Here is a 56,420-nt window from a genome sequence, read left to right on the forward strand (position 1 = left end):
TCATCTGCCCCCGGCGTACGTGCGGCTTGATGTTTGTCAACTCACGCAGCGTACAGACGAACGGCGATTCGGCCCCTGTGCAAACTTGATGCGGATCAATGATTCCTGGCAAATCCGGCGCACGCTGACCCTGGATCAAGAACAATCACGCAATGCCTCGGGAGACGTGCCATCGCGCTCATGAATGCAGCAGTTTTCGTTGAGAAGAACCGTATCGTGGGCGAGGATAAACTCATCTCCGCCCTCGGCCCGCTGTCGGCAGGGACGCCTTCGTTTTGCACTGTCACGCAGTTGTCTTGCTGATGCAGGCTTTGGAGGCTCCGATGAACGTCTACGTCGAGAAAAACACCGAACACAACCGCTGGTGGGTACACCTGGATGACTGCCGGGTAAGCTTCACCTCGTCCGCTGAGGCGGAACAGTTTGTAGAGCGATTGCTTGCCCGCCTCAACGCCCCCCACTCCTTCGACAAGCTGGCCAATTGTCCCCCCCGTAGCGGGCCGGCCGAACGTCGATACGCGAAGGAGTGCTGATGATGTCCGGCCAACTCAAGGTCATGCTGCTCGACCACTCCGAGGCATCGCAGGCGGCAACCCCGATTCACCTGAAACCGCTGTCGACCCTGTGCAGGGATTGCCGCGTCAGCGGCCTGTGCCTGCCCACCGGCTTGCCCCTTCACGACAACAGCTGCCTGGGCGCCCTGATAGGTCCACGCATGCGTATTCGCAGGGGCGCCGCGCTGTTCAATGCCAATGACCCACTCACCATGCTCTATGCGGTGCGCTGCGGCAGCTTCAAGTCCAGCCTCAACACCGTCGAAGGCCAGGGCGTGGTGATCAATTTCTGGATGCCGGGCGACGTGCTCGGCCTCGATGCCATTGCCACCGAGCACCATGTCTGCGACGCCATTGCCCTGGAAGACAGCGAAGTCTGCCCGGTGCCCTACCGCCGCCTGCAAACCCTGGCGCGCGACTTTCCGGTCCTGCAGCAAAGCCTGAACCGCTTGATGAGCCGGGAGATCGTACGTGAACACGAGCGCGTGCTGATGCTGTGCAACCTCACCGCCGAGCAGCGCCTGGCCAGCTTCCTGGTGGGGCTGTCCAGGCGCTTCGTCAGCCGCGGTTACTCTGCCCATGGCTTCATGTTGCGCATGTCCCGCGAGGACATGGCCTCGTACCTGGGCCTGCGCCTGGAAACCGTTTGCCGTTCCGTCGCTCGCCTACGTGCACTGCACATCGTCAGCATGCACGGCAGGCTGGTGGAGATACTCGACATGCCTGCACTGATGGCGCTCCAACAAGGCGGCGGTGACGGCGTAAGCAAGGACAACCCGAAGGCACCATGCTCGACACCGTCAATGTAGGCCATGGCGCGGTGGCCCTGGGTATCGGCATGCTTGTCGGGCTTGAGCGTGAACGCAAGAAAGGCCGAAACGAAGACCACGCAGCCGCCGGGCTCAGAACCTTTGCCATCACCGCCCTGCTGGGCTATGTCAGCATAATGCTGGGGGGCGCGATGCTGGTCGGGGTGGCGAGCCTGGGCCTGGTGCTGATGCTTTGCATGCATTACCGCAAACATGCCGACAAGGACCCGGAAGTCACAAGCGAAATCGCCCTGCTGCTGGTGCTGACTCTGGGCGCGCTGAGCCTCGATCAACCCGAACTCGCCACAGCGGCAGGCGTTGTACTGACCTTGCTGTTAGCGCTGCGCCGTCAGCTGCATCATTTCGTGCTGCAGCAACTGAGCGAGCAGGAACTGCGCGACGGCCTGATGTTACTGACGGTGGCGTTAGTGGTGCTGCCGTTGACGCCGGATCGCTTCGTAGGGCCCTACCAGGTCCTCAACCCACGCACGATCTGCACGCTGGTGGTCTTGCTGATGACCGTCGGCGCCTTGGGCCATATCGCCCTACGGTTGCTGGGCCCCAGGTATGGCCTGCCCTTGAGCGCCATAGCATCGGGCTTTGCCTCCGGCTCGGCGACCATTGCGTTGCTGGCTCACCAGGCCAGGCAACGAGGGACGGCAATCAGGCCTTATGCCGCTGCGGCCGTACTGTCCAACCTCGCAAGCATCAGCCAGTTCGCTCTCGTACTGGGTGTCGTCGACAGGCGCCTGCTGAGCCCGTTCATGGTATCGATCGGGCTTGGCGTCCTGGTTACCATGACGTATGGGCTATTGCTGCTGGCCCCTTGGCGCACAGCCTCGGGCAATGCGACAGCGTATCAAAGCGAGGGAGCCTTCAGCCTCTGGACGGCCCTGATCATCACCCTTGCCCTGACCGGCATCGCACTGCTCTCGGCCTTTCTCCTTCAGCATCTGGGCCAAAACGGTGTGAACATCGCAGCCTTCGTCGCCGGGCTGGGCGATGCCCACGCAGCGACTGCTTCGATGGCCGCGCTGGTCGTCGCTGGCCGGATTGGACTGGCTGATCTTGTCATTCCGGGCATGATGGCGTTGACGGCAAACACGCTAACCAAATGCGTGCTGGCGTTCACCAATGGCGGCTACGGTTTTGCGCGATACGTGATTCCGGCGCAGTTCGTGATACTCAGTGCTATGTGGTTAGGATTGCTCGCATAAGCTGTGCAGGGTGACCAAGGCTTCTAATGGTAGATTAAAAGCTCGCAATGGAATTGATTATCGAACTGCACAGCGCAATGAGTCCCCGCAGGCGCTTACTGCCACCCCAGTTGCCTCAGTCGCTCGCGTGGCACGAGCGCTGGGCAAATGATTTTCAGCAGTATTTCTAAACACCCCACCAGAAAACAGATGGCGACCATGGTCACCCTCCACTTCTTCGCAGCAATGTACGTGGTGCCACCCCAAATGCCTTCCGAAACGCATGACTAAAATGCGAAAAATCCGAAAACCCGAACTCCAGCGCCGCCTGCGAAACACTCCTTACATGCCCACACTCGATCGCCACGCGGCTAGCAGTCAGCCGCTCCTTCCAAATTTCTGCGACTGGCGACTTCTGATGCCGCGCAAACGCCCGGGTCACCGTGCGCGTTGACACATGGTGCGCCAACGCAATCGTTTCGATCGACAGCTCTGGCTCGGTTAAATGCTGCTGAATGTAGTTCATGATCCGCTCATACAAATCCAGCTCTTGATGGGTGGTCTTCAGGTCCTGCAACTCCAGGCTGAGCACCAGTAAATCAATGATGGTGTGGGAGAAGCGCCGGGAGATCCCTTCATCCTGCAGCAGCGCCTCCGAACTGGCCGCCTGAACGATCATTTGCCGCAGCGGGATCACGCCGGGGCGGGCTTCGTCCAGCACCAGTGCGGTGGAATCACCGATCCGGGGCAGGCGTTGAGCGAGCAGTGGGCGGGGAATGCGGATCAGGTGGTTTTCGGTACCACCGAGGCTGAAGCGGAACGGTTGGGTTGCGTCATAAAGAAACAAACTGCCGGCGCTGAGGCTAGCTTTGCGGGTGTGTTGTTCAATTTCGCCGTGGCCGTCGAGGGTGAACCCGAGCCAGATATCGTCGGCGGGGTCGCTGCGCAAATGCTGCTCTGCGCGCACCCAATGGTGCAGCGGCGACGACAGGGTGGTGATGTCCAGGGGGCCAATTCCGTTGACCTGAAGCGCACCCTCGAAATCGCTCTGCGACGAGGGTTTGCTGTCTGCCGACAGGCAATGGCGGCAGACCACTTCTCGCCAGTAGTCAAAGCGGCGAGCGGGTGAAACGGCAAGGGTGGAATACTGGTAGGTCTCAGCCATGATGGCGCTCACCTTGATGCAACAACGGGAGAAAACGGGGCACTGTTACCGTGGGTGGGACAGGCAATAAACACGCCAGCGGCTTGCGTTGGCGCGAGAGTGTCTACTGCTTGATTTCATCTGCGCGGCCCTGTCAACAGCCTCAACGCCCCTCCCCGTTTCGGGGCAAAAGCCCTGATTTGCGTGGTGCGCCGCACCCTCTTGGGTCGTGCTCGAGCGGGTGTTTTGGCGCTGTCTTTTCCAAACAAACGGTTGTCCTTGCGAACAAAGCGGGGCTGGTCAGTCCTGCCTAACTTTGACCTTACGGCAAATCAGCAACCCATGCCGATGAGGTGAGCCCATGCAATTCAAACAACAACAGCAGGTGACCGACGAGTTCAGGTGGCTGCACATGCGTGACCTGGCGCCCGAAGAGTTTTTGTCGTGGCTGCTCGAGTGGGGGGCCTGCACAGTGCGGGCCCGGCTGGCGAGTGCCTCCCGTGAAACTGAGCGTGTGTCTGAACCTAAAACAACAAGGAGCCTGTGATGGAGTCCGCAATCGACAAACACCTCAAGTGCCCGCGCACGTTGTCGCGCCGGGTGCCTGACGATTACCAGCCGCCCTTCCCGATGTGGGTGGGCCGCGCTGATGAGAAGCTGACTCAGGTGGTGATGGCTTACCTGGGCGTGCAATACAGAGGTGGCGGCCAGCGCGAGCAGGCCTTGCAGGCGATGCGTGACATCGTTGCCAGCTTCAGCCTGGCCGACGGCCCGCTGAACCACGACCTGACTCACCACACCGACAGCAGCGGCTACGACAACCTGATGATCGTCGGCTACTGGAAGGACACGGCCGCGTATTGTCGCTGGGTGCGCTCGGCCGAGGTGGAGGGCTGGTGGAGTTCGCCGCAGCGCCTGGATGACGGCCTGGGTTATTACCGCGAGATCTCTGCGCCGCGGGCTGAGCAGTTCGAGACGTTGTATGCGTTTCAAAGCGATTTGCCCGGGGTTGGGGCGGTCATGGACAACATCAGTGGCGAGATCGAAGAGCACGGTTACTGGGGCTCGATGCGTGATCGTTTCCCGGTGTCGCAAACCAGCTGGATGAGCCCCAATGGCGGGCTGCGGGTGGTATCTGGCGACCCGGCCAAGGGCGGTCGGGTGGTGGTGCTCGGCCATGACAATATCGCCTTGATTCGCTCGGGCCAGGACTGGGCAGCGGCTGAGGCGGCGGAGCGTTCTTTGTACCTGGATGAGATCTTGCCGACCCTGCAGGACGGCATGGACTTCTTGCGCGATAACGGCCAGTCGTTGGGCTGTTACAGCAATCGCTTCGTGCGCAATATCGATACCGAAGGCAACTTCCTCGACATGAGTTACAACATCGGGCACTGGCGCTCGGTGGAAAAACTCGAGCGCTGGGCTGAATCACACCCGACTCATTTGCGCATCTTCGTCACCTTCTTCCGAGTGGCGGCGGGGCTTCAGAAGTTGCGGCTGTATCACGAGGTGTCGGTGTCGGATGCAAGCAGCCAGGTGTTCGAATATATCAACTGCCACCCGCACACGGGCATGTTGCGTGACGCGCAAGTAAGCACCAACTAATAACAAACTCCACGTTTAGCCCTGCACCTGCCGTTATTACGGCAGCGGGGCTCTTTTTGCCCGCGTTTGGGCCCACGATAAGGACTTGGTCCATGAAACAGCTCCGTTACCTGATGCTCGCGGCGGCCGCGCCGTGCCTGTCTGCGCAGGCAGTTGAAGTTTCGCCGGGGGATTACGAAATACTGCCGGCGGATAAAACCATTGGCGTGGTCTATTACCAGCATTCCACCACCGACAGTGCCTACGCCCAGGGCCACAAGGCCAGCTCGGACTTCGACCTGACCTCTGACGTCGGCATCCTGCGCTTGCTGCACGTTTACAAATTGACCGATCGACTGACCATCGAGCCGCAGTTTCTGCTGCCGTTCGGCCATGTTTCCAGCGGCGGTGACGCCTCGGCGCTGGGCAGCACCAGCGGTATCGGTGACCTCATCCTGACCGCGCCGCTGAAGTATCGCTTGAACGAGGCCAACGACACGGTCGGCGCCACGGTTTACCTGATCGCCCCGACCGGAAACTACGACCGCAAAGACGCGCTCAACCTGGGCGAGAACCGCTGGAAGGTGGACTTGCAGGCGGCGTATATCAAGCACTTCGGCGAGAAGTGGGCGGTCGATGTGGTCGGTGATGCGATCTGGTACGGCGACAACGACGACTTCACCGCCAACTCGGTACGCCGTGAGCAGGATATGTCCTACGCAGCACAGTTGATGGGGCGCTACATCATCGACCCGGGCACGTCCCTGGCCCTCGGTTTTGGCCATACCTGGGGTGGCGAAACCAAGGTCGACGGCACTTCTCAGGATGACCGAGGCAAGACCACCAACTTCCGCGTCACCGCAACCAGGTTCTTTACCGCTCAGGACCAGCTGCAGATGCAACTGGGTCGAGACCTCGCGGTAGAAAACGGCCCGAAAGAAAACTTCCGCCTGAACCTCAGGTACGTCCGGGTCTTTTAACCGTCTGCACAGCCTCAACTGAAATGGAGCATTTCACCCATGACTGACCAAAACGCCTCTACCGGGCAACAACCTTCGCTTTACACCCGCCTGGGCGGCTACGACGTTATCTACCAGTTCGCTGGCGCGGTATTGCGCAAGACCATGGGGCACCCGGCCATTGGTCATATCTGGGCGCATATGTCCGAGTCGACCTTCCAGAAAGAGCACATCAATTTTGTCGACTTCCTCTCTCAGCACTGGGGCGGCAGCGCCAAGTACCGCGGCCGCGACATGGTCACCGCACACCGTGGCATGGGCCTGAACGAGGTGCATTGGCAAGCCACGCTGGACTGCCTGGAGGAGTGCTACAACGACTACAACCTGGCGCCGGAGCTGCGCGAAGAGGTCAACGCCTTCCTGATCAAGTTCAAGCCGGCGGTGATCGGCAGCCCGTCCTACCGCGACGTGGTGCTGGCCAACCCTGAGATGGACCCGGCCAAGGGCATGAAGAGCGTTGGCGTGGTCTGGCCCGCTCGCGACGAAGCGGCGGCACAGGCCGCGGTGCCCAAGCTCGAGTCGTAACACCGCTCGGCCACCTGGATGAGGCTCAGCACCTGGCGCAGGCAGTCCTTCTCAACCAAGCGAATGTCCTGCTCAACCAAGTGCCGCCCGCGTGCTGGCGCTAGCTTAGTAGCAGGCCCAGCCGCGGCGGGCCTCTCGAACAGCCATCTGCCAGGCCCTGCCCTGGCATCGGAAACAGGACACACCATGGCCATCACCCGCCCGACGCTCGAACAACTGCAGGCCCTCGCCGCGCGCTTGCATCTGCAGCTGACACCCGAGCAAGCCAGCGAATACCTGGCGCTTATGCAGCCCAGTCTGGACGCCTACGACCTGGTCGACGAGCTGCCTGACTTCACCCCGCTAGTGCGCTACGAGCGCACTGCCGGTTATCGCCCGTCCAACCGCGAAAACCCGCTTAACGCCTGGTACTATCGCACCGAGGTGATGGGCGCCAGCTCGGGCAAGCTGCTCGGCAAAACCGTTGCCCTGAAAGACAACATCTCACTGGCCGGCGTGCCGATGATGAACGGCGCGGCGCCGCTGGCCGGCCATGTGCCGGCGTTCGATGCCACCGTGGTTACCCGTTTGCTCGACGCCGGGGTGACCATCCTCGGCAAGGCCACCTGCGAGCACTACTGTCTGTCCGGCGCCAGCCACACTTCGGACCCGGCTCCGGTGCACAACCCACTGCGTCCTGGCTTCAGTACCGGTGGCTCCTCGTCGGGTAGCGCGGCGCTGGTGGCGGCGGGCGAAGTCGACCTGGCGGTGGGCGGCGACCAAGGCGGCTCGGCGCGCATTCCTGCGGCATGGTGCGGCATCTATGGCCTGAAACCGACCTTCGGCCTGGTGCCGTATACCGGCGTGATGGCGGTCGAGGCAACCTTCGACCATGTCGGCCCGATGACCAACAATGTGCGCGACAACGCGCTGATGCTGGAAGTGATGGCCGGCGCCGACGGGCTCGACCCACGCCAGGGCGCGCCTGAAGTCGACGCTTACAGCCACTACCTTGATCGTGGCGTGCGTGGCCTGCGCATCGGCATCCTCAAACAAGGCTTCGAGCTGGCTAACCTCGACCCGCGGGTTGCCGCATCGGTGCGCAGCGCCATCACCCAGTTCGAAGCATTGGGCGCGGTCGCCGAGGAAGTCTCGGTGCCCGAGCACACCCTGGCCGGCACGCTGTGGGGCCCGATCGGCTGCGAAGGCCTGACCATGCAGATGATGCACGGCAACGGCGCAGGCTTTAACTGGAAGGGCCTGTACGACGTCGGCCTGCTCGACAAACAGGTCGGCTGGCGCACCCAGGCCAACGCCCTCTCGCCATCGCTCACGCTGTGCATGCTGGTCGGCCAGTTTGGCCTCGACCACTACCACGGCCGTTACTACGCCAAGGCGCAGAACATCGCCCGCTTCGCCCGCGCCGGTTACGACAAGGCGCTGGAGCGCTTCGACCTGCTGGTGATGCCGACCGTGCCGATCATCGCCCAGCCGCTGCCAGCGGCGGGCTGCTCGATCACCGAGAACGTCTCGCGGGCATTGGAAATGCTCGGCAACACCGCCGCCCAGGACATCACCGGCCACCCGGCCATGTCCATTCCCTGCGGTTTGGTCGACGGCTTGCCCGTTGGGCTGATGCTGGTCGGCAAGCATTACGCCGAGGGCACTATTTACCAGGCAGCGGCGGCATTCGAAGGCGCGGTGGACTGGCGCACGTTGTGAAACAAGCGACAGCCGCTGCGCCCCGGCACCCCAACAACCAGAAAAGCAACATCCTTAAACAACCGTGTTGAACGAGAGGAGTAATCCCATGACGGCACCTTCAACCCCGGGTGAGCGGGCGCGGGCACTGTACGCAGTGCTCAAGAGCAAAGACCTCATCCCAGAGGGCTACATCGAGCAGCTCACCCAGCTGATGGAACACGGCTGGAGCCCGGACAACGGCGCGCGCATCGTCGCCAAGGCCTGGGTTGATCCGGCCTTCCGCGCGCTGCTGCTCAAGGACGGCACCGCCGCCTGCGCCCAATTCGGCTTCACCGGGCCGCAGGGCGAATACATCGTGGCCCTGGAAGACACCCCAACGCTGAAAAACGTGATCGTCTGCAGCCTGTGTTCCTGCACTAACTGGCCGGTGCTGGGCCTGCCGCCCGAGTGGTACAAGGGCTTCGAGTTCCGCGCGCGGCTGGTGCGGGAGGGGCGCACGGTGTTGCGCGAGATGGGCACGGAATTGTCAGAAGACGTGGTGATCAAGGTCTGGGACACCAGCGCTGAAAGCCGTTACCTGGTGCTGCCACAGCGGCCAGCGGGCTCCGAGCACATGAGCGAAGAGCAGCTACGCCAACTGGTCACCAAAGACGTGCTGATCGGCGTCGCCCTGCCGCGCGTCGGCTGAGCTAAGCGCCCCCCTACCCTTGCGGAGTGTTCAAAATGGATGGCTTTCACGATCTCGGCGGTTTCCAGGGCTTTGGCAAAGTGCCCCACCGCATCAACAGCCTCAGCTACAAGCAGGTCTTCAAGCAGGACTGGGAGCACCTGGCCTACAGCCTGATGTTCATTGGCGCCGACCACATGGGCAAGTTCAGCGTCGACGAAATCCGTCACGCCGTGGAGCGCATCGATGTGCGCCAGCATGTAGGCACCGAGTACTATGAGCGCTATGTCATTGCCACCGCCACCCTGCTGGTGGAGACCGGCGTCATCACCCAGGCCGAACTGGATGAGGCCCTTGGCTCGCACTTCAAGCTGGCCAACCCGGCCCATGCCCAGGGTCGTGAAGCGATCACCGGGCGCCCGCCGTTTGAAGTAGGCGACCGGGTCGTCGTGCGTGATGAATACGTCGCCGGGCATGTGCGCATGCCAGCCTACGTGCGCGGCAAGCAGGGCGTGGTACTGCACCGCACCACTGAGCAGTGGCCGTTCCCGGATGCGATTGGCCACGGGGACCGCAGCGCGGCGCATCAACCGACCTACCATGTCGAGTTCCGCGTAAAGGACCTGTGGGGCGATGCCGCCGACGATGGGCTGGTGGTAGTCGACCTGTTCGAAAGCTACCTGGACAAAGTCGACAGCCCGCGAGCGGTGCGCACATGACTGCCGGCGCCCAGGCAGGCCGACTGCCGGTGACGGTCCTTTCCGGCTTCCTCGGCGCAGGCAAGACCACCCTGCTCAACCATATCCTGCGCAACCGCCAAGGCTTGAAAGTGGCGGTGATCGTCAACGACATGAGCGAGGTCAACATTGATGCCGCTGAGGTGCAACGTGATGTAACGCTGCATCGTGGCCAGGACGAGTTGATCGAGATGAGCAACGGCTGCATCTGCTGCACCCTGCGCGCCGACCTGCTCGAGCAAATCAGCGCGCTGGCGCGCCAGCAGCGGTTTGATTATCTGCTGATCGAATCCACCGGCATCTCCGAACCGATGCCGGTCGCCGAGACTTTTGCCTTTCTCGACACCGAGGGTTTCAGCCTCAGCGAACTGGCGAGGCTGGATACCTTGGTCACGGTGGTCGATGCCAGCCAGTTTCAGGCCCTGCTCGACTCATCGGAAACCGTCGAGCGTGCCGACGCTGCTGCGCCCCGCCGCCCGTTGGCTGACCTGCTGATCGAGCAGGTCGAGTACGCCAACGTGATTCTGGTGAACAAGTGCGACCTGATCGACGACGCGCAATACCAGGCAGTGCGGGCGGTGCTGGTCGGGCTCAATCCTGGCGCGCAAATCCTGCCGATGGTCGCCGGCAATGTTGAACCGTCGAGCATCCTCGGCACCCAGTTGTTCGACCTGCCCAGCCTGGCCGCCGCGCCCGGTTGGATGAAGCAGATGGAGGCCCATGACACCCCGGCCGCCGAGTCGGAAACCTACGGCGTGGTCTCATGGGTCTACCGCGAACGCGCCCCGTTTCACCCGCAACGCTTGCTCGAATTTCTCTCCCGCCCCTGGAGCAATGGCCGCCTGCTGCGCAGCAAAGGTTACTTCTGGCTCGCCAGCCGTCACCGCGAAATCGGCCTGCTGGCGCACAGCGGCAAGCAGTTCCAGTGGGACTACGTTGGCCACTGGTGGAACTTCATCGACCCGTCGCAGTGGCCGCAGGACAAGTACCGCCTGCAGGGGATCATGGCCAAGTGGGACAGCATCGTCGGCGATTGCCGGCAAGAACTGGTGTTCATTGGCCAGGACCTCGACACCGCAACGTTACAACGCGAGCTCGACCACTGCCTGTTGAGCGCAGACGAAATCGCTACCGGCCCGTCCGGCTGGCCAGCACTGCCCTGGGCGAACGCCTTTGACAGCCTCGCCTTGTCAGCCAGCCAGGCGCAGCCATTACCGGCTGCTGCCGCTATCCAGTTGGAGATGTAGCATGTTGTTTTTCAATCGCACCAGCCGCCGGGTACTGGCCCCACTCGCCGACCGCCTCGATCAGCCCGACCAGCCGGGCGCACCGTTATCGTCGCGCAACCCGCTGCTGCGGCGCATCCTCACCGGCGTCGAGCAGCTGCTGCAGGAGCGGCGCACGTTCAAGGAGCAGGCTTACGAACTCGCCTCGCAGGTGAGCCAACTGGAACAGCGCCTGGCTGAACGCGACGAACATACGCAGCAGTTGCAAGCACGCTGGACGCTGATCACCGAAGGTGCCGATGAGCTGTTCTGGCTACTGCATTTGAACGCCACAGGCACGCCTGCACCGGGGTGCGCGATGGAGTGGACGGGCTCGGGCCCGATCCAGGCACCGCATCTGTCTGAGCTGGGCCAGTGGCACGAACAGCTGCATCCGGCTGATCGCCATGCCCACCAGCAAGCCCTGGCCCGGCACCTCGCCGACCGCAGTGGGCGCACGCCGTTTGTGCTGGACCTGCGCATGAAATTCACCGCCGGTGGCGATTACCGCTGGTGCCGGGTCAGCGGCAGTTCGCTGCGTGACGCCAACGGCGTTTCCATCGCCACGGCGGGCACCCTGCGGGACATCCACGAGCAACAGCTGCATATCCAGCAGCTGGAGCTGGTTGCCGAACGTTTCGACATCTCCCGCGAGATGCTCCACGATGGCCTGTGGGACATCGAGGTAGTGGCCGGTGATCCGGCCAACCCGAGCAATACGATCTGGTGGTCGTCGCAGATGCGCAGGCTGCTCGGTTGCAGCACCGTCGAAGAATTCCCCAACACCCTGGAAAGCTGGACCTCACGCCTGCACCCAGACGACAGCGCTCGCGCCATCGCAGCGTTTGTCGCCCATGTTGACGATCGCAGTGGCAACACCCCGTTCGATGTCGAGTATCGGCTTCGCCACCAAAGTGGCGTCTACCGCTGGTTCCGCGGCCGCGGGCAAACCCGCCGTGGTCAGGATGGCACGCCGTTGCGGGTAGTAGGGGCTATAACTGATATCCATGCCCGTCATGAAGAATGCACCATCCGCGAGGCGCAGACGCAACAACACCAGCTGATGCAGGAGACCCTCGGAAAACTCACCCACATCGTCGCCACCATCCAGGGCATCGCCAGCCAAACCAACCTGCTGGCCTTGAACGCCGCCATCGAAGCGGCGCGTGCGGGCGAAGCCGGGCGCGGTTTTGCAGTAGTGGCGGACGAGGTGCGCAAGCTCGCGACCCGTACAAGTCAGGCAACCCAGCAAGCGGCGCAGATGATCGACAGCTAACCCTTGCCAGCGTGGGGTTAACGACGAAAATACCCTACGGTACGCAGGCAACAATCCGATCCATATGCCGGATTCGAGAAAATGCTGGGCTGCGGTAACCCTCTTGATGACTGGGATGCGCTGATTGCTGCGGCGAGTAGCGAATGGGGCAACCCCGAAGCAGCCTTTCAAAACACGCTACACCAATCCTCGCTGTGCGCTATTTCCGGGCCGGTTGCACCGCTTGCAGGTGATTGGAAAAGCCAGCCACGGTTTCACAACGCCAGGTTGCCCAGAGCTTGCATCCTGCCTCGCCCCCCATGTCCAGCTCCAATGCCAACCAGTTCCGAGCCGGCATCACGTACCGATTGAACCCTGGAAACAACATCATCTCGACACAGTGCTGCACATCGATGGATTGGACGTTGCTTGCGGTTTGGTTCAGCAACTGCAGAAACAGCCGCTCGGCCACGCCAACCAACGACGGATGCACCACGCCTGACGAAGTGAATTGCTGAATCTGCGCCCAGTTCGATGTCGGCGGAATATCCCGACGATAGCAACTGCCCCACGCCGCTACATGCACGTCTCCGGAGGCAATGGATACCCGCAGCATTCTCTGCTCGGCAATATGGGTCAGCGACTCCAGGAGTCGCTTGCGCTCGCCCTCGTGGTCCCCGTGCGACCAATGATCCTTGAGGTCATCCGCATTGCTGTCGAGCACATGATCCTGACCAAACGTATCGAGCAATCCTTCAGCCAGTGACAATTTGGGGTGCGCGACCGGTACCGAGGACATGAAAATCAAGTGCTGACATTTGCTTCCGGGATGGGCGGGTTTGCCGTCACGCAGCGTGCGCAGCCAAGCCTGCATGGCGGTCCAGGTATTGGGGCCCATCACCTGGGTGCGTGAACGCTCAGTGCGCAAATCGGCAACAAACAGCGATACCGGCCCCATGTGATAGCCGAAACTGAAGCCCGGTTGGCCATCCAGAAGCGGCAAGGCCAGTCGGTCTCCTTTCAATCGTGCGCTCCATTGCACCGGCTCATACTGTGGATCCTGCTGGGAGACGTTCGCGCGCTGGAGCAGTTCCTGCTGCGGCAAATCATCAAGCGCATGCTGCAACTGGAACACCCAGAACGCCTTGCGGGCATGGCGCATCAACACCTGGAACAACTCACAATGCTGCATGGCTGGGCTGTATGACCCCCAACCGTCGAAGATATCGTGGTCATCCCACATCATCACCGTTGGAATTCTCGCCATCGCATCCGCTGCATCCAGATTCGGCCTGGCATGGCCCCAGTCACGCCGTGTATCAGGTAGCCAACGCTGGGCATACAGGCCGAAATAGTAAGCTTCGATCTCCTTTTCCAAGGCCACGCTCACCTTGAACGCCAGCTGCTCCTTGCGCGACAGCCCAACCCATCTCTTGAGCGCCTTTATATCTTCCCAGATCGAGTCAAAGTAAATCTGGTCGCCTCCCATCAGCAGTAACTGGAAGCGCTTCAACCCATTGTCGTGGATTCGTCCTTCGTGCCATAGCTGCTCCTTGTCCAGCACGTAACCGGCAGCCCGCAACTCACTGTCATGGTTGCTGATCAGGTCGGCCCAGACGGCGTTTTCAGGGCGTACCAACTTGCGCATTCCACTGGGGTCGGAAAAGCCATTGCAAGAGACGTAGGCCATTCTCGGGGCGTAGTCTCGACCGGGAACGGAGAACTGCCATTGCGGCCCGCCACCTCCCATACCAAACTGAACCGTTCGCTCCTGCTCCTGCAGATCACAGCTCAGGTCATATCGGAGGATGGTTTCCTTCGGGCGGTCCAGTAAAACTTTCGGTGCTGGACAAGCCCGCCCTTCAACGGAAAACGCAGGGAATGCAGAACCACTGGCAACCCCGACCAATGCGGTCACTTGCCATTGCCCGGTTTTGCTGACGCCTCGAAAGGACAGCACGGGCCCCACAGTAAAGAGTGCTTTGGACATCCCTGTTATTTCCCTTCAGATTAAGCAGCAATAACGTTGACAAGTTGGCACACCTGAAATACCCAGCGCAAACCATGCCCGCAAGTGCGGTTTCGCGTTCAAAATGCAGCTGCTGCCAGGTAAGTGATCACGAGGCAACTCGACATATCCCTTGTGAAGGCTCTTTTCATGACCTTTTCGCCCCGTCTGCATAAGGCTTTTGGAGTGTAGGCATACGCAACAGCAAGCGCCAGCACCCACGCTGGCCAGCTGTAGCGAGCCGATATGCCAAGGGTTGCCACGTCATGACCAGATAGTTCTCGATCGCGGATCGAGTCAGGACCGCCACCGAGGAGTGATCGATAAAGCTGTGCGAGGGTATGACTTGGTTCCGGAAGGGCGAAGGCTCCAGCAAGGATCGTGCAGAGCACATATGACGGAACAGCTTCTTGGAGTATGGGCGGCGCATCAGTTGTTAGAACAGCCATTCCCCATAATACGGTACTCCATGATATGACGCTGGCCATTGGAGTCGTCGTAAGTCAGATGCATCGGCACAACTTCGCAAACATTGGGCACCGGCGTCACAGCCACGACGTGCGCGATATCCAGGTCCTGAGAGTATCGGTAGGGCTCAACCGTTATTTGTGCAGTTTGAGTACCTTGGTCATCGGCCATAGCAACAGAACCAAGGCAGCCCAGGAACAAAACGAGTAAAAGTTTCATGGTAATCACCTGTACCTAGGGCGTAAGAAGTCCTGAGCATCCAATCGGCGCTCAGTCGTCATAAATGTTGGGGATGGCCCGGCGCAGCACGGCGCCGGGCTGAGCTACATCAGAAGGGTTTGGTAGGCAGGTACTTGCCGTCCAGGGTGATCACAGCACGGTGGCCACCGTCCGGATCTTCGACCTTCTTGATGTCCAGCTTGAAGTTGATGGCACTGATGATGCCGTCGCCGAACTTCTCGTGGACCAGCGCTTTGAGGGTGGTTCCATACACCGACATCATTTCGTAGAAGCGGTAGATGGTGGGGTCGCTCGGCACGCCGTCGAAGAAGCTGCCGCGGATCGGCATCGATTGCAGCAGCGCGACTTGATCAGCATCGAGGTCGAGCTTCTCGCCGACGACCTTCGCGGCGCTTTCAGGCAGCGGATGTTGGCCAAGCAAGGCAGCGGTGACGAAGGCCTCGGACAGGCCGGTACCATCAACGATTTGCGCAAAGGACAGGTCCTTGCGAGCCTTGGCCAGAATGATCACTTCAGTCAGTTCTTGGCGAGCGGTGCGGGTGGCTTGAGTCTGGATCAAGGTGAATCTCCTGGGCAAGTAAAGGTGCAGATACAGGTTTCAGGCAGCGTGCCTGGTTTGCTGGGAAACGGCGTGGACTTCTGGGTTTGCCGCGAGAGATACGAAGGTGCCGGTACTGCCATCAAACGCGTCGATACCTCCGGTCTCGATGTCATAGATCCAGCCATGCAGGGTCACACGGCCTTCTTCGAGAGCCAGGCGAACGGATGGGTGGGTCTGGATGTTGGCCAGTTGCGCAATCACGTTCTCGCGCACCATGGAAGCGACTTTGCCGGGCTTATCCACGTGATGACGGGCCTCATTAACTACCTTGGCCGAGTCGGCGTACCGCAACCAGCCGGCCACGGCGGGCATGTGGTCCAGGCATTTGCAGGTGGCGATGGCAGTCATCGCGCCGCAGTCGGAGTGGCCGCAGATCACGATGTCCGCAACGTTAAGTCCGGCGACCGCGTATTCGACCGAAGCCGAAACGCCACCCGGCTCTGGCCCGTACGACGGCACGATATTGCCGGCGTTGCGGATTACAAACAGATCGCCTGGCTCCCGTTGGGTGACCAGCTCAGGCACCAGTCGGCTATCAGAGCAGGAGATGAAGAGAGCCTTTGGCGCCTGTTGGTTAGCAAGGTCCTTGAACAGTTTGACCCGCTCAGGAAAGGCGTTTTTTTGAAACTTCAGAAATCCGTCGATGATCGCTTTCATGGTTGCTGTCTCAATGTCGCTGGGTGTGAGACAAAGATTAAGCAGTGCATGGCATAAGGTAAAAGTCTCATTTATGATGATCTGGATCAGATTATCTTATGGATTTCGACATGCTCGCTCGACACATCCAGTACTTCCTGGCCGTTGCGGAACATCTCAGTTTCACGAAGGCTGCAGCGGCGCTGCATGTCTCTCAGCCGGCCCTTTCTCAGCAAGTAAGGCAGTTGGAAGAGAGCCTGGGAGCCCAGTTGTTTGACCGATCAGGCCGCACGACGCGGCTGACTGACGCGGGGGATATCTATCTTCTCTATGCGCGCCGCGCGCATCAGGAATTGCAGGAAGCCAAAAGGGCTATACATGATGTCAGCGACCTCAGCCGTGGCTCATTGCGTGTTGCCGTAACGCCGACGTTCACGACCTATCTAGTGGGGCCGCTGATCGAGGCATTTCACTTCAGGTACCCCAAGATCACCGTCAATCTGAAAGAGATCTCCCAGGAGCGTATCGAGGAGCTGCTGTTGGCGGGAGAGTTGGACGTAGGGATCGCATTCGATGAAATACATGCACCTGACATCGAAGCCATCCCCTTGCTGAACGAAACGCTCGCTTTGGTTATGAACCGCAGACACCGCCTGGCCGAGGAACGCTCCATTACCTCGCACGGCCTGAGTGCTGAGTCTTTAGTCTTGCTCAGCACAGAGTTTGCCACTCGCGAGCAAATCGACCGTTACTGCCGCAAATATGAGATTCGTCCTAAGGTGCAGATGGAGGCCAATGCCCTAGGCGCAGTGATCGAGATCGTTCGCCGAACGAATCTCTCGACCTTATTGCCTGCCAGAATTGCATTGGCCCATGACGACCTGGTGGCCATCACGTTGGAGCCGGAGCGCCTGGAGCGACGGGCCGTTCTAATGCGGCGCCAAGACGCCTTTCTGAGCGCGGCGGTGCGCGTCTTCATCGAGCTGGCTAAAGAAGTATCCCGCGATCTTGATCAGTGAGGTTTTTCGGGACCGCAGAATGCGCGTGTGCAACAGGGCCCAAGGGAGAGGAAACGTGCAACGATGATGGATTGCCCGACCGACGAAGCGGAGACTGGAAGGAGAGGAAAGCCCCTTATTGGCTTTCTAGCCGCCGACGGCGCACTGATGTTTATCACAAACCGCAGTAGGGATGACGAATCGCTTCTGAACGAAAAAAACCTGATCCTTTAAGTCAAAAGGATCAGGTTGGCGGTGACTTACAAGCCGAGCTCGGTCAGACCTGGGTGGTCATCCGGACGGCGACCCAGTGGCCAGTGGAACTTACGCTCGCTTTCCTTGATAGGCATGTCGTTTACGCAGGCGAAGCGGCGGTGCATGAGACCATCAGCTTCAAATTCCCAGTTCTCGTTGCCGTAAGAGCGGAACCAGTTACCGGAATCATCATGCCACTCGTATGCGTAACGGACGGCGATACGGTTATCGGTAAAGGCCCAGAGCTCTTTGACCAGGCGATAATCCAGCTCTTTTTTCCACTTGCGGGTAAGGAACCCTTTAGCTTCTTCGCGGTTGGTAGCAAACTCAGCGCGGTTACGCCATTTGGTATCCAGCGTGTAGGCGAGCGAAACTTTCTCCGCGTCGCGGCTGTTCCAACCATCTTCTGCCAGTCGGACTTTTTCAATCGCCGTTTCGCGAGTGAAAGGAGGAAGTGGTGGGCGAGCTTGGGTATTGGACATGGTGGTGCCTCCAGATTAATTGGATAATCAAGTAAGCCAGTGCCAGTGAATCGCAGGCCTATAGCCAGGCCGCTTAGATCATCAATTTATGAAAATTGAATCGCGCTGTTAACGACAGCATTAACATTAAATTCTATTGCCGCACCCTGATGGAAGCGGCCGCAATTAATAGAGATGTTACAGGTGCAGGCGCACGTATCCTCGGAATTTTGTTTCCGTGGAATATCATAACTCTTAGTAGAACCATGCTTATGCTAGAAGCGTTCGTACTCTACCTGCAGTGGCGGCAATCGCATTTAAATTTCATTCTGCCTAGCCGAGCGCTCTGAGTTCGAAAGAATTTACAGTGGTGCCGGAGTTACAGCCCCAACTCAGTCAGCCCCGGATGATCATCTGGACGGCGGCCCAGCGGCCAGTGGAATTTACGCTCGCTTTCCTTGATAGGCATGTCGTTTACGCAGGCGAAGCGACGGTGCATCAGACCATCAGCTTCAAATTCCCAGTTCTCGTTGCCATAGGAGCGGAACCAGTTACCGGAATCATCATGCCACTCGTACGCGTAACGGACGGCGATCCGGTTATCGGTAAAGGCCCAGAGCTCTTTGACCAGACGGTAATCCAGCTCTTTTTTCCACTTGCGAGTGAGGAAGCCTTTGGCCTCTTCACGGTTGGTAGCAAACTCAGCGCGGTTACGCCATTTGGTATCCACCGTGTAGGCGAGCGAGACTTTCTCCGCGTCGCGGCTGTTCCAGCCATCTTCAGCAAGTCGGACTTTTTCAATCGCCGTTTCGCGAGTAAAAGGAGGAAGTGGTGGGCGAGTTTGGGCATCGGACATGGTAGTGACTCCAGTCTGGTTGGATAGATAAGTGTGAGTAGTGCCTCTGAAACTCAAGCTCTAAGGTGCGAGCTCTTTCAACAACATCCGTGCAACTTCCCTTGCGTTATCAGCAGCGTGATAATCACCCATAACACGAGCCATGGTGATTGCGCCTTCCATCAAAATAAATAACTGCCTGGCTAAGACCAACGGCTGCTCGGTTTTCAATTGCTCAGTCAGTTCAAGCGTATAGTCCAAGAGTTTTTGCTTGTGCAGCTTGGCGATCTGGCGGATGGGGTCATTGGGGTCCCCTACCTCACCTGCCGTGTTAATGAACGCACAGCCGCGGAAACCATCCGTTTCAAACCAGTTTTTCAAAACAGTAAACATACTCAGTACGCGATCATACGGCGTAGCTGCTTTGTCGCATTCAGTTCTGAACCATTGCATCCAGCGTACGTCGCGGGCGCTCAAGGCCGCAGCCGCGACATCATCTTTGGTAGCGAAGTGGTTGTAGATACCCTTCCTTGACACGCCAGAGGTCTTCACCAGTAGATCCATGCCCGTGGCATGTATCCCGTTTTCGTAGATGAGTTTCTCGGCGGTGGCCAGGATCTGGGCTCTGTGATCTATCGTTGGTCTGCTCATGGATTCAATGTAGAACGATCGTTCTCTCCGGTCAAGCACCATCAAGTTATTTTTTTGATTAACGGAGCGAACCCCAGTGATAGACAGCTTCGGGCCGTCAGCCACGACCGCGCTTAGATGGGTAGGACAGCTCCGAGGCAGACCTGACAGTTCTCCGGGGAGACAGGGTTTGATGACGCAGACGTGCGCCAGCAGGCACTCGTCCCGGGCCATCCCTCATGGGAGGGGCTGGTGGGAGAGCGGTTGCTGCTTAAACATTGCTGGACGGCATTTGTCAGTCCCAGCTAGATCGCAGGGCACTGCTTAACGTGAATCACGAGGCAAGTAGGTCGTGCTTCTCTTGCGCCTAGCCAGCCTCTCTCGTTGGCCGGCGACGTACCCCAACCAAGCTTCAGACTTGGAGCATCTGCGAGCCAGTGCCTGACGCGCGAGTGCTCTACGAGTAAGGCAGTGCCACGCTGCAGATTAAGTGGATGCTTGAGTTCATGGGACATGACCGCGAAGAACTCGATGAACAGGCTGTAGGGCTGCTGCAATCCAACCTGCTGGGCCCAGTGCGTGTTAGCGCAGCGTTTGTAGAACATCTCAAGCGCCAACCCGATGCCTACATCATCAACAACAGTTCGGTACTGGCCTATCTGCCACTGGCCGCGACAGCCCTCTATTCGGCGACCAAAGCTGCGCTTCACTCCTATTCGCTGTCGCCACGTTTTGCCCTGCGCGACACCAGCCTCAAGGTTCTGGAAATCGCACCGCCATGGGTCGACACCGATCTGATCCACAAAAGTGGTGATGAACGCGCCATGCCGTTAGAAACGCATCATAGCCTCAACCTTCAGCGAAACGGCGAAAGTCTTCCTCGGGTTAGCAAGTTTTTGAGGCTCACGAAGGGAGTTAGCCTGACATCACCCTCTGACCTGTAAAGGACAACCTCACATGAAAGCTGTAGTTTTCCAAGAAGCTGGTTTGCCAATCCAAAACGCTCGTTCCCTGTTCGAAACGGACCTGCCGAAGCCCACGCCAGGCGCTCGAGATCTGCTTGTCGAAGTGAAGGCGATTGCGGTGAACCCGGTAGATACGAAGGTGCGAGCCCGCAGTACCAGCCAAGAGGTGCAAGTGCTGGGTTGGGATACCGTTGGTATCGTCCGTGAAGTGGGCAGCGACGTTTCATTGTTCAAAGTTGGCGACGAAGTATTTTACGCCGGCGCGATCGATCGCCCTGGTAGCTACAGCGAATTTCACTTGGTGGATGAGCGCATCGTCGGCCAAAAGCCACGTAGCCTGGACAATGCCAGTGCCGCAGCCTTGCCGCTGACCTCCATTACTGCCTGGGAGCTGTTGTTCGATCGACTGGGCGTTCAAGAGAACGGTGGTAAAGGACAAAGCCTGCTGGTCATCGGCGCTGGTGGTGGGGTTGGCTCGATCCTGGTACAGCTGGCCCGCAAACTCACCCGACTCACCGTTATCGGTACAGCGTCGCGGCCAGAGACTCAGTCTTGGGTACAAGAACTGGGCGCCCACCACGTGATTGATCACTCCGCCTCGATCCCGCTGCAGCTTGAGAACCTGAAGCTCAACCCGGTCGACTATGTTATCAGCCTGACCCATACCGAAACCTACCTGCCCCAGATCGTTGAAGTGCTTCGCCCACAAGGCAAACTGGCGCTGATTGATGACCCGGCACAACTGGACGTCATGCCACTCAAGCGCAAATCGCTTTCGCTGCATTGGGAGCTGATGTTCACGCGTTCTCTGTATCAAACCGCAGACATGATCAAACAGCATGAGTTGCTGAACAGAATTTCCGAGCTGGTCGATAACGGCGTCATACAGACCACCATTGGGGAACACTTCGGCAAAATCGGCTCAGATAACCTGAAGCGCGCCCATGCTCTGATCGAGAGCGGTAAAGCCAAAGGCAAGATCGTTCTCGAAGGCTTCTAACCCGCTGATACGCTCAAGGACAAGCATATGAAAGCTTTCTTCCAAGCCGCTGGCCTGGCTGTCGCGGTCTCGCTCAGTGCAATAGCCATGGCCGATACCGCCTCGGGCACAGGCACCAACCCCGAACGTGTTTTCGCTTTCAATGGGGCCATGCCTACAGGCGTGACCGTCACCGAAACAGGTCGGATCTTCATCAACTTCCCTCGTTGGGGAGATGACGTACCCTACACCGTGGCGGAGATCAAACAGGGCCATTTGGTTCCTTACCCGGACCGCAGCTTCCATGCCGCTAGCGCAGCGCTTGTGCCCCGCCATTGAGCCACGACTAGCTTTCGAAACGTTTTGCCAGAAAGGCTCTAAGCGACTGGATGGCCGGCGTAAGCGATGTGCGATGGGCACATACCAGCTGAAGCGGTGCCGGCTGCCCATAGCTTTCCGGGAATAGCTCAACCAGGCGACCGCTACGAAGGTCCTCAGCAACATCGAGCCTGGACTTGTAAACGATCCCCAATCCGGCGACAGCCCAGCGTCGAACAATATCGGCATCATCGCTGATTCGATCACCTGTCACCTGAACCGTCCGCACTCCCTGCGGGAACTTGAAGCTCCAACGCTCGTAGGTTTGCTCGCCCATTACATATCTCAGGCAATTATGCCCGCTCAACGCCTCAGGAGATTCCGGCACACCATGACGCGCGAGATACGCCGGCGAGGCGCAGACTGTTCTGCGGTTCATCGGTGCGAGTGCCAAGGACACCAGGCCCGAGTCACTCAGCTGTCCATACCTGATACTAGCGTCCAGATGTTCCCCCACCAGATCGGCCACCTGATCGCTAACCCGCAATTGCAGACGTACCATGGGGTGCGTTTGCTGAAACTCATCAAGCCATGGGAGCAACACGTTCCTGCCGATATCAGATGGCATCGACAAGCGAATAGTGCCAGCGATCTCGTCACGGCCCTGGGTCAACGCTACCTTGCCGTTATCAAGTGCTTCCAAGGCTTGCCGCGCGTGCGGCAAGTAGCGCTCGCCATCATCGGATAGTCTCAACCGACGCGTCGAGCGAACAAACAATCTCGCGCCCAAGGTGCTTTCCAGACGCTGAATGGCACCGCTCGCCAAGGCGGGCGAGATGTCGAGCAAGCGCGCCGCGGCGGAGAAACTACCCGCAGCAGCCGTCGATACGAAGACCTGCAGATCATCGATTCGTATGATTTTCTTCACTTTGACGAAATTCTTTACATGATGGCGAGGTTTTTTCAGCGTAATGGGAAAAATGATCATTGCCCAGCCCTTCGAACAGGAACTTGCAATGACCTTCCCTAACCCCAAAATGGACTGGCTCAGCGGGAGCTGGACCATGGACTGACCAGCATCACCATAGAGCATGTTCCTGATCAGATAGCGATTAGCCTCTTCGGCACAACATCAGACTTACGCCGATTCCACAGGGCGCCAGGGCCAAAACCCAGAGCAATGTTCCCATTGCCAGACCCAGGCCGGCATACCCCACCAGCCAAGCCACGCTCGATACCAGCAGTGGGCACCATCGCAGAGCGCGTACCCCGGGAAACGCTCGCGGCTGCATCACCCGCTGCCAATGGCCAGCCTGGCTCAGGGCGAGCAACGCCAGGCCCAGCGTCTGCAGCCCCAGCACAAGCCCGCTGGTCAGCCATTCAGGCATCCTTGACCTCCGCCAACCGATGCCCAGCCGCAGCGCTTCGTCGCAGGCGCCAGCTCAGGCTGCCGGCCAGCAGCGCGCTGGCTAGCAGTGCCAGATCCACACCGGCCACCGCCCACAACCCCTGGCTGAGCGCCTGCCATGGATGATCGCCTGTGCTCCAGGCGTTCGACAGCACAGCCAGCAACGCCAGCATGCTGATCGCCAGGCACTGTGCGGCCCAGGGCGCGCGAGCCTGAGCACAACGGCCCATCACCCACAGCGCGTGCAGCCCGGCGAGCAGCCAGGCGGCGAAGAAAACCCGCACTTCCCAGTCGGCACGCCCGCTCAAGGTCGACGGCAGGCAGCGGTTCGCCACCAGCATGGCCAAGGTGGCAAGCGGCATGCCGGTGATCAGCACGCTGCACACCAGCGTCATCGCCATCCCGCCCCTGTCCCGGGCCGCCTGCTGCAGGCGGCGTTTGGCCAGCCAGTACAGCAGGCCGCTGGCGAGCATCACGCAACCGCTGATGCCTGCGAAAAAGTACAGGGCGCGCAAGCCGGGCTGATGGAAGTGCGCCACGTGCAGCCCGGCCAACACATCCAGGGTCGCAGCAGCGGGCGGCAGCCGCGACACATGCAGCAGCCGCCCGCTAGCGCCCTCGAAGTACAGGGTCTGGCCGTCCAGGCTCAGGCGGTCGGCCAGGCTGCGACTGACCTCTACATAGGCATTGGCATCACCCGGGTGCCAGACCCTGACGAACGCTGGCGTACCGCCGCCCCAGTGCTGGCGGGCCTCGACCAGCATACTGTCGATGGAAGCCAATGGCCCCGGCGTGCCCGCCGCCGGCCGACTGAAGGCGGCGTTGGCCTGCACCGCGAACTGCTCGGCCTGGCCTGGATACAGCGCATCGATGGCCGCCGGCAAGTACAGCGGGAACAGGATCAGCAGGCCGCTCAGCAGCATCAGCGCGTGGAACGGCAAGGCGAACACACCGGTCAGGTTGTGCAGGTCGAGCAAGCGTCGCGGCGCCTTGTCGGCACGCAGGGTGAACAGATCCTTAAACAATCGCGTATGGATGCACACCCCGGCGACCAGGGCGATCAGCCCGACCATCGCGGCCAGGCCCAGCAGCCGGGTACCGAGGTTCCAGGCATTGATGTTCAGGGTGTAATGAAGACGGTAGAAAAAGTCACCGCCACGGCTACCGGCAGTCAATATCTCACCGTCGTTGCCAGGTAGCAGGAACCGGCTGAAGCCTTGGCGCTCGACGCTCCAGGCCTGAAAACGCAGCAGTGGGCGGCGTGCATCGGGTAGTTCCACATACCACTGCAGCAGCGCCTTGCCCTCGCTCAAGCCAGCCACCCGTGGCAATACCTGCCGGTCCAGCGACAGCGGTGCGGTCGCCGGCGCCACACGCAGCGCCGGCAACATCCAGCTGTCCAGTTCGCGGTCGTATAACGCAAGGCTGCCCATGAAAAACGCGACCAGCAACAATGCGGAAAAACCCAGGCCCAGCACCCGGTGCGCCCACAGCATGGCCTGGCGGACACCGTCGAACATCACCCGGCACCCGCCAGCACATGCAGCAGGGCCAGCAGCGCCAGCGACACGCAGGCCAGCCAAAGGGCGTTGCGCACCGCCCGACGGGCACACAACAACCAGAGCACCAGTGCCGGGTAGAGCACGAAGGAGCCAATCGAACTGCTCAGTACCGCCTCACTTGGCGCTTGCCCAAGCCATGCCAGGGCCAGCGCGGCGATGGCGCTGAATGGCCAGATGAACAGGTAGCCCAGCAGCAGGGCCAGCAGCAGCCACACCGCGCGCTGTCGGTGCCGAGCGCTTTTCTTGTCCGACGCCGGTCGTTCCACCCTGTTCTCCTCACTCCTTCACGGCGCTTCTTCAGAACTTGGCGCGCAGGGTCAATGAGACCGCACGGGGGTCACCGAAGATGTTTCCGTCCTGGAAGGTGTTGATGCGCTGGTAGTACTTCTTGTTGGTCAGGTTGGTGGCAAGCAGGTCCGCTGACAGATGCTCGTCGATCTGGTAGCCGACACCCGCGTCGTACAGCGCGTAGCCACTCTGCTGTAGTTTGGTGCCGTCCATGTCCAGGCCGGGCACGTACAGTTTGTTGTAGGTTTCGCTGACGACGCTCACGCCGCCCTGCACGCTCCACTTTTCAAGCTCACCGGGCAGCTTGTAAAGGGTCCAGACCCGCAACATGTTCTTCGGCAAATAGGTCTGCAACTGTTCGTTGGGGCTGTCGTAGCGCTTGTAGGTGTGAGCGAAGTTGGCAGTGAGGAACCAGTCAGGCGTCACCTGCCCGCTCACTTCCATCTCGTAGCCACGGGTGCGCGCCTTGCCACCAGCCACCACGGCCCGCGAGTTCGGGTCGTTCATGTCGGGGATGGCGCGGTTCTCTTCCTCGATCTGGAAGGCTGCCAGCGAGGCGTTCAGCGCACCGTCGAGGAATTCGCCCTTGATGCCGAGCTCATGCTGCTTGCCCTCGATCGGGTCGATGATGCTGTTGTTGATATCCAGGTTGCTGACCGGCTGCGGGTTGAACACCTCGGCGTAGTTGGCATACAGCGAGTAGGTGTCGTTCAGCTCGTAGATCAACCCATAGAACGGGGTGAACTTCTGCGACTCGCTCTGGCTGGCCTTTTCCGACGGCGAGCCGGCTTCCGGCTGGTGCTGGCTGCGGTGCATGTCCAGCCAGGTGACACGGCCGCCAAGTACCAGGGTCAACGGGTCGCTCAGGCTCAGGCGCATGTTGCCGTAGACTGCCTTGGAGCGGGTGTTGGCAACGTTGGTGGGCAGGCGATCGGAATCGGGGAATTCCGGGAACGGGAAGTTCGCTTGCGGGTCGTACAGGTCCACATCACCCAGGAAGCTGGAATAGTAGCCGCCGTTGGAAGAGAACTCCGAACGGGAGTAATTGGTGCCCACCAGCAGCTTGTGCTCACGGCCGAACAGGCTGAACGGGCCGTCGGCGTACAGGTCCACTTCGTCCTGCTTCTCGCGGTAGTCGAACATGATCGAGTTCATCGACACCAGGTTGTCGGCCGGGTCGATACCACCGCCATTGCGGGCGTAGGCCTGGGTCAGATCGTAATTGTTGTCGGCATGGCGCACCGCCAGCTTGGTCTTCCAGCCGCCACCAAGCTGATGCTCAAGCTCGGTGAACACCGCAGTGCTCCAGAAGTAGTCGCGGTTCCAGTTGGCGCCGTAGAAGTTCTTGCGCGAGACGTCTGGCAGCGACATGGCTGCTTCGCCTGCGGCGTTGGTGTAGCGGAACGCCGGCAGCGAGCGCTGGGCGCCGCGAATGTCGGTGTTCTGGTTGCTGGCACCGATGGTCCAGACGGTATCCGGGGTCAGGTCGATATCGACGATACCGTAGGCCTGGTTCGACTCACGCTTGCCGCTGCCATCGTAGGGGAAGGCCTGGTTGTGCTGGCTGAGCACCAGGCGGCCACGGACGTTGCCGGCCTCGGTCAGCGGGCCGGTGACGTCGACCATGCCACGGTAGTTGTCCCAGGAGCCGGCGCTGACTTCGGCCGATACCGCCGCGTCGGCCAGCGGGCGCTTGCGTATCAGGTTGATGCTGCCGCCCGCCCCCCCGGCGCCGGTCAGGCTGCCGGACGGCCCCTTGAGTACCTCGACGCGGTCGTACATGGTCAGGTCCGGCGACAGAAAGATCCGGTTGTCCATGGTGGTCGGTGTGCCGTCCAGCTGCAGCGAGGTTATCTCGAAGCCACGCGAGAAGAAGCTCAAGCGGCTGGCATCGATCCGTTGCACGGTCACGCCGCCAACCTCACCCAACGCATCCTCGAGGGTATAGAGGTTCTGCTTCTGGATCCGCTCCTGGCCGATCACGTTGATGGTCTGCGGCACCTCCCGCAGGCGCAGTGGAACCTTGGTACCCACTGAAAAAGTCGGCGCGCTGGTCTGCATGCCGACGATCGACATCGCTGGCAGCTCCAGCTGCGCGCCGTCCGGCGCCACGGGCAACAGGTTCCAGCTACCGCTCGAGGTGACCTCCAGGCGCAGCCCACTCCCCTGCAGCGCCTGCTCCATCGCCTGCTGCGTGGTCATCTGTCCGCGTACCGGCTGGGCAGTCTTGCCCTCGATAAGCGCGGGCGATATCGAGAGCACGTTGCCGGTCTCCCGGGCAATGCGGGTCAGGGTGCTGCCCAAGGGTGCGGCGGGCAGGTCGAAGCTATGGCTGACCTGCTCGTTCTGGGCGACGGCTTGCCAGGACAGGCCTGCAAGGGCAATGGCGGCAGCCAGGGCATGGGGGCGCAGCGAAGGATGGGGCATGGATTGTCGGCTCGTCTGGGGGATCTTTCATAGCCAGGACACCCGAGATACGGAACCCCCTCATCGCCCCCGCAAAAAAGTCGTTACTTCACGTCGATCCGGGTCAGCCAGAAGCCCAGGGTTTCGACCCTGATCGGTAGCGTCTCGCTCAACGACGTCAGGGTGCGCTCGATATCGTCCACAAGGAAGGTACCGAACACCCGGACCTGCGCAGCTTGCGGGCTGATGCGCAGCAGGCCGCCGTAATACGGGCGCAGCGCCTCCACCAGCTCGCCCAAGGGTTCGTCCTGGGCTTCGACCCGCCCCTGTACCCAGTCATCGCGAGTACGCATCGACGGTGCCACAGCCACGCTGCCACGCCGGTCGAAGCCGAACGCCTGGCCCGCCTCCACCCGCCGGGTGCTGCCGTCGGCGGTGCTTAGCAGCACGCTGTGCCGCTGGACCGATACCATGCAGCGCTCAGCTTCCTGACGCACCATGAAGCGGGCTGCCGTCGCGCGCACCTCGCCATGGGCGGTGGCGACAATCAGTGGCCGTGCACGGTCAGGCTCCACCTGCATCTGCAGTTCACCCGCGCGCAACACTACCCGCCGCTGCCGTGCGTCGAAACGGATATCGGCCGCACTGCGGGCGTTGAGGCTCAGACGGCTGCCATCGGCGAGCAGTAAGGTCTTGCGCTCGCCGGTGGCGGTGTGGGCGTCGGCCAGCAGGTCGGCCACCGGGGCCAGGCGGTTGAGTACACCGACCCCACCGGCCCCCAGCAGCAACAGTGCCAGGCCCTTGCCCAGCAGGTTTCGCCGCGAAGGGTTGGGCAACGCACGCAAGGCGCGGCTGCCTAGCTGTACCTGGCCTGGCAGGTCCTGCAGATCAGCCAGAGCGGACCCGAGCACACTGTTCACCCGCTGCCACGCAACCCGATGCTCGGCACAATGCTGGTGCCATTGCTCGAACGCCTGATGCGCGGGGTCGCTGGCGGGCAAGTGTTCAAGGCGCAGCATCCAGTCGATGGCTTCGTGCAGCACCTGCTCAGAGGATTGGCAGGTCATGCGCCAGTGACGCTCAGGCAATGCAGGAAGGCGCGGCGCAGGTCGCGCTCCACGGTGGCGAGGGAAATACCCAGTTGCCGGGCGATCTGCGGCTGCGGCAGGCCATCCAGGCGACTGAGAATGAAGACATGGCGCACCCGCAACGGCAGGTCGTGCAGCATCTGGTCGATCTGAACCAGCGCCTCGTGCACCAAGGCAAGTTCTTCTTCGGAGGGCGCACAGGCCTCCATGAAGTTGGCCAGCTCTTCCAGGTACGCCCTTTCCAGCGCTCGACGACGAAACAGGTTACTTAGCAGGCGCCGGGCGACGGTGGCGAGAAATGCACGCGGCTCCTCGATAGCGACCGGCTGCGACGCTCTCATGACCCGCAGGAAGGTGTCCTGGGCCAGGTCTGCGGCATCGTGCGGGCATTGCAGACGACGATAGAGCCAGGTCGTCAGCCAACGGTGGTTGGTGCCGTAGAGCTCGGAAAATGCATCTTTGACGGGTTGGTAATCTGCCACGACGACACCGTACTAATGATATTTCTTCTCATTATTATCTTCAGTACAAGGTTTAACAACGGGGTCGCAGAATTTTCGTCCCTTCAGTAAAAGCCTCACTGATGTGAACCAGGCTCAGGGCCTGAGTCTCCAGCGCCCGTTCGCGCAGCTGAATGCCCGAGCTATCTTCAAAGCCGCGGGGCTTAGCTACCAGGACATGGGCAAAGTCGAATACCTGCCCTATGCGGAGTCCGTCGAACTGATCAAGAACCGTCAACTCGACGCCACGCTCCAATCCTCGGGACTCGGTCAAGCGGCTATCCGTGACCTGGCCGCGACGTTACCGGTAGTGTGGTGGCCAACGTAGTCACCACCGGGCAGTTCACCATTCCGCTGATGAAGCGCTTCGGCTACAAATCCGGGAATGGTCGGCCTGGCCCTGACCGCCATCGTCATCCTTGGCTCAGCCATCATCCTGCGCGCTCCCCAGACTCAGTATTGCTGCTGTAGACTTCTGGTCCTGTGAAAATCCACTCCTGGACAGCAGGCGGACCGCCCTGCCCTGACTCCGTCTGGGCAAGCCCGAGTAAACTTCAGCTCACCACGTGCAGGTAATGCAGGTGGCGCTCGTACTGGTCCAGAATGTCGCCAATCACATCGTCGCGGCTCCACCCCATGATGTCGTAGTCCTGGCCACCCTCTCTCAGGTGCACTTCCGCCCGAAAATACTTGCGGGCATCGGCACCGTCTTCAGTGTCACGCATGACGAAGCTCGGAGTATTGAAGGCCCGTGGCCGCACCTCGTAGAGGAAACGTCCTTCGCCGACATGGGAGAGCTCGAGTGCTACCCGCCCATCATCGCGCTCATTCACGGCCACGTCGTAGCCTTGCTTGCGCAACTCCGAGGCTACTTCTTCACAGGCTGGCTTGACCACCTCGACAATGAAGCGGGTCACATGGGCCCGACGTGGCATCAAAGCGATATTGCGCAGTCGACGCTGCCAGCCGCCGTGAGGGTGACGGGTATGTCGGGGGCCAGGCAACGCTTGATTACGCAACCCGCGGCGAGTCGCATCCAGACTGAGAGCCTTGAACAAGCCCCAAATCGCAGTCAGCAAGATGGCGGCGAACGGCAAAGCGCTGGCAATGGTCGCGGTCTGCAACGCCTTGAGACCGTTGGCGAGCAACAACGCGATCGCCACCGCGCCAATGCTGACTGACCAGAAGATACGTTGCCACAACGGGGAATGGCCTTGCCCGGAAGACGCCAGCATATCCACAACCAACGCACCAGAGTCCGCCGAGGTCACAAAGAACACTACCACCATGAGCACCGCGACCAGCGAAATGACGCTGGAGAACGGAAAATGCTCCAGGAACGCAAACAAGGCGAGGGAACTGTCTTCACTGACCAACGCTGCCAGATCCTTTACGCCATCGTTAAGGACCATATGGATCGCCGAGTCGCCAAATACCGTCATCCAGAGCAGCGTGAAACCCGTAGGTACGAACAGTACGCCGCAGACAAAATCACGGATGGTCCGTCCCCGGGAAATACGCGCGATGAAGAGTCCCACGAAAGGCGACCATGACAACCACCAGCCCCAGTACAGCAAAGTCCAGCCACCAATCCAGTCAGTGGGCTCGTAAGCGTAGAGATTGAAGGTTTTGTTGACGATGTCCGAAAGGTAGGCGCCGGTATTCTGTACGTACGTCTGCAGCAAGAATACCGTGGGCCCAAGCAGCAGCACGAACAGCATCAGGATTACCGCCAGACTCAGGTTAAGCTCGGACAGGATGCGGATCCCTTTATCCAGACCGCTGGCTACCGAGAGTGTCGCCAAAGCGCAGGTGGCGGTGATGAGGATGACCTGCACGGTGGTATTTACCGGCAAACCGAATACATGGTGAAAACCGCTGTTGATCTGCAACACTCCGTAACCCAACGAGGTCGCCACACCAAACACCGTGCCGAGAATGGCGAAAACATCCACGGCATGCCCGACAGGACCATAGATCCGCTCGCCAATCAGCGGGTAGAGCGCCGAACGCAAGGTTAACGGCAAGCCGTTGCGGAAGCTGAAGTAGGCCAGAATCAGCGCGACGATCGCATAGATTGCCCAGGCATGCAGGCCCCAGTGAAAAAAGGTGATCTTCATGGCTTCGCGCGCCGCAGCGACAGTGCCGGGATCGCCCACGGGCGGCGTGGTGAAGTGCATTACCGGTTCGGCCACGCCGAAGAACATGAGGCCAATCCCCATCCCTGCCGAGAACAGCATCGCGAACCAACTGCTCTTTCGGTAATCCGGCCCGCTATGGTCAGGGCCTAGCTTGATGTCTCCGTAGCGGCTGACGGCCAGAAACACCACACTTATCAGTACCAGCGCTACAACAAGAATGTAGAACCAGCTGGCATTGGTGATAATCCATTGCTGGAGTTGCTCGAACAGCGCCTGGGCGTGCTCCTGAAATGCCGTGGCGTACAAGACCAGAAGAGAGATGAGAATTGCGCTGCTGTAAAAAACAGGCGGATTGAGGGTACTCCTGGGTCTTGGGGGCTGCAGTCATTGCGGCAGGTCTCCTTGTAAGGCGATGCGCACAGCGTGCTTGGGGGCGACGACATTCCCCAAGGCTAGCAGCTGGAGAAATGCCCGATTGCCAAGCTCCGTATGCTCGAAAAGAGCGACAAACCGTAACGTTCGCGGGAAAAAATCTCAAACCAGTGTCCTGCTGCGTGCGGTGAGAAACACAAGGTTTGGTACTTTTCGTTCATCTAAGGGTGGTTGTTCGGTAGACTACCGGATGGGTGCCAGCTGCACGGTGCAGTAAGGCAGGTTAAAGAACAGCGCAGGTCGGGCCGCCATGCGGGAGTACTTGCGCCTATGCAAAAAAAGGAATTGCCACGCGCCCAGGAGCTGGCCGAGCGTGCCTTCGCCAACCTTGAACGCTTTGTCCACGTTGAAGCGATCAGCGGCATTGTTCTACTGGTCGCCGCTGTGGCTGCACTGATCTGGGCGAACTCCCCAGCTGCCGACAGCTACGACAGCCTTTGGCACACGCCGTTGACGATCGGTGTTGGCTCGCTGGTTTATTCACAATCCCTGCATTTCTGGATCAACGATGGCTTGATGACCATTTTCTTCCTGGTCGTCGGCATGGAGATCCGTCGCGAAATCCACGAGGGCGCACTGTCCAGCCTGCGCCAAGCCACGTTACCCATGGCAGCCGCCGTCGGCGGTGTCGCCGTGCCCGCCCTCCTCTATCTGGGTTTCGGCCACGCATCGGCAGAACAACAAGGTTGGGCCGTACCGACGGCTACGGATATCGCCTTTGCGGTAGGCGTTCTGGCGCTGCTCGGCAAGTCGATCCCGTCCAACGTCCGCGTGTTCCTGCTGGCCCTGGCGATCATCGATGACATCATCGCAGTGCTGATCATCGCGTTCTTCTATTCAGGTGGCCTGGATTACAGCGGTTTCGGCGTTGCAGTGATCGGCCTGCTGATGGTGATCGGGCTCCAGAAGATCGGTGTGGGTGCTGCCTACGCCTATGTCATTCCTGGCGCAATCACCTGGCTGGGTGTCTTGTTGACCGGAGCCCACCCGACCCTCGCCGGCGTTGTGTTGGGCCTGATGACGCCTGTAGCCGCAATGCCGATGCGCGAGCGCCCGCTGGATGCAGTTACCCGCTTTACCGGAGAACTGCTGGGACGCGCCAGGGCGCCAGAGCGGGATGCCAGCGACCTCATGGACCCGTTGAAACGGCTGCGTTTGGCCCAGCGTGAACTGGTACCGCCGGTGGTGCGCATGCAAGGTACCCTGCATCCCTGGGTAGCTTTCGGCATCATGCCAGTGTTTGCCTTGGCCAACGCCGGGGTAAATCTTTCGGGTGTCGATCTGTCTGCCGAGGCCCCGCAATGGGTAATGATCGCCGTCACTGTCGCCCTGGTAGCTGGCAAACCCTTGGGCATCGTCGGCGTCAGTTGGTTGATGGTGCGCTTGGGCTGGTGCGCGCTTCCCGCCGAGGTAGGCTGGCGCAGCATTTTCTTGATCGGGTTGCTGGCCGGCATCGGTTTTACCATGTCGATCTTCATTGCCAATCTCGCCTTCGCCGAGCCAGGCGCGCTGGCGGCGGCCAAACTTGGCGTGCTTTCCGCCTCGGTGCTGGCGGCACTGCTAGGCCTGGCCTGGGGGGCGTATAACCTGCGCAGGGCACCTACCGTGAGCAAAGCCGGTTCGACCGTCTAGCAGTATCAACTGGCGATCCACTGCAATTGGGCAAGCGGATCGCCACGCCTGACACAGCTACCCACTGTGTCAGGCGGGCCACCACATATCCTGCCCATGGCGTTTCGGTCAACCGTGTTCGGACACCCGTCCATGACGGCTTCCGTCAATACAAAGCCGCTATCACTGTGGGTTCACATGCCCAACATCTCAGGCAACACCAACGCGATCCAAGGCACATAAGTCACCAGAATCAGGAACAACAGCAGGATCAGCAACCAGGGCATTGCTGCACGCACGGTGTCCACCAGCGGCATGCCGGTCACGGCAGAGGTGACGAACAGGTTGAGCCCAACCGGGGGGGTAATCAGGCCGATTTCCAGGTTGATCACCATGATGATGCCAAGGTGCACCGGATCGATGCCCAGTCGCGTGGCGATCGGGAACAAGATCGGCGCCAGGATCAGGATGATCGCCGACGGCTCCATGAACGCGCCAGCCACCAGCAGCACCACGTTGACCACCAGCAGGAAGGTCACGGGGGTAAGCCCGGCCTCGATGACCCAGGCGGTAATCTGCTGCGGTAATTGTTCGGTGGTCAGCACATGGGCGAAAAGCATGGCGTTGGCGATGATGAACATCAGCATGATGCTCAGCCGGGCGGACTCCAGCAGTACCTTCGGTGCTTCGCGCCAGGACATGTCGCGGTACACGAACAGCGCGATGAAGGCCGAATACACCGCCGCGACCGCAGCCGCCTCGGTTGGCGTGAACATTCCGCTGTAGATGCCACCGAGAATGATCAGGATCAGCAGCAGCCCCCAGATTGCATTGCGCGCCGCGCTCAGCCACTCGCTGAACGTAGCCCGGGGCAACGCCGGCAGGTTGCGTTTCACCGCCACGATGTAGATGACAATCATCAGGATCAGCCCGAGCATCAACCCCGGCACCACCCCTGCCATGAACAACTTGCCGACCGAAGTCTCGGTAGCGGCGGCATATACCACCATCACGATCGAGGGTGGAATCAGGATGCCCAGTGTGCCTGCGTTGCAGATGATGCCTGCGCCGAAAGCGGTTGGATAACCCGAGCGCACCATACCGGCGATGGCGATCGAACCGACGGCGGCGACCGTCGCCGGGCTGGAACCGGAAAGCGCGGCGAACAGGACGCAGGCCAGCACCGCCGCGATGGCCAGGCCACCGCGCACATGGCCGATGCAGGCGTTGGCGAAGTCGATCAGGCGGCGGGCTACACCACCGGTGGTCATGAACGCTCCGGCCAGCAGGAAGAACGGAATGGCCAGCAAGGTGTAGTGCTCGGAGGTTTCGAACAGTTTGATCGCCAGCGAGCGCACCGAGTCCTGGCTGAACAGCATGATCGCCAGTGAGCCCGCCAACCCCAGGGAAATGGCGATCGGCACGCCGATGAACATCAGTACGAACAAGGCCGCGAACAAGAACAGGACGGTCATGGTTTATCTTCCTCGTGCTCGGTCAGCTTCATGGCCTCGGCGGCTTCATCCGCAAGGCCCAGCCCCACCTGGCGGCCCATGAGGATGCGCACCATGATTTCGCCGAAGCGGATGAATACCAGGGTGAAGCCCAGCGGCACGATCAGGCCGATGTGCCACTGCATGATGCCAATATGACCAAGGTCTTCGGCGCCGATGCTGGCGGTCAGCAAGGTCTCGATCCACTCGAAGCTGGCGACGCTCAGCAGCCCGGCATAAACCATGCAGCTGGAGCAGGCTATTACACCGATAATGCGTTGTACCGGCTTGCTGGCCCGCTTGACCAGCGCATCGACGCCAATATGGCCGGCGGTGCGCACGCCATAGGCCAGGCCGAAGAATATCAACCAGGCAAACAAAGCCTTGGTCAGCGCATTGCTCCAGGTCATCGCCTGGGCGGCGTCCATCACTTGGTCGCCAAAGGCGTTGAACAGGTCGGCTGCCCCTGGCCAATGCTCAGCCACGCTGTAGAACAGGGTGTAGAGGTTGTTGAGGATCACGTAGACGAAGGTCACCAGGGTCATGGCGGCCAGGAGAAAGACGATGAAACCTTCCTCGAAATGTTCCCAGATACGTCTGAGGGCGTGCATGGCGCGATCTCCAGAGCGAAGCCGGCCCCACTCGCGCAGGGCCGGCTACTGCCTTACTGAGGCGTGTTGGCGGCTTCGGCGGCCTTGATCAGGTCAGCACCGATCTCACCTTCAAACTTCTTCCACACAGGTTTCATCGCATCACGCCACGCTTCGCGTTGCTCCGGGGTCAGGGTGATGATCTCGGTGGTCTTGGCATCGATGATGCGCTGCTTGTCGCCCTGGTTGAGCGCCTCGGCTTGCTTGTTCACTTCGGTGGTGACCTCGCCGACGATCTTCTCCAGTACCGGTTTCACGTCTGCTGGCAGACCGTTCCAGAACTTGGTGTTGGTGATCAGCATGTAGTCCAGCACGCCGTGGTTGGACTCGGTGATGTACTTCTGCACCTCATGCATCTTCTGGCTGTAGATATTCGAGTACGGGTTCTCCGCCCCATTCACTACGCCGGTCTGCAGGCCTTGGTATACGCCCCGCCCTCACCAGCGCAACAAGCGCGGCCCCCAGAGCAGTCGGCAGCGCCATGCCCAGCACGACCAAAGCCCCCAGAACGGCACAGCCATCTCCGGGCAGTGCAGGCAGTAAACCAAGGTTGCCATTGCTCCCGCGAGCATGCCGCCGGCAGCGCCAGCCTGACGCAGTCGGGTCAGCGCCAGGCCGCGTATGGCCCCCGCGATAATGCGCTTCGCGCTGGCAACTGGTTACCCCCAAGGCCAGGCGGTGGGACGAGAGCACCGCACTGTAGGTGCTGCCTCGGCTCGCTCCAGTTCGGGGCATAAGCTGCAGCTGGGTGCATGACGCGCCCTTTTGATGCACACCTTCCGGCAGGCCTCTATGCCGCTCCAGTACGGCTGCGCGCTGCGCAGTCGCTGAATCCAGCAATAAACCTTAATAGTTTCAATAACCTATCAATAACTTTTGCCATTTCTGGGCTGTGCCGGGCTTTCGGCACCTTCATTGCAACGACCTCTAGCGTGCAAAAAGCAACAGCAATTGACTGGATTCGAGGCTACCGCAGACACAGCGCCCACCACCCCCAGAAAGCCGTACCTGAAATATGTAGATGAACCGCAATGAAGCTGCCGGCAACGGTGGCAAGGAGTGGGTATGTCCCGGGCATTTTTCAATGAAATGTACGAAACGAACGGAAGTTGTCGCCCGCATTACCAGGAGTTCGCTCGCTGGTTGGCCAACACCCCATTGGAGTTGCTGGAGCAACGCCGACGTGAAGCAGACCTGCTGTTTCACCGCGCCGGTATCACCTTCACCTTGTACGGTGACAAGCAGGACACCGAGCGCCTGATCCCCTTTGACATCATCCCGCGCAGCATTCGCGCCAGCGAATGGCGCAGTGTCGAGCGCGGCTGCATCCAGCGGGTGCACGCCCTGAACCTGTTCCTGCAGGACATCTACCACGACCAGCGCATTCTCAAAGCCGGTATCATCCCGCCGGAGCAAGTACTGGCCAATGAAGGCTACCAGATCGCCATGCAGGGCCTGGGGCTGCACCGTGGGCTCTATGCCCATATCGCCGGCGTCGACCTGGTCCGCGATGGGGATGGCAGCTACTTCGTGCTCGAAGACAACCTGCGCACCCCCAGCGGGGTCAGCTACATGCTCGAAGACCGCAAGATGATGATGCGGCTGTTCCCCGAGCTGTTCGCTGCCCAGCGTATCGCCCCGATCGACCACTACCCCAACCTGCTGCTGGACACGCTCAAGAGCGCCAGCCCGCTGGACAACCCCACCGCCGTGCTGCTCACCCCCGGCCGCTTCAACAGTGCCTACTTCGAGCATGCCTTCCTCGCCCGGGAAATGGGCATCGAACTGGTCGAGGGTGCGGACCTGTTCATCCGTGACGAGCATGTCTACATGCGCACCACTGCCGGCCCGCAGCAGGTCGACGTGATCTATCGGCGCCTGGACGACGACTACCTCGACCCGCTGTCGTTCAACCCTGATTCGATGCTGGGCGTGCCGGGGCTGATCTCGGTGTACCGCGCCGGCAACGTGGTGCTGGCCAACGCGGTGGGTACCGGTGTGGCAGACGACAAGTCGATCTACCCTTATGTCGACGACATGATCCGCTTCTACCTGGGCGAAGAGCCGGTGCTGAACAACGTCCCGACCTGGCAGTGCCGCAGGCCTGCAGACCTGTCCCATGTCCTGGCTAACCTGCCCGACCTGGTGGTCAAGGAAACCCAGGGCTCCGGTGGCTATGGCATGTTGGTCGGGCCCGCGGCAACCAGCGCCCAGATCGAGGACTTCCGCGCCCGCATCAAGGCTCGCCCGCATGCCTACATCGCCCAACCTACCCTGTGCCTGTCCACCTGCCCGACCTTCGTCGACAGCGGCATCGCCCCGCGCCACATCGACCTGCGCCCGTTCGTGCTGTCTGGCAGTGAAACCCGGCTGGTGCCAGGCGGCCTGACCCGTGTGGCCCTTCAGGAAGGTTCGCTGGTGGTCAACTCGTCGCAGGGCGGCGGTACCAAGGACACCTGGGTGGTGGAGGACTGAACCATGCTTTCGAGAACTGCTTCCGACCTGTACTGGATGTCGCGCTATCTGGAGCGCGCAGAGAACCTTGCACGAATGCTCGAGGTCAGCTATTCGCTATCACTCATGCCCCAGGCCGGGCGCAGTGACGGCCATGCCGAGCTGGCCATGTCGTTGCTGGCATCCGGAACGCTGGACGACTACCGCCGCCGGCACAGCGAACTCGACACCGAGCGCATGCTGCACTTCTTTGCCCTCGACGCGACCAACCCCGGCAGTATCTATTGCTGCCTGCAGGCGGCCAGGACCAATGCACACGCAGTGCGTGGCCGCATCACCGCCGACATGTGGGAGAACATCAACGCTACCTGGATCGAAATGCGCAACATTGCCGGCAATGGCCTCGGCCATTACGGCATCAGCCAGTTCTGCGAATGGGTCAAGGAGCGCTCGCACCTGTTCCGCGGTGCGACCTCAGGCACCATCATGCGCAACGACGCCTACAGTTTCATCCGTCTGGGGACCTTCCTGGAGCGGGCCGACAACACCCTGCGGCTGCTCGATGCACGCTATGAAATGTTCGGTGAGGCCTCCGAAGAGGTCAGCGATGACTCTGCCCGCGGCTATTACCAATGGAGCGCCTTGCTGCGCGCGCTGACCTCCTACGAAGCCTTCAACGAACTCTATCGCGCCGCGCCCAGTGCACGGCCGGTATCCGAGTTGCTGTTGCTGCGGGTCGACGTGCCCCGCTCGCTACATGCCTGCATCGAAGAACTGGACCAGATCCTTGCAAGCCTGCCGGGCAGCACCAGGCGCGCCGCCCAGCGCATGGCTGCCGAACTCAACGCGCGCCTGCGCTACACCGCGATCGACGAAATCCTCGAGGCAGGCTTGCATCCGTGGCTGACCGATTTCATCGGCCGCATCAATCAACTGGGCCAGGCGGTCCATCACTCCTATCTGGAGGTCGTATGAAACTGTCCATTCGCCACGACACCACCTACAGCTATGCAAGCGATGTGTGCAACAGCATCCAGTTCCTGCGCCTTACACCCCGCAGCAGCGAGCGCCAGCGCATCAATGAATGGCAACTGGACCTGCCCTGCAAGGTCAACGGCCAGATCGACCCGTATGGCAACATCCTGCATGTGCTGACCCTGGACAAACCCCACGGGCATCTGGCACTGACCGCCAGCGGCCAGGTGGAGATCGACCCGGAGCGCGAGCAGGAGTCCGGCGAACACTCCCCCCTGCCATTCCTGCGCAGTAGCCACCTGACCCAGGCCGATGATGCACTCAAGGCCTTCGCCAACCGGCACTGTGGCGAACACCGCGACCGGGCGGCGCTGGTCGGGCTGATGCAAGCCCTGGCCGAGCACATGCCATACAGCCCCGGGGCCACGTCGGTGGGCACCACCGCCATTGAAGCGTTCGACGGCGCTGCCGGTGTCTGCCAGGACCACACCCACGCGTTCCTCGCCTGCGCACGTAGCCTGGGTATCCCGGCACGCTATGTCTCCGGTTACCTGTGCACCGAGGACGAGCAGCACCTGGCCAGCCATGCCTGGGCCGAAGCCTGGGTCGATGACGCCTGGTACAGCTTCGACATCACCAACCGGCTAACCCGGCCAGAGCGCCACCTGAAACTGGCAGTGGGCCTGGACTACCTCGATGCCTGCCCGGTCAGGGGCGTGCGCCGCGGTGGTGGCGCCGAATCGATGCAGGCCAGCGTGCACGTGCACCGCCAGTGAGAGGCGTTGCACCCGTTCACAAGAAAACAAGGGAAACAGCATGACCTATTGTGTCGCCATGCACCTGGCGGACGGGCTTGTCTTCATCAGCGACTCACGCACCAATGCGGGCATCGACCAGATCGCCAGCTTTGCCAAGTTGTTCGTGTTCAGCGTGCCGGGGGAACGCCTGATCGTCCTGCAGACCGCCGGCAACCTGGCGACCTCGCAATCGGTGGTGAACCTGCTCCAGCAACGTACCCGCGGCCCGGGCCCCCACCTGTTGAACGTGGCCACGCTCTACGATGCAACGGTACTGGTCGCCGACACCCTGCGCGAAGTGGTTGGCCGTGATCGCAGCAAGCTGTCGGCCGGCATCGACCTGAGCAGTTCGTTCATCGTCGGCGGCCAGATTGCCGGCGGCGCCATGGGCATATACAACGTCTATGCGCAGGGCAATTTCTTCCAGGCCACACCAGACACCCCGTTCCTGCAACTGGGCGAAAGCAAATACGGGCGGCCGATTCTCGACCGTAACCTCGGCTACCAGATGCCTCTCGATGAAGCGTTGCGCTGTGGCCTGATCTCGTTCGACTCGACCATTCGCAGCAACTTGTCGGTGGGCATGCCGTTGGACCTGCTGGTGTATCACAAGGACAGCCTGGAAACCCCGAAACGCCAGCGTATCGCCAGTGACGATGTCTATTACGAGCAGATACGCAGGCAGTGGGGCGACGGGCTCAAAAGACTGTTGGCCGAACTGCCACCGCCGCCGTACTGACTGGCAAGGGCCCCTGTGGGAGCGGGCATGCCCGCGAACACCGGCACAGCCGGTGCCAGGCACCGCGCTGGATTCTTCGCGGGCACGCCCGCTCCCACAGTGGATCGCTTGCGCAGCCCACGGTTGCAGGGGCTACTCCAGTGGAATGGTCAGGCGATCGATCACGGCACGGGTTTCAGGCCGCACCCCGCGCCACCAGGCGAACGCCTCCGCCGCCTGCTCGACCAGCATGCCGACACCGTCGGCCAGGCGCGCCACGCCCTGTGCCTGTGCCATGCGCAGGAACGGTGTCAGGCCTTTGCCATATGCCAGCTCGTAAGCCAGCCGCGCCTCACCCAGCACGCCATCAGGCAGCGGCGGCAGCTCACCGGTGAGGCTTGCGGAAGTGGCGTTGACCACGATGTCGAAGGACTGCCCCTCCAGTTCCTCATAGCGGCTGATGCGCAGCCTCGGATGATTCAATTCGTTGCGCAAGGTAAGTGCCTTGGCCATGTCACGGTTGGCCAGCACCAGTTCGTTTGGCCCCGCCTGCAGGAAGGGCAGCAACGCCCCGCGCACCGCGCCACCGGCGCCAAGCAACAGCACCCGACGATTGCCCAGTGGTTCACCGAGGTTCTCCTCGATATCCCGCAACAAGCCAATGCCGTCGAAGTTCTCGGCGAAGATACGGCCATCCTCGAACTTCAGCGCATTGGCCGCCCGCGCCAGCTGGGCACGCTCGCTGCGCTGGTCGGCCAGCTCGAAGGCACGCAACTTGAACGGCGCGGTGATGTTCATGCCCAACCCGCCATCATCGCGAAACTGCAGTACCTGGGCTTCGAAGCCCTCGAGTTCGCCCTCGATGGCGCCGTACTCCAGGCACTGGCCACTGGCCTGGGCGAACAGGCCATGAATCAACGGGGACTTGGTGTGATTGATCGGTCGGCCGATCACTGCGTAGCGGTCGCTCATCGGGCATCTCCGTGGGTGAACAGCACACCGTCTGCTTGCATGGCGGTGATTTCTTCAGGGCTGAAGCCAAGCCCGGTGGCGACTTCGGCATTGTGCTGGCCGAGGTCCGGGGCCACCTGGTGGATCGTGGTGTCGCAGTCAGAAAAGCGGAACGGCAGGTTGGGCAGGCGCAACGTACCGTAGCGCGGGTGCTGCTGCTCGATGACCATGTTGCGCGCCCGGATCTGCGGGTCAGCCACGACCTCGTCGATGCGCTGCACCTTGGCGCTGGGAATGTCGATGCCATCGAGCAATTGCAGGATATCGGCCACCCGGCGCGCGCCGACCCAGTCACGCACCACTGCCAGGATCGCCTGGCGATGGGCGTTGCGGCCATTGAGGCTGTGATAGCGGCTGTCGCTGCCGAACCCGGGCGGGCCACCGTTGGCTTCGAGCATCGCGGCAAAGCGCTTCCAGGCGTCGTCCACCTGGGCAGCGATCACCAGATCGCCATCGGCGGCGCGAAACACGCCGTACAAGGTGGAGGTCGGCATGTCATGGCCGGTCTGTTCGGGCAGGACGGTGCCATCGGACAAGGTGTAGCACTGCACCGCGTATTCATGCATCGACACCAGCGTGTCGTACAGGGCCATGTCGATGTGCTGGCCACGGCCACTGCTTACCCGGCCCAGCAGCGCCGCATTGATCGCCGCCACGGCATGGATGCCGGTGTACATGTCGCCCAGGGAAATGCGCAGCAACGGCGGCGCTTCGCCAGGCACGCCGACCATCTGCATGATCCCGCTCTTGGCCTCGGCAATCAGCCCGAAGCCGGCACGGTGGGCATCCGGCCCGGTGTGGCCGTAGGCGGAGATCGAACAGTACACCAGGCGCGGGTTGCGCGCCGACAGCTCGGCATAGCCCAGGCCCAGTTTGTCCAGGGCGCCGGGGCGATAGTTTTCGATGAACACATCGGCCGAGTCGGTCAGGCGCTGCATGAACGCTTTGCCGCGCGGGTCTTTCATGTTCACGCTGACCCCCTGTTTGCCCATGTTCAGCTGCAGGAAGTAACCGCTCTGCTGCTCGTCGAGGGTGAAAGCGTGCTGGCGGCCGGCATCGCCGCTGCCCGGCCGTTCGACCTTGATCACCTCGGCGCCCAGTGCTGCCAGGCAGCGGCCCACATAGGGCCCGGCGAGGAAGTGGCTATAGTCGATGACGCGGATACCCGCCAATGGCAATGCCTGGCTCATGCCTGCACTCTCCTGGGCACCATCAGCCGGTGCTCGCCACGCTGCACGACTTCGCCGTGCTGGTTTACCAGTTCCGACGGCAACACCACGATGCCCCAGCCCGGACGGCTGTTGCTCGGGCGCATCGCCCCCACGCGCATGCGCACATGCAGCACATCGTTGACCTTGATCGGCAGCACGAAGTCCCAGGTCCAGCCCAGCGACATGCCCGGCACAAAGCGGTATTCGCACTGGGTCTTCAGGCCGTCGGCGATCGACAGCCCAAACAGGCCATGGGCAACCAGGCAGCCGAAGTGGCTTGCGTTGGCGTATGCTTCGTCGACATGCACCGGGGTGTGGTCACCGGTGAGGTCGGCGTAGGCCAGGATGCGTTCGCGGGTCACGGTGTAGGTGGGGCTGATGCATTCATCGCCTTCGCGGGCATCGTCCCAGTATTTTTCCACCACGCTCATGCCTTCACCTCCGCACGTGGGTCGATGGCCAATGCCTGGGCGACGCACTTCGCCGGCAATGCCTGAATGAACTCCACCGCCAGGCCGTCCGGCAGGCGCAGCCAGTTGCGGCCCTGGGGCATTTCGCTGACGCCGAAACGTTGAGCCGCCGCCAGGGCAGCTTCAAGGTCCTCGCACATGATGCCCAGGTGGGCCATGCGCCCTTCCGGGCCGGCAAAGTCCGGCTGGTGAATGAACTGCAGGCCACCGAGCGTCCAGTACTGTGCGGGCTGCTCGACGTCGCCCTGTATTTCACGCATGGTCATGCCACACACCTCACTGAAGAAGCGGATGTGCCACTGGATGTCCCGCACCCAGAACGCAACGTGTTCAAGGTAGGCTTTCGGCTGACTCATGGGTTACTCCCCTTCTGCTGATCGGCCATGGCGCGTTCGATCCCCTTGATGCACGCCACCAGGGTCGCGTTGACCGGCGTAGCCACGCCGTAGCGCTGGCCCCAGCGCACGACCGCGCCATTGATGAAATCGACCTCGGTGACCGAGCCCTTCTCCAGGCTCTGCAGCATCGAGGTACGGAAGCTTGCCGGCAGGCCTTCGGCGGCCAGCCGCCAGGCAGCATCCGGGCGGGTGAGGCCCAGGCGGATGCCTGCTCGTTCAGCGACGGCGATGGCTTCGGCCACCGCCGCCTTGGCGGTGCTTTCCAGCAGCGGCTCGCTGTAGAGCTGGCCATAACTGAGCATGGTGATAGCGCTGAGCGCGCCGGTCGCGACATTGACCAGCAGCTTGTCCCACATGGTGCCCAGGATGTTGTCGCTGACCGTGGTCGCGAGCCCGGCGCCGTTGAATACCTCGGCGATGGCCTGCACACGGGGTGTCAGCTTGCCGTCGAGCTCGCCGATGAACGTATGCTTGCCTGCTACACCGGCACGGATCGACCCCGGCGCCAGCAGCACGCCACCGACGTAGGTCTTGCCGGCCAGCACTCGCTCACGGCCCACGGTCTCGGCCAGGATGTCTTCATGGCCAAGGCCGTTCTGCAGAGACAGCACCAGCGTCTGCGGCCCGATCAGCGCCCCGGCACCGGCAATCGCCTCGCCGGTGTGGAACGATTTGACCAGCACCACCACCAGGTCGGCCACGCCCACGGTTGCCGCGTCGCAGGCCGCGTTGACCCGCACCTGCCGCTCGCCGCGCTGGTCCTGCACGCGCAGCCCGTGCAGGTTCATCGCCTCGACATGTGCGCGGCCACGGTTCAACAGCCAGGTTTCATGCCCCGCCTCGCTCAAGGCCGCGCCTATGGCGCAACCCAGGGCGCCGGCGCCCAGAATGCAGATTTTCACGTCGCAGACCTCTTGTGGTTTGCAACTACCTTATGCAGCGAGGTTTATTTCGGCTATACAATGGGCTTAATACGCCTATTGAGTTTTACAATAATGAGCACGCTCGACGCCTTGCCCGACCCCAAGTTGCTGCAGCTGTTCGATGTGCTGTACCAGTGCCGCAGCGTGAGCCGTAGCGCCGAACAGCTCGGCCAGAGCCAGCCTACTGTAAGCATCTGGCTGGGGCGCTTGCGTGAAGAGCTGAACGACCCGCTGTTCGTACGCACGCCAGGTGGCATGGCCCCTACCCCGCGCGCCGACCAGTTGATCGGGCCGTGCCGCGAGGTGCTTGAGTCGCTGCGCCGCCTGACTACCTGGGAGCCGCAATTCGTTGCGGCCACGGCGCAACGGCGCTTTCGCCTGTGCGTCAGCGATGCCAGCCACATCACCTTGCTGCCCGCCATCCTCAACCACCTGCGTACCCACGCGCCCGGTATTCGACTGGAGGCGGCGCGCATAGATGGCAATACCGAAAGTGCGCTGGAGTCAGGCGAGGCGGACCTGGCGATCGGCTTTGTGCCTTGGTTGGGCGCCGGGATGTATCAGCAGGTGTTGTTCGAGCAGGACTGGGTCTGCCTGAGCAACCCACAACACCCTCGTCTGGGCCAAGGCATGAGCGTGGCGCGTTACCAGGACGAGGGGCATGTGCAGATCAGTGCCGGGACCGGGCAAAGGTTACTGGAGGCCGGTTTGGCGCGGGCAGGCATCGAACGCAGGATCATGTTGGCGCTACCGGGGTTCCTGGGCTTGGGGATGATTGTCGGGTCGACCGACCTGGTGGCCACGCTGCCACGGCACATCGGCCAGACACTGGCCGACATGCATGGTTTGCAGGTGCACGATTGCCCGTTTGCAGTGGAGGGGTTCACGGTCAAGCAGCATTGGCACGCGCGGTACCAGCAAGACAGCGGCAATCGCTGGATGAGGGAGGTGGTTCGGGCCTTGTTTCAGGCAGGTGCCGGTTAGCACAGAAGGCGAGCCCTTCCCTCGCCGCGCTTCCTTCCCTGGAAGCAACGGTGTACGGATCAGGCAGCAGGCTTGAGCACCACCTTCGTCCAGCCATCATCCCGAGCATCGAAATGCTTGTAGGCATCGGGGCCTTCAGCAAGTGTCAAACGATGGGAAATTATCTGGGAAGGCGTGGCGCGCCCATGATGGATGAGCTGCGCCAGTCGGCGATTGTAGGCCTTCACATTTGCCTGGCCCGTACGGATGAATTGGCCTTTGAACCAGAACGCGCCGAAATCGAAGGCCATCTTGCCCTGTTTCGCCAGGTCATTCTTCGCACCTGGGTCTTCTGGCACGAACACACCCACGACGCCTATGCCGCCGGTAGCCTTGGTTGAGGCAACCAGGTTGTTCATGGTGAGGTAGTTCGCTTCATGGCCATGCTTGTCACAGCACTGGTAACCCACACATTCGCATCCGCGGTCGGTGCCTTTGCCATGGGTCAGGTTCATGATTTCTTCCACGGCCTTTTGCTCGACCGCGTTGATGGGGGTTGCGCCAAGCTGCGCGGCCAGCCTCAAACGGTCCGGCTGGTTGTCGATCACGAACACCTGGGAGGCACCTTTGATGATTGCCGAATAGGCCGCCATCAGCCCGACAGGGCCTGCTCCATAAATCGCAATGCTCTCGCCCGGTAGCAGGCCGGCCAGCTCTGTTGCATGCCAACCAGTGGGAAAAATATCCGAAAGCATGACGTAGTCATCTTCACGTTCCTGGGCGTCCTCCGGCAGCACCAGGCAGTTGAAATCGGCGTATGGCACACGCAACAGCTCGGCCTGGCCGCCTTGATAGGGCCCCATGTCGGCAAAGCCGTATGCTGCGCCGGCAGCGCCCGGGTTGGCAGTGAGGCAGAAACCTGTGAGGCCTTTTTCGCAGTTTTCGCAAAATCCGCAGCCGATGTTGAAAGGCAGGCTGACCCAGTCGCCGACCTTGACCCGGTCCACCCCGGCGCCCACCTCGATCACCTCACCGAGGTTTTCATGGCCGAACACACGCCCGGCCTCGAACGATGTGCGCCCCTCATACATGTGAAGGTCGGACCCGCAGATGTTGGTAGTGGTGATGCGCACCAGCACGTCTGTAGGTTTCTCGATTCTTGCATCGGCAACATTCCTCACGGCAACGTCACGCGGTGCGTTGTATACGATTGCTTTCATGCTGAACTCCAGAAGCCAGGGGCGCTGGAAATGCGCCCTACCCTGTTGGGGTAATGGCGTTACCCCTGGTGTTCAGTGCCGTGCGTGAAAACCAGATCAGTGGCGCTAATGACCTTGGCCATTTCCGAGGTGCCAGCCCAACCGATCTGCTCATAGACCGGCTTGCCCGTGCGGGTAGCGTGCAGGACAGCGAAGCTGATTCCTCGGCGGGCGAACTCGGCGTCCGCTGCCTGCATCAAGGCCGACGCCAGGCCTCGGCGGCGGTAGGCTGGCTGGACGAACACATTCAACACGTAACCACGCTTGTCCTGGGTCGGGTGCGATGGATGGGGAGGCCAATCGATGCTCATCAGGCCAATGGCTGCGACCGCTTGGTCGCCATCCAGGAGTTTGAATCCGTAATACCGACCGTCAGCGAGGCGCTTCTCCAGCCATGGGCGAAAGTGCTGAGTCATGAGCCGCAGTTCTTCAGGGTCGCCACCCGCTTCAAGAAACATTTCCTGGCGGTGCAAGCAGATCATTTCTACGTCTGATGGCCCCACCGGCCGGCACTCCAGACCGGAAAATGCTACACATCCTTGTAATTCGCTCATCGGTTACCCCGCCTCAGCATCAATTCACCAGAAGCCAGCCTAGGGTATCTTCCGGCAAGCAACAACTTGCATCTGTCAAAGCAGCTCGGGGAATGCAGCACCAAGCAAGCCAGGATCCTTCAGGATCGATGCGCTGCTGGCGATATCCGGGGCCAGCCAACGGTCCTGGGCATAGGCCGGAACCCGTTCGCGCAACAAGCGCCAGGCAACGCTGGTACCTGCGCCAAAGCGCTGCGCCTTGAGGAACTCGAAGGCCTGGGCCGCCAACAGGTATTCGATGGCGAGGATCTGCGTACAGTTCTCCAGGGCGCGGTGCAGCTTCAGCCCGGCATTGGTCCCCATGCTCAAGTGGTCTTCCTGCAGGCCGGAGGTGACGTAGTTGTCGACGACGGCCGGTTGTGCCAGCTGACGGTTTTCCGCACACAGTGAAGCGGCCACGTACTGGACAATCATCATCCCCGAATTCACCCCCGGCTGACTGACCAGGAAGGCCGGCAAACCGCTGACCAACGGGTTGATCAGGCGATCGAGACGACGCTCGGCAATCGCTCCGATCTCGGCTACCGCAATTGCCAGCAAGTCGGCCGCCATGGCCACGGACTGGCCGTGCGGATTCGCCTGGGAAACCACCCGATACGCCTCGGGGGTGCCCAGCAACATCGGGTTATCGGTCGTGGAGTTGAGTTCGGTTTCGATCTGCCGCGCAGCGTGTTCCAGTTGATCGCGCGCAGCGCCATGAACCTGCGGGATCGAACGAATGCTCAAGGCGTCCTGGGTGCGAATGCCTTGGCTGCTGGCAATGACTTCGCTGCCTTCGAGCAGGCGCCGCAGGTTACTGCCCACGCGCTGCATGCCAGGGTGTGGTTTCATCGCGATGATTTCAGGGTCGAAGGCAGCGAGCTGGCCACGCAGGGCCTCGAAGCTCATGGCGCTGATAACGTCCGCCCACTGGCTCAACCGCGTGGCGTCGTCCAGGGACAGGCAGCTCAGGCCAGTCATGCACGGGGTACCGTTGACCAGGCACAGGCCATCCTTGGCACCCAGTCTGACCGGCGCCAGGCCGACCTCGGCCAAGGCCTGCTGTGCAGGCATGATCTGGCCGCGATAGCTGACCTGGCCGACGCCCAGCAAGCTGATGCTGATATGTGCCATGTGGGTCAGGTACCCCACCGACCCCTGTTTCGGGACCTGTGGGGTGACGTGCTGGTTGAGCAAGGTCAGCAGCGCCTCGACCACCTTGCGCTGCAGGCCGGAACGGCCCTGGCAGAAGTTGATGATCGCCGCGCACATGATTGCCCGGGTCTGTTCGTCGGACAGCGCTGCGCCCACACCGCAGGCATGGCTGAGCAAGGTGTTGTGCGACAGCTGGCTGAGTTGTTCGTCCTGCAACGAAACATTGCACAAGGCGCCAAGCCCGGTGTTGACGCCATAGGCGCGGTCACCGCTGGAGACGATGCGCTGGACAATCGCCTGGGCGTTCTCGATCCGCGCCCACGCCGATGGGGCCAGCTCAAGCCTGGCGCCATGCCGGGCCACAGCCACCACGTCCTGCCAACGCACTGGCGCATCGGCGATGATGATTTTTTCGGCAAACGACATACACGCGGTTCCTTAAAGCGAAGCTACGCGACGCTGCACGAAACGATCGACGTATTCGTCCGCGGGCTGGTAGAGGATTTCTTTCGGCGTGCCGACCTGGACCAGGCGACCGTCCTTGAGAATGGCAATCCGGTTACCGATACGCACCGCTTCATCCAGGTCATGCGTGATGAAGACGATGGTCTTGTGCAGGGTTTTTTGCAGCTCCAGCAACTGGTCCTGCATTTCGGCGCGAATCAGCGGGTCGAGCGCACTGAAGGCTTCGTCCATCAGGATGATGTCGGTGTCGGCAGCCAGCGCACGGGCCAGGCCGACGCGCTGACGCATGCCGCCCGACAACTGGTGCGGGTAGGATTTCTCGTAACCCTTCAGGCCCACGGTATTGATCCAGTGCAGGGCGCGCTCCGCGCACATGGCCTTGCTTTCGCCGCGGACTTTCAGGCCGTAAGCGACGTTGTCCAGCACGGTGCGGTGCGGCAACAGGCCGAAGCTCTGGAACACCATGCTGATCTTGTGCCGGCGGAATTCACGCAGGGCTTGCATGTCGTATTGCAGAATGTCCTCGCCATCGACCAGGATCTCGCCGCTGGTCGGGTCGATCAGGCGGTTGAAGTGGCGCACCAGGGTTGACTTGCCAGAGCCCGACAGCCCCATGATCACGAAGATCTCGCCACTGCCGATGGACAACGAGAGATCGTTGACCCCGACCACACAGCCGGTTTCGGCCAGGACCTGATCCTTGGCTTTTTGCTGGCGGATAAGCTTCAGGGCCTCTTCGGCGCGTGTACCGAAGATCTTGAAGACATTCTTCACTTCGATCTTGTTCATCTTCTGCGTACCGCTCATTTGCCCACCCCGTGCCGTGGTCGGCCATAGGCCTGGGTAATGCGGTCGATCACAACCGCCAGAATCACAATGGCCAGGCCCGCTTCGAGGCCGCGGCCCACATTCAGGGTCTGGATGCCGACCAGGACGTCTTCACCCAGGCCACGGGCACCGATCATCGAGGCGATGACCACCATCGACAGGGCCATCATGGTGGTCTGGTTGATACCGGCCATGATGCTTGGCAACGCCAGTGGCAGCTGCACGCCGAACAGTTGTTGCAGGCGATTGGCACCGAACGCGTTGATCGCCTCCATGACCTCGCCATCCACCTGGCGAATACCCAGGTCGGTCAGGCGAATCAGCGGCGGCGCGGCATAGATGACGGTGGCGAAGATCGCCGGCACCTTGCCCAGGCCGAACAACATCAATACCGGAATCAGGTACACGAAGCTGGGCATGGTCTGCATGATGTCGAGCAGCGGCATCAACACCGCCCGAAGGCGATCGCTGCGTGCCGAAAGGATCCCCAGCGGAATGCCGACCAGGACCGATATCAGCGTTGCTACCAGCATCAGCGCCAGGGTCTGCATCAGCTTGTCCCAGAGACCGACCGCGCCGACCAGGAAGAGCAAGCCGACGATCACGGCGGTGGTCACGGCTTTACGGGTAGCGTGCCAGGCGATACCGGCGACGATGGCCAGCATCAGCCACCAGGGTATTGCGCGCAGCAGGCCTTCGAGGTTGACGATCGCCCACAGCAGGGTGTCGGAGATGTGCCGGAACACATCACCGTAGTTGGTAACCAGCGCATCGACCCAGCCATTGACCCAGTCGGCAATGGAAAACGTGAAGTTTTTGGGAAACATGGAATTCTCTCGAGCAAGTGCATGAAGCGGACTGTCGCGTGCCTTGTCCGGCAGGCGCCGGACGAACCGCCACGTTCAGAGTGCCGCGTCCACCTTTTTGGCTGCGTCTTCGCTGACCCAGCTGTGCCAGACCTCCGGGTGCTCCTTGAGGAACAACCTGGCCAGTTCCGGCGACTCGATACGATCTTTGCTCATGCGCGCCAGGTTCTGGTTCAGCAAGTCGATCGGCAGATTTACCTTTTCCAGCACCGCCACCAGTTCCGGCGCCTGCTCATGGAAGGCCTTCGACAGGCCCACCTTGATGGTCAGGGTTTTATCCACGCCTGGCTTCTCGTCCAGCTTGACCAGGTCGACCAGGCCCATCAGCGGCGTCGGCGACCAGTAGTAGAACAGGATCGGCTCGCCACGCTTGTAGCTCGACAACACGGCGGCATCCAGTGCCGGGCCGGTGCCCGGGCGGAAGTTGGTGTAGCTGCTTTCCAGGCCGTAGCGCTTGAGCATCTCGCTGTTGTCCAGCTCGCAAGTCCAGCCGGCCGGGCAATTGTAGAAGCGCCCCTTGTCCGGTTCTTCCGGATCCTTGAATACCTGGGCGTATTGCCCAAGATCGGCGATGGTCTTGAGGTTGGGTGCCTTGGCTTCGAGTTTGCGCCTGGCATCGCCTTCGATCACATAGCGCGGCACATACCAGCCTTCGACCGCGCCAACGACCGGCGCGCCGACGCCAACCACCTTGCCGGCGGCCGCAGCCTTGTTCCAGACCTCGCTGCGCCCTACCCACTCTTCGGCAAACACCTGGATATCGTTGCTGCTCAGGGCGTTTTCCATGGAGATGGAATTACCTGGCAGGCTGTCGGTCTCGCAGCCATAACCGTTTTGCAGCACGAACTGCATCACATCCGTGAGCAGCATCCCGCTTTCCCAGTTCAAACCGGCGAATTTCACCGGTTTGCCAGACTCGCACCAACCGGCCGCCTGGCTGGCGCCAGCGGCCGTCAGCAGCCCGAAAGATAGTGTCGTGGTCAGCAGAGCCTTTGTAATTTTCATTGTGACGCTCCCAAACAAGAACATGAATTGCAGCAGTCGAGGGCATCCGGCCCAATGAGGGTCGCCAAACGGGCTGATGAGCCTTGCAATCGGCATCGGCGTGGCACCTGTGATCAGTGGCCACTGCACAGGAGAAATATTTCACAACCTCAAAAAAGGATAAAATAATATGTCCTGATGTATCACCACGGAAAAACCTATGAAGTTCACATTGCGACAACTGCGCTATGCGCTCGCAGCGGCCAAGCACGGGAACCTGACGACTGCCGCCATGGAGCTTCATGTTTCACAGCCCTCCATTTCGGCGGCCATCACCGAACTGGAAGAGGTGCTGGGCCAATCGATTTTCGTGCGCCAGCGAGGCCTCGGCATCTCGCTGACCCCGTTCGGTCGTACCGTCATGGTCCAGGCCCGTCGCGTTCTGAGCGAGGCGCGGACCTTTGCCGAAATCAATGCCAATGCCGGAGAGTGTGTCGGAGAACTGGTGGTCGGGTGTTTCGAAGACCTGGCCCCTTATTGCCTGCCACAAATCGTGCGGCGGATGCAGGAGTCCTGCCCGAGGGTCACGGTCGACATGCGCGAAGGCAGCTTCGATTATGTTGGCAAGCGGCTGAGCGAGGGCGCGATAGAACTGGCAATCACCTACGACCTGGGTCTCCCACCGAACACTCAATGCACTCAGCTGTGTCAGCTGACCGCTCAGGTACTGCTGTCGGCCGATCACCCGTTGGCCAAGGAGTCGCGCGTCAGTCTCGAAGCGCTAGCCGCATACACCCTGGTCGTCACCGACCAGGTCCACAGCTGGCAGCATGTACTGGACCTGTTCAGCTTCCACGATCTCTCACCCGCCGCTGTGCACCGTGTGCGCACGTTCGAGTTGCAGCGTAGCCTCGTCGCCAACGGGTTTGGCGTAGCGCTGATCTATACCCGGCCATTTGGTGACCGTAGTTATGACGGTCAGGCGCTGGTATGCAGGCCGACGCTGGAGAAACTGCCAACACATAGCATCGTACTGGCGCATGATCAGCGCTATCCGCTGACACCTTCGGCTGAGGCATTCAAGGAGCTGGCGGTGGCGTGGTTCGCGGAACGACCGTCGTTTGCGTCCGAATGAAGCTATCCTGGTCGCCCCCGTCATGACGTGGGCGCCGTCATTGGATCAAGCTGGCTACCGCAGCTTCAAACCAGCGGTGATTGGCTTGGCTCCGCCTCCTCCTGCCTGAAAATACGCAATCCGCGCGCCTGATAATTTTGCAGCGCGGCAGGATGGTCAAATGTACATGTATGTACCCACACCCGCTCTGTACCGGGCCATTCCCACGCAGACCGAATAGCGTGACTCAGTAGCGCTCCGCCAAAGCCTCCCCCCAGGAACTGGGGTGCCAGGCCAAAGTAGCGGATTTCGCAGTTGCAGCCGTCGGGGCGATAAAGTTCGTAATAGCCGGCTATCGCACCTCGGTGATAGGCAACCCAGGTACGGTGGCACTCCTGTTCAACGAGTGCCTGCCACTCGGCACTACTCCAGCCATCAAGATCGCCCCACTCCCAAGGCGTTCCTACCAGCTTGTAGAGAAACCGATTGAACTCCCCCTGAGGCACTTCACATTCGATGACCTGGAGGTCGTGACGCTGGGTTTTTTCCTTCAGCTCGCAAGCCGAGGTCATTTCCAGGTAATAAGTGATGCAAGACCGTTCCATCGTAGACTCTCTGCGTCTTCCCGTTAGCGATCAGCCAAGCATGCCAGCAGCGGCTCCACGGCGGCTACACCTGATGTCTGCTTCGGCTGGAAAGCAAATCCGGCAAGTGAGCCGGGCTCCCACAGGGACCACGAAATCCTTAGCCCTGCGCCGTCACTGTGGGAGATTACCTAGCCCTCTGGGCTGCGCTGTCGCACAGGGAATAATGTTCGAGAGCGTTCACGGTCCCTTGTGGGAGCGGGCGTGCCCGCGAACACCGGCGGAGCCGGTGCCATACACCGCGTTTGCCGTTTCGCGGGCACGCCCGCTCCCACAGAACCAACGTGTAAACGACCACCGGGCTCGATATCGGCCCGGTGATTTTCACCACCTTACCAATTGTGCGTATAACTGGCAGTCAACACGGTGCCTGGTGCCGGCAAGTGGCTGGTGTTGTTGTTATTGCGCAACAACTGGCTGTAGAGCGGGTAGTAGTCGCGATTGAACAGGTTCTGGATGCCGACGCTGACCTTGTCGTCAGGGGTGACCTGGTACTGGCTGACCAGGTCCACTGTCGTGTAGGTACTCACCTGATGCCGGCCAAAGCTGTCCACGCCATCGAGCCTGTAGTCCTTGGCGTCAAAGAACGTGGCCTGCAGGCGGTTGCTCCAGTCCAGGGTCGGCTTGTACTGGACGTAGGCAGTCAGCTTCAGGGGCGGAACGCGATAGCCGGTCATGTCCTGCCAACCTTTACCGTCCGGTTTCTCTCGCCCACGCATCCACGTCGCACTTCCCCCTGCGCCCCACACCGCATCGTCCGATAGCCAATCGGCACTGGCTTCAGCCCCGTAGATGCGCTCCTTGGTGCGGGTCAGAATCAGGCCATTGTTGAAACTTTGCACGTCCCCCAGTTTGGAGGTGGTGTAGAACAGGGCCAGGGTGCCCAGGGTGTTGCTGCCCAGCTCGCCTCGCCAACCAAGCTCGTAGTTGTTGGTTTTGACCGGCTCCAGGTTCGATGCGTCGATGTCGAAGCCGCGGCGCGCATTGCGCAGTTGAATGCCCACGTCAGGCAACTGGAAGCCCTGGCTGAAGGAAGCGTAGATTTCCTGGCCGAGTACCGGCGAATAGACGATGCCTAGGTTCGACAGCACCGCATCGTAATGAATCTCTCCCCCCTTCACCGCAACAGGGGCGGCAGCCCTGGATTCGGACAACGGGACGAAGTCATCGAATTCGGCGGTGGAGTATTCATAGCGCAGGCCACCGTCGACCGACCAATGCTCATCGAAGCGATGCTGAAGCTGGGCGAACGCACCGGCGCTGCGGGTCTTGAGCGGCGGCATGTAGGTGAGCTTGCCGGTCTTGTCGAAGACCAGGCCGCCACTGGCGTCATACGCCGCAGGGTCGAAGACGTCGAGCGGCATGTCGCTGCGCTCCTGGTTATAGTCGCCCCCCCACACCAATTCGGTGCTCCCGCTATCGCCAAGTGGTGTGCGCAGGGTCAGGCGGCTACCGAAAACTTCGCTGTTCTGCATGATCTGGTCGACGTTGCCGCCACGCGTGGCAACGGCCCGGGCGTCGAACGGGGTAAAGCGGGTGAAGTAGTCCCGGTAATACACCTGGGCAGAAAGCCGGCTGCCGAGAAGGTCGAGATGCTCGTACTCCAGGTTCAGCAGCGTGTTGCGAATGCGGTTCTGTTCGTCGAGATCCAGGCCCTTGATCGCATTGGCCGGCACCGAGCCTGCGGGGAGTTTCGCGACGCTTGGGTCGGTAGCATAGTCGGTGTCCTGGCGTGCATCGTAATGGCTGACGGCAAGCTGGATTCGCTGGTTCTCGTCAATGTGCAGCCCCAGCTTGCCGCCAATGTTGTAGATGTTCGAATCGAACAGGTCGCCCTGACTGGGCTCTGGAGCGATCCGGTCGCCGTGTGCATCGTACGAGGCACCGATGTGACGGGTACCGAAGTCGAACGCGTAGTCCACCGCGCCCTGAGAGCCGGCGAAATACTGCTGGAACTGCCCCCCCAGGCCATCGCTGCCCAGGCGGGTAACTGGCGAGGTCGCGCTCAGGCTGGTTTCGGCACGGTTTTCGCCACCAGCAGGCCGGGTGGTGATGGAGATGATGCCCCCCGTGGCGCCGCTACCGTAGATGGCGCTGCTGCCACGAATGACTTCGACCCGTTCGATCAGTGCCGGGTCGATGTTGGCCAGGTTGCGCGAAGAGTCACGGTTGGTATTGAGCGGCACTCCGTCGACCATGACCAACATGCTGCGCCCGCGCAGGGTCTGGCCATACTCGGTGACGGTGCGGCTGGAGTCGGACATGCCCGGAATCGCCTTGGCCAGTACCGTGGCCAGGCTCTCTGAACCCTGGCGCAGCTCCTGCAGTTGTTCATGCTCGAGCACGGTGGATTGCCGCGTCGCTGACACCAGGCTGCTGCTGGTGCGCGAGGCCGTGATTTCCATCTGCGCCATTTCCACGGGCACGCTCTGGGTTTCGCGACTGGAGGCAGGGGCAGCTTGCGCGATGATGACGAAGGTGCGCTCATCCTTGGCCTGTACTTGCAAGCCACTGTCCTTGAGCAACGTTTGAAGTGCTTCCTCGGCTGTAAACCGCCCTTTCACCGCGGGCGCGTTTCGGCCGGCACCGAGATCGCTGGCAAAGATGATCTGGACTGCAGACTGCTGCGCAAGGGCGTTGATGGCCTCCCCCAGTGGCGCGGCAGGGAGGTCCACGTCCACCCTTTCCTGGCCCTGGGCCGACATTGCGATGAGCAGGCTACTGGCAAGCAATGACAGGCGTAGTTGCCGACTGCGGAGGGGGAAATGCACGTCTCGAGTTCCTTTTTCTGGTTGGCTTTTTTCAATAGCCGCCACGGGAATCAGGAAACCCTACCTGCGCCTGAGAATTATTTTCTTGTCGATTTACGTTGAATCCGCACGCTGCCATCCGCTTGCTTCAACACGGCGACTGGCAGGATGCTGGGTAACAGATCCAGCAGCAGGTCGACATTGTGCGCCTCGAAGACCCCTGTCACCTTGAGTGCAGCCAGGCTCGGGTCGCTCAGCTCGATGGATGCCTTGCGATAGTGACGCAGCAACGACACCGCTTCATCCAGCGGCGTCTGCTCGAACACGATGCGATCATCTTTCCAGGCCATCGCCTTCGCGGCATCGACCCTCGCCACTGGCATCAGTTGCCCGCCAATCGAGTCGACCTGTTGCCCCGGCCTGAGGGTGACAGGCGCTTGCGCTGCGCCAGC

General features: G+C 61.0%; 53 protein-coding genes and 6 pseudogenes (1 of these 59 only partly in view). 26 read left to right on the forward strand and 33 right to left on the reverse strand.

From position 1 onward, the window contains the following. Positions 1-323: 323 nt before the first annotated feature. From CAF70_RS03240 to CAF70_RS03250, 3 genes are read left to right on the forward strand one after another with little or no spacing between them, the layout of a single operon-like run. On the forward strand, positions 324-533 hold the full coding sequence (locus CAF70_RS03240) for a hypothetical protein (RefSeq protein ID WP_085622558.1): 210 nt from the start codon (positions 324-326) through the stop codon (positions 531-533). A 2-nt stretch (positions 534-535) separates the two neighbouring features. Continuing rightward, a complete protein-coding gene (locus CAF70_RS03245; protein ID WP_085622708.1) occupies positions 536-1,363 on the forward strand; it encodes a helix-turn-helix domain-containing protein in 828 nt (275 codons plus the stop codon). After that, positions 1,342-2,580: a DUF4010 domain-containing protein gene (locus tag CAF70_RS03250; protein WP_085622556.1), complete on the forward strand. Its 1,239-nt coding sequence runs from the start codon at positions 1,342-1,344 to the stop codon at positions 2,578-2,580. The genes CAF70_RS03245 and CAF70_RS03250 overlap by 22 nt, the downstream gene beginning before the upstream one ends. Before the next feature lie 202 nt (positions 2,581-2,782). Here the strand turns inward: CAF70_RS03250 and CAF70_RS03255 are convergent, their stop codons facing one another. Beyond that, positions 2,783-3,724, reverse strand: coding sequence for a helix-turn-helix domain-containing protein (locus CAF70_RS03255; protein WP_085622554.1), 942 nt, complete (start codon positions 3,722-3,724; stop codon positions 2,783-2,785). A gap of 340 nt (positions 3,725-4,064) precedes the next feature. On the opposite strand from CAF70_RS03255, the gene CAF70_RS03260 reads away from it, so the two are divergent. The 10 genes and pseudogenes from CAF70_RS03260 to CAF70_RS27815 all read left to right on the forward strand — a co-directional run. Next, positions 4,065-4,250 carry a hypothetical protein gene (locus CAF70_RS03260; protein WP_085622552.1) on the forward strand — a complete coding sequence of 62 codons (186 nt, stop codon included), beginning with the start codon at positions 4,065-4,067 and terminating at the stop codon, positions 4,248-4,250. Next, entirely contained in the window at positions 4,250-5,308 is a 1,059-nt protein-coding gene (locus CAF70_RS03265; protein ID WP_085622550.1) for a phenylacetaldoxime dehydratase family protein, read from the forward strand. Before CAF70_RS03260 ends, CAF70_RS03265 begins: the two co-directional genes overlap by 1 nt. Positions 5,309-5,400: 92 nt before the next feature. Next, positions 5,401-6,267, forward strand: a complete 867-nt coding sequence (locus CAF70_RS03270; RefSeq protein WP_085622548.1) for a transporter — start codon at positions 5,401-5,403, stop codon at positions 6,265-6,267. A 39-nt stretch (positions 6,268-6,306) separates the two neighbouring features. After that, positions 6,307-6,831: a group 1 truncated hemoglobin gene (locus CAF70_RS03275; protein ID WP_085622546.1), complete on the forward strand. Its 525-nt coding sequence runs from the start codon at positions 6,307-6,309 to the stop codon at positions 6,829-6,831. A 186-nt stretch (positions 6,832-7,017) separates the two neighbouring features. Then, positions 7,018-8,532, forward strand: coding sequence for an amidase (locus CAF70_RS03280; protein WP_085622544.1), 1,515 nt, complete (start codon positions 7,018-7,020; stop codon positions 8,530-8,532). An 88-nt stretch (positions 8,533-8,620) separates the two neighbouring features. Next, positions 8,621-9,202 carry a nitrile hydratase subunit alpha gene (nthA, locus tag CAF70_RS03285; RefSeq protein ID WP_085622542.1) on the forward strand — a complete coding sequence of 194 codons (582 nt, stop codon included), beginning with the start codon at positions 8,621-8,623 and terminating at the stop codon, positions 9,200-9,202. A gap of 35 nt (positions 9,203-9,237) precedes the next feature. Then, on the forward strand, positions 9,238-9,900 hold the full coding sequence (nthB, locus tag CAF70_RS03290) for a nitrile hydratase subunit beta (RefSeq protein ID WP_085622540.1): 663 nt from the start codon (positions 9,238-9,240) through the stop codon (positions 9,898-9,900). After that, on the forward strand, positions 9,897-11,165 hold the full coding sequence (locus CAF70_RS03295) for a GTP-binding protein (RefSeq protein WP_085622538.1): 1,269 nt from the start codon (positions 9,897-9,899) through the stop codon (positions 11,163-11,165). The genes nthB and CAF70_RS03295 overlap by 4 nt, the downstream gene beginning before the upstream one ends. Position 11,166: 1 nt before the next feature. Further along, positions 11,167-12,459, forward strand: a complete 1,293-nt coding sequence (locus tag CAF70_RS28025; RefSeq protein ID WP_085622536.1) for a PAS domain-containing protein — start codon at positions 11,167-11,169, stop codon at positions 12,457-12,459. A 16-nt stretch (positions 12,460-12,475) separates the two neighbouring features. Continuing rightward, positions 12,476-12,606 (forward strand): annotated as a pseudogene (locus CAF70_RS27815) (type II toxin-antitoxin system YhaV family toxin); the annotation flags it as partial. Positions 12,607-12,658: 52 nt separating this feature from the next. Here CAF70_RS27815 and CAF70_RS03310 read toward each other — a convergent pair. The 4 genes from CAF70_RS03310 to CAF70_RS03330 all read right to left on the reverse strand — a co-directional run bounded on the left by CAF70_RS03310 (position 12,659) and on the right by CAF70_RS03330 (position 16,412). Then, on the reverse strand, positions 12,659-14,428 hold the full coding sequence (locus tag CAF70_RS03310) for an alkaline phosphatase family protein (RefSeq protein ID WP_085622534.1): 1,770 nt from the start codon (positions 14,426-14,428) through the stop codon (positions 12,659-12,661). Between the two features lie 447 nt (positions 14,429-14,875). Further along, positions 14,876-15,133, reverse strand: a complete 258-nt coding sequence (locus tag CAF70_RS03320; RefSeq protein WP_085622530.1) for a DUF2790 domain-containing protein — start codon at positions 15,131-15,133, stop codon at positions 14,876-14,878. A 109-nt stretch (positions 15,134-15,242) separates the two neighbouring features. Beyond that, entirely contained in the window at positions 15,243-15,713 is a 471-nt protein-coding gene (cynS, locus tag CAF70_RS03325) for a cyanase (RefSeq protein WP_085622528.1), read from the reverse strand. Positions 15,714-15,752: 39 nt separating this feature from the next. After that, positions 15,753-16,412, reverse strand: coding sequence for a carbonic anhydrase (locus CAF70_RS03330; protein ID WP_085622526.1), 660 nt, complete (start codon positions 16,410-16,412; stop codon positions 15,753-15,755). A 110-nt stretch (positions 16,413-16,522) separates the two neighbouring features. Here CAF70_RS03330 and cynR point away from each other — a divergent pair, with 110 nt between their 5' ends. Beyond that, on the forward strand, positions 16,523-17,410 hold the full coding sequence (gene cynR, locus CAF70_RS03335; protein WP_085622706.1) for a transcriptional regulator CynR: 888 nt from the start codon (positions 16,523-16,525) through the stop codon (positions 17,408-17,410). A 239-nt stretch (positions 17,411-17,649) separates the two neighbouring features. On the opposite strand, the gene CAF70_RS03340 is transcribed toward cynR, so the two are convergent. The 3 genes from CAF70_RS03340 to CAF70_RS03350 form a co-directional block, all read right to left on the reverse strand. Further along, positions 17,650-18,126 (reverse strand): nuclear transport factor 2 family protein, encoded by a 477-nt coding sequence (locus CAF70_RS03340; RefSeq protein WP_085622524.1) that lies wholly within the window; start codon positions 18,124-18,126, stop codon positions 17,650-17,652. Between the two features lie 358 nt (positions 18,127-18,484). Then, positions 18,485-18,961: a nuclear transport factor 2 family protein gene (locus CAF70_RS03345; protein ID WP_085622522.1), complete on the reverse strand. Its 477-nt coding sequence runs from the start codon at positions 18,959-18,961 to the stop codon at positions 18,485-18,487. 60 nt (positions 18,962-19,021) lie between these two features. After that, positions 19,022-19,591 carry a TetR/AcrR family transcriptional regulator gene (locus CAF70_RS03350; RefSeq protein ID WP_085622705.1) on the reverse strand — a complete coding sequence of 190 codons (570 nt, stop codon included), beginning with the start codon at positions 19,589-19,591 and terminating at the stop codon, positions 19,022-19,024. A 509-nt stretch (positions 19,592-20,100) separates the two neighbouring features. On the opposite strand from CAF70_RS03350, the pseudogene CAF70_RS03355 reads away from it, so the two are divergent. The 3 genes and pseudogenes from CAF70_RS03355 to CAF70_RS28060 all read left to right on the forward strand — a co-directional run. Beyond that, positions 20,101-20,514: pseudogene (locus tag CAF70_RS03355) on the forward strand (SDR family NAD(P)-dependent oxidoreductase); the annotation flags it as partial. 13 nt (positions 20,515-20,527) lie between these two features. Then, positions 20,528-21,535, forward strand: a complete 1,008-nt coding sequence (locus tag CAF70_RS03360) for a zinc-binding alcohol dehydrogenase family protein (protein ID WP_085622520.1) — start codon at positions 20,528-20,530, stop codon at positions 21,533-21,535. A gap of 27 nt (positions 21,536-21,562) precedes the next feature. Continuing rightward, positions 21,563-21,853: a hypothetical protein gene (locus CAF70_RS28060; RefSeq protein WP_085622518.1), complete on the forward strand. Its 291-nt coding sequence runs from the start codon at positions 21,563-21,565 to the stop codon at positions 21,851-21,853. 7 nt (positions 21,854-21,860) lie between these two features. On the opposite strand, the gene CAF70_RS03370 is transcribed toward CAF70_RS28060, so the two are convergent. The 6 genes from CAF70_RS03370 to CAF70_RS03400 all read right to left on the reverse strand — a co-directional run bounded on the left by CAF70_RS03370 (position 21,861) and on the right by CAF70_RS03400 (position 29,066). Continuing rightward, positions 21,861-22,751 (reverse strand): LysR substrate-binding domain-containing protein, encoded by an 891-nt coding sequence (locus tag CAF70_RS03370; RefSeq protein ID WP_371915938.1) that lies wholly within the window; start codon positions 22,749-22,751, stop codon positions 21,861-21,863. Positions 22,752-23,212: 461 nt separating this feature from the next. Continuing rightward, positions 23,213-24,760 (reverse strand): PepSY domain-containing protein, encoded by a 1,548-nt coding sequence (locus CAF70_RS03380; protein ID WP_085622515.1) that lies wholly within the window; start codon positions 24,758-24,760, stop codon positions 23,213-23,215. After that, positions 24,760-25,068: a hypothetical protein gene (locus CAF70_RS03385; RefSeq protein ID WP_085622513.1), complete on the reverse strand. Its 309-nt coding sequence runs from the start codon at positions 25,066-25,068 to the stop codon at positions 24,760-24,762. The genes CAF70_RS03380 and CAF70_RS03385 overlap by 1 nt, the downstream gene beginning before the upstream one ends. Before the next feature lie 31 nt (positions 25,069-25,099). Beyond that, positions 25,100-27,517 (reverse strand): TonB-dependent receptor, encoded by a 2,418-nt coding sequence (locus tag CAF70_RS03390; protein ID WP_256573255.1) that lies wholly within the window; start codon positions 27,515-27,517, stop codon positions 25,100-25,102. 83 nt (positions 27,518-27,600) lie between these two features. Then, complete coding sequence (locus CAF70_RS03395; RefSeq protein ID WP_085622511.1) at positions 27,601-28,563, reverse strand: FecR domain-containing protein; 963 nt, start codon at positions 28,561-28,563, stop codon at positions 27,601-27,603. Beyond that, on the reverse strand, positions 28,560-29,066 hold the full coding sequence (locus CAF70_RS03400) for a sigma-70 family RNA polymerase sigma factor (protein WP_085622509.1): 507 nt from the start codon (positions 29,064-29,066) through the stop codon (positions 28,560-28,562). The genes CAF70_RS03395 and CAF70_RS03400 overlap by 4 nt, the downstream gene beginning before the upstream one ends. Positions 29,067-29,211: 145 nt before the next feature. Between CAF70_RS03400 and CAF70_RS03405 the strand changes: the two are divergent. Together CAF70_RS03405 and CAF70_RS28065 are read left to right on the forward strand one after the other, a co-directional pair. Continuing rightward, positions 29,212-29,400, forward strand: a pseudogene (locus CAF70_RS03405) (TAXI family TRAP transporter solute-binding subunit); the annotation flags it as partial. Further along, positions 29,385-29,462 (forward strand): annotated as a pseudogene (locus CAF70_RS28065) (TRAP transporter large permease subunit); the annotation flags it as partial. The pseudogenes CAF70_RS03405 and CAF70_RS28065, both read left to right, overlap by 16 nt. A 176-nt stretch (positions 29,463-29,638) precedes the next feature. Here CAF70_RS28065 and CAF70_RS03410 read toward each other — a convergent pair. Further along, complete coding sequence (locus CAF70_RS03410) at positions 29,639-31,609, reverse strand: choline BCCT transporter BetT (RefSeq protein WP_085622505.1); 1,971 nt, start codon at positions 31,607-31,609, stop codon at positions 29,639-29,641. Between the two features lie 318 nt (positions 31,610-31,927). On the opposite strand from CAF70_RS03410, the gene nhaA reads away from it, so the two are divergent. Then, on the forward strand, positions 31,928-33,289 hold the full coding sequence (nhaA, locus tag CAF70_RS03415; RefSeq protein WP_085622503.1) for a Na+/H+ antiporter NhaA: 1,362 nt from the start codon (positions 31,928-31,930) through the stop codon (positions 33,287-33,289). Between the two features lie 173 nt (positions 33,290-33,462). Here nhaA and dctM read toward each other — a convergent pair whose 3' ends face one another. From dctM to CAF70_RS03435, 4 genes and pseudogenes are all read right to left on the reverse strand, one after another. Beyond that, positions 33,463-34,743, reverse strand: coding sequence for a C4-dicarboxylate TRAP transporter large permease protein DctM (gene dctM, locus CAF70_RS03420; protein WP_085622501.1), 1,281 nt, complete (start codon positions 34,741-34,743; stop codon positions 33,463-33,465). After that, positions 34,740-35,372: a TRAP transporter small permease gene (locus CAF70_RS03425; protein ID WP_085622499.1), complete on the reverse strand. Its 633-nt coding sequence runs from the start codon at positions 35,370-35,372 to the stop codon at positions 34,740-34,742. Before CAF70_RS03425 ends, dctM begins: the two co-directional genes overlap by 4 nt. Positions 35,373-35,425: 53 nt before the next feature. Then, positions 35,426-35,839: pseudogene (gene dctP, locus CAF70_RS03430) on the reverse strand (TRAP transporter substrate-binding protein DctP); the annotation flags it as partial. Between the two features lie 22 nt (positions 35,840-35,861). After that, positions 35,862-36,037: pseudogene (locus CAF70_RS03435) on the reverse strand (NrsF family protein); the annotation flags it as partial. A gap of 439 nt (positions 36,038-36,476) precedes the next feature. Between CAF70_RS03435 and CAF70_RS03440 the strand changes: the two are divergent. The 4 genes from CAF70_RS03440 to CAF70_RS03455 are packed head-to-tail and all read left to right on the forward strand — an operon-like array spanning position 36,477 to position 40,376. Next, positions 36,477-37,886, forward strand: coding sequence for a circularly permuted type 2 ATP-grasp protein (locus CAF70_RS03440; protein ID WP_085622495.1), 1,410 nt, complete (start codon positions 36,477-36,479; stop codon positions 37,884-37,886). Between the two features lie 3 nt (positions 37,887-37,889). Then, positions 37,890-38,840 (forward strand): alpha-E domain-containing protein, encoded by a 951-nt coding sequence (locus tag CAF70_RS03445; RefSeq protein WP_085622493.1) that lies wholly within the window; start codon positions 37,890-37,892, stop codon positions 38,838-38,840. Then, positions 38,837-39,616, forward strand: a complete 780-nt coding sequence (locus tag CAF70_RS03450) for a transglutaminase family protein (RefSeq protein WP_085622491.1) — start codon at positions 38,837-38,839, stop codon at positions 39,614-39,616. Before CAF70_RS03445 ends, CAF70_RS03450 begins: the two co-directional genes overlap by 4 nt. Positions 39,617-39,656: 40 nt before the next feature. Then, positions 39,657-40,376, forward strand: coding sequence for a proteasome-type protease (locus tag CAF70_RS03455; protein WP_085622489.1), 720 nt, complete (start codon positions 39,657-39,659; stop codon positions 40,374-40,376). Between the two features lie 132 nt (positions 40,377-40,508). Here CAF70_RS03455 and aroE read toward each other — a convergent pair whose 3' ends face one another. Genes aroE through CAF70_RS03480 form a run of 5 tightly spaced genes read right to left on the reverse strand, consistent with a single transcriptional unit; the run spans position 40,509 to position 44,347 of the window. Next, the gene (gene aroE, locus CAF70_RS03460) at positions 40,509-41,327 is read right to left on the reverse strand and encodes a shikimate dehydrogenase (RefSeq protein WP_085622487.1); all 819 of its coding nucleotides are present in this window, start codon (positions 41,325-41,327) and stop codon (positions 40,509-40,511) included. After that, complete coding sequence (locus tag CAF70_RS03465; RefSeq protein ID WP_085622485.1) at positions 41,324-42,556, reverse strand: CaiB/BaiF CoA-transferase family protein; 1,233 nt, start codon at positions 42,554-42,556, stop codon at positions 41,324-41,326. The genes aroE and CAF70_RS03465 overlap by 4 nt, the downstream gene beginning before the upstream one ends. Continuing rightward, complete coding sequence (locus CAF70_RS03470) at positions 42,553-43,008, reverse strand: MaoC family dehydratase (protein WP_085622483.1); 456 nt, start codon at positions 43,006-43,008, stop codon at positions 42,553-42,555. The genes CAF70_RS03465 and CAF70_RS03470 overlap by 4 nt, the downstream gene beginning before the upstream one ends. Further along, complete coding sequence (locus CAF70_RS03475) at positions 43,005-43,403, reverse strand: VOC family protein (protein ID WP_085622481.1); 399 nt, start codon at positions 43,401-43,403, stop codon at positions 43,005-43,007. The genes CAF70_RS03470 and CAF70_RS03475 overlap by 4 nt, the downstream gene beginning before the upstream one ends. Continuing rightward, the gene (locus CAF70_RS03480; RefSeq protein WP_085622479.1) at positions 43,400-44,347 is read right to left on the reverse strand and encodes a ketopantoate reductase family protein; all 948 of its coding nucleotides are present in this window, start codon (positions 44,345-44,347) and stop codon (positions 43,400-43,402) included. The genes CAF70_RS03475 and CAF70_RS03480 overlap by 4 nt, the downstream gene beginning before the upstream one ends. Before the next feature lie 93 nt (positions 44,348-44,440). On the opposite strand from CAF70_RS03480, the gene CAF70_RS03485 reads away from it, so the two are divergent. Next, on the forward strand, positions 44,441-45,352 hold the full coding sequence (locus CAF70_RS03485; RefSeq protein ID WP_085622477.1) for a LysR family transcriptional regulator: 912 nt from the start codon (positions 44,441-44,443) through the stop codon (positions 45,350-45,352). A 59-nt stretch (positions 45,353-45,411) separates the two neighbouring features. On the opposite strand, the gene CAF70_RS03490 is transcribed toward CAF70_RS03485, so the two are convergent. The 6 genes from CAF70_RS03490 to CAF70_RS03515 form a co-directional block, all read right to left on the reverse strand. After that, positions 45,412-46,551 carry a glutathione-independent formaldehyde dehydrogenase gene (locus CAF70_RS03490; protein ID WP_085622475.1) on the reverse strand — a complete coding sequence of 380 codons (1,140 nt, stop codon included), beginning with the start codon at positions 46,549-46,551 and terminating at the stop codon, positions 45,412-45,414. A gap of 59 nt (positions 46,552-46,610) precedes the next feature. Next, entirely contained in the window at positions 46,611-47,144 is a 534-nt protein-coding gene (locus CAF70_RS03495) for a GNAT family N-acetyltransferase (protein ID WP_085622473.1), read from the reverse strand. Between the two features lie 75 nt (positions 47,145-47,219). Further along, positions 47,220-48,743 (reverse strand): histidine ammonia-lyase, encoded by a 1,524-nt coding sequence (gene hutH / locus CAF70_RS03500; RefSeq protein ID WP_085622470.1) that lies wholly within the window; start codon positions 48,741-48,743, stop codon positions 47,220-47,222. A 12-nt stretch (positions 48,744-48,755) separates the two neighbouring features. Continuing rightward, positions 48,756-49,589 carry a glycine betaine/L-proline ABC transporter ATP-binding protein gene (locus CAF70_RS03505; RefSeq protein ID WP_085622468.1) on the reverse strand — a complete coding sequence of 278 codons (834 nt, stop codon included), beginning with the start codon at positions 49,587-49,589 and terminating at the stop codon, positions 48,756-48,758. Further along, on the reverse strand, positions 49,586-50,437 hold the full coding sequence (locus tag CAF70_RS03510; protein WP_085622466.1) for a proline/glycine betaine ABC transporter permease: 852 nt from the start codon (positions 50,435-50,437) through the stop codon (positions 49,586-49,588). Before CAF70_RS03510 ends, CAF70_RS03505 begins: the two co-directional genes overlap by 4 nt. 75 nt (positions 50,438-50,512) lie before the next feature. After that, the gene (locus CAF70_RS03515) at positions 50,513-51,481 is read right to left on the reverse strand and encodes an ABC transporter substrate-binding protein (RefSeq protein WP_085622464.1); all 969 of its coding nucleotides are present in this window, start codon (positions 51,479-51,481) and stop codon (positions 50,513-50,515) included. A 199-nt stretch (positions 51,482-51,680) separates the two neighbouring features. Between CAF70_RS03515 and CAF70_RS03520 the strand changes: the two genes are divergently transcribed. Next, positions 51,681-52,595 carry a LysR family transcriptional regulator gene (locus tag CAF70_RS03520; protein ID WP_085622462.1) on the forward strand — a complete coding sequence of 305 codons (915 nt, stop codon included), beginning with the start codon at positions 51,681-51,683 and terminating at the stop codon, positions 52,593-52,595. Positions 52,596-52,660: 65 nt separating this feature from the next. On the opposite strand, the gene CAF70_RS03525 is transcribed toward CAF70_RS03520, so the two are convergent. The 3 genes from CAF70_RS03525 to CAF70_RS03535 all read right to left on the reverse strand — a co-directional run. Next, positions 52,661-53,179 carry a GNAT family N-acetyltransferase gene (locus tag CAF70_RS03525; RefSeq protein ID WP_085622460.1) on the reverse strand — a complete coding sequence of 173 codons (519 nt, stop codon included), beginning with the start codon at positions 53,177-53,179 and terminating at the stop codon, positions 52,661-52,663. A gap of 371 nt (positions 53,180-53,550) precedes the next feature. Further along, the gene (locus tag CAF70_RS03530) at positions 53,551-55,989 is read right to left on the reverse strand and encodes a TonB-dependent receptor (protein ID WP_085622458.1); all 2,439 of its coding nucleotides are present in this window, start codon (positions 55,987-55,989) and stop codon (positions 53,551-53,553) included. A 77-nt stretch (positions 55,990-56,066) separates the two neighbouring features. Continuing rightward, positions 56,067-56,420, reverse strand: the 3' end of a protein-coding gene (locus CAF70_RS03535; protein ID WP_085622456.1) for a FecR family protein. 483 nt of this gene lie beyond the right edge of the window; the window shows 354 of its 837 coding nt (coding positions 484-837); the start codon falls outside the window, past its right edge; it ends in the stop codon at positions 56,067-56,069.

Source organism: Pseudomonas sp. B19(2017), assembly GCF_002113165.1.
Taxonomy (GTDB): domain Bacteria; phylum Pseudomonadota; class Gammaproteobacteria; order Pseudomonadales; family Pseudomonadaceae; genus Aquipseudomonas.

Coding starts and splice junctions, on each gene's coding strand:
- CAF70_RS03240 (WP_085622558.1), top strand. CDS start 324: ATGAACGTCTACGTCGAGAAAAACACCGAACACAACCGCTGGTGGGTA.
- CAF70_RS03245 (WP_085622708.1), top strand. CDS start 536: ATGTCCGGCCAACTCAAGGTCATGCTGCTCGACCACTCCGAGGCATCG.
- CAF70_RS03250 (WP_085622556.1), top strand. CDS start 1,342: ATGCTCGACACCGTCAATGTAGGCCATGGCGCGGTGGCCCTGGGTATC.
- CAF70_RS03255 (WP_085622554.1), bottom strand. CDS start 3,724: ATGGCTGAGACCTACCAGTATTCCACCCTTGCCGTTTCACCCGCTCGC.
- CAF70_RS03260 (WP_085622552.1), top strand. CDS start 4,065: ATGCAATTCAAACAACAACAGCAGGTGACCGACGAGTTCAGGTGGCTG.
- CAF70_RS03265 (WP_085622550.1), top strand. CDS start 4,250: ATGGAGTCCGCAATCGACAAACACCTCAAGTGCCCGCGCACGTTGTCG.
- CAF70_RS03270 (WP_085622548.1), top strand. CDS start 5,401: ATGAAACAGCTCCGTTACCTGATGCTCGCGGCGGCCGCGCCGTGCCTG.
- CAF70_RS03275 (WP_085622546.1), top strand. CDS start 6,307: ATGACTGACCAAAACGCCTCTACCGGGCAACAACCTTCGCTTTACACC.
- CAF70_RS03280 (WP_085622544.1), top strand. CDS start 7,018: ATGGCCATCACCCGCCCGACGCTCGAACAACTGCAGGCCCTCGCCGCG.
- nthA (WP_085622542.1), top strand. CDS start 8,621: ATGACGGCACCTTCAACCCCGGGTGAGCGGGCGCGGGCACTGTACGCA.
- nthB (WP_085622540.1), top strand. CDS start 9,238: ATGGATGGCTTTCACGATCTCGGCGGTTTCCAGGGCTTTGGCAAAGTG.
- CAF70_RS03295 (WP_085622538.1), top strand. CDS start 9,897: ATGACTGCCGGCGCCCAGGCAGGCCGACTGCCGGTGACGGTCCTTTCC.
- CAF70_RS28025 (WP_085622536.1), top strand. CDS start 11,167: ATGTTGTTTTTCAATCGCACCAGCCGCCGGGTACTGGCCCCACTCGCC.
- CAF70_RS03310 (WP_085622534.1), bottom strand. CDS start 14,428: ATGTCCAAAGCACTCTTTACTGTGGGGCCCGTGCTGTCCTTTCGAGGC.
- CAF70_RS03320 (WP_085622530.1), bottom strand. CDS start 15,133: ATGAAACTTTTACTCGTTTTGTTCCTGGGCTGCCTTGGTTCTGTTGCT.
- CAF70_RS03330 (WP_085622526.1), bottom strand. CDS start 16,412: ATGAAAGCGATCATCGACGGATTTCTGAAGTTTCAAAAAAACGCCTTT.
- cynR (WP_085622706.1), top strand. CDS start 16,523: ATGCTCGCTCGACACATCCAGTACTTCCTGGCCGTTGCGGAACATCTC.
- CAF70_RS03340 (WP_085622524.1), bottom strand. CDS start 18,126: ATGTCCAATACCCAAGCTCGCCCACCACTTCCTCCTTTCACTCGCGAA.
- CAF70_RS03345 (WP_085622522.1), bottom strand. CDS start 18,961: ATGTCCGATGCCCAAACTCGCCCACCACTTCCTCCTTTTACTCGCGAA.
- CAF70_RS03350 (WP_085622705.1), bottom strand. CDS start 19,591: ATGAGCAGACCAACGATAGATCACAGAGCCCAGATCCTGGCCACCGCC.
- CAF70_RS03360 (WP_085622520.1), top strand. CDS start 20,528: ATGAAAGCTGTAGTTTTCCAAGAAGCTGGTTTGCCAATCCAAAACGCT.
- CAF70_RS28060 (WP_085622518.1), top strand. CDS start 21,563: ATGAAAGCTTTCTTCCAAGCCGCTGGCCTGGCTGTCGCGGTCTCGCTC.
- CAF70_RS03380 (WP_085622515.1), bottom strand. CDS start 24,760: ATGTTCGACGGTGTCCGCCAGGCCATGCTGTGGGCGCACCGGGTGCTG.
- CAF70_RS03390 (WP_256573255.1), bottom strand. CDS start 27,517: ATGCCCCATCCTTCGCTGCGCCCCCATGCCCTGGCTGCCGCCATTGCC.
- CAF70_RS03395 (WP_085622511.1), bottom strand. CDS start 28,563: ATGACCTGCCAATCCTCTGAGCAGGTGCTGCACGAAGCCATCGACTGG.
- nhaA (WP_085622503.1), top strand. CDS start 31,928: ATGCAAAAAAAGGAATTGCCACGCGCCCAGGAGCTGGCCGAGCGTGCC.
- dctM (WP_085622501.1), bottom strand. CDS start 34,743: ATGACCGTCCTGTTCTTGTTCGCGGCCTTGTTCGTACTGATGTTCATC.
- CAF70_RS03425 (WP_085622499.1), bottom strand. CDS start 35,372: ATGCACGCCCTCAGACGTATCTGGGAACATTTCGAGGAAGGTTTCATC.
- CAF70_RS03440 (WP_085622495.1), top strand. CDS start 36,477: ATGTCCCGGGCATTTTTCAATGAAATGTACGAAACGAACGGAAGTTGT.
- CAF70_RS03445 (WP_085622493.1), top strand. CDS start 37,890: ATGCTTTCGAGAACTGCTTCCGACCTGTACTGGATGTCGCGCTATCTG.
- CAF70_RS03450 (WP_085622491.1), top strand. CDS start 38,837: ATGAAACTGTCCATTCGCCACGACACCACCTACAGCTATGCAAGCGAT.
- CAF70_RS03455 (WP_085622489.1), top strand. CDS start 39,657: ATGACCTATTGTGTCGCCATGCACCTGGCGGACGGGCTTGTCTTCATC.
- aroE (WP_085622487.1), bottom strand. CDS start 41,327: ATGAGCGACCGCTACGCAGTGATCGGCCGACCGATCAATCACACCAAG.
- CAF70_RS03465 (WP_085622485.1), bottom strand. CDS start 42,556: ATGAGCCAGGCATTGCCATTGGCGGGTATCCGCGTCATCGACTATAGC.
- CAF70_RS03470 (WP_085622483.1), bottom strand. CDS start 43,008: ATGAGCGTGGTGGAAAAATACTGGGACGATGCCCGCGAAGGCGATGAA.
- CAF70_RS03475 (WP_085622481.1), bottom strand. CDS start 43,403: ATGAGTCAGCCGAAAGCCTACCTTGAACACGTTGCGTTCTGGGTGCGG.
- CAF70_RS03485 (WP_085622477.1), top strand. CDS start 44,441: ATGAGCACGCTCGACGCCTTGCCCGACCCCAAGTTGCTGCAGCTGTTC.
- CAF70_RS03490 (WP_085622475.1), bottom strand. CDS start 46,551: ATGAAAGCAATCGTATACAACGCACCGCGTGACGTTGCCGTGAGGAAT.
- CAF70_RS03495 (WP_085622473.1), bottom strand. CDS start 47,144: ATGAGCGAATTACAAGGATGTGTAGCATTTTCCGGTCTGGAGTGCCGG.
- hutH (WP_085622470.1), bottom strand. CDS start 48,743: ATGTCGTTTGCCGAAAAAATCATCATCGCCGATGCGCCAGTGCGTTGG.
- CAF70_RS03505 (WP_085622468.1), bottom strand. CDS start 49,589: ATGAGCGGTACGCAGAAGATGAACAAGATCGAAGTGAAGAATGTCTTC.
- CAF70_RS03510 (WP_085622466.1), bottom strand. CDS start 50,437: ATGTTTCCCAAAAACTTCACGTTTTCCATTGCCGACTGGGTCAATGGC.
- CAF70_RS03515 (WP_085622464.1), bottom strand. CDS start 51,481: ATGAAAATTACAAAGGCTCTGCTGACCACGACACTATCTTTCGGGCTG.
- CAF70_RS03520 (WP_085622462.1), top strand. CDS start 51,681: ATGAAGTTCACATTGCGACAACTGCGCTATGCGCTCGCAGCGGCCAAG.
- CAF70_RS03525 (WP_085622460.1), bottom strand. CDS start 53,179: ATGGAACGGTCTTGCATCACTTATTACCTGGAAATGACCTCGGCTTGC.